Annotated in this window: 68 protein-coding genes, 5 tRNA genes and 1 pseudogene (1 of these 74 running past the window's edge); 34 read left to right on the top strand and 40 right to left on the bottom strand. The window is 29.6% G+C overall.

What is annotated here, in order from left to right:
- The 4 genes from AJN70_RS07825 to AJN70_RS07810 all read right to left on the bottom strand — a co-directional run.
- On the bottom strand, nt 1-744 hold the 5' portion of the coding sequence (locus tag AJN70_RS07825) for an L-serine ammonia-lyase (protein ID WP_002855898.1). Its footprint begins 621 nt before the window's first position; 744 of the gene's 1,365 nt are visible here — the first part of the coding sequence; the start codon lies at nt 742-744; its stop codon lies beyond the left edge, outside the window.
- Between the two features lie 14 nt (nt 745-758).
- Nucleotides 759-2,009: an aromatic amino acid transport family protein gene (locus AJN70_RS07820; protein WP_002862268.1), complete on the bottom strand. Its 1,251-nt coding sequence runs from the start codon at nt 2,007-2,009 to the stop codon at nt 759-761.
- A gap of 260 nt (nt 2,010-2,269) precedes the next feature.
- Nucleotides 2,270-2,686, bottom strand: coding sequence for a PepSY-like domain-containing protein (locus AJN70_RS07815; RefSeq protein ID WP_002856602.1), 417 nt, complete (start codon nt 2,684-2,686; stop codon nt 2,270-2,272).
- 64 nt (nt 2,687-2,750) lie between these two features.
- Nucleotides 2,751-3,494 carry a DUF4261 domain-containing protein gene (locus AJN70_RS07810; RefSeq protein ID WP_044306321.1) on the bottom strand — a complete coding sequence of 248 codons (744 nt, stop codon included), beginning with the start codon at nt 3,492-3,494 and terminating at the stop codon, nt 2,751-2,753.
- Nucleotides 3,495-3,651: 157 nt separating this feature from the next.
- On the opposite strand from AJN70_RS07810, the gene exbB reads away from it, so the two are divergent.
- From exbB to AJN70_RS07795, 3 genes are read left to right on the top strand one after another with little or no spacing between them, the layout of a single operon-like run.
- On the top strand, nt 3,652-4,077 hold the full coding sequence (exbB, locus tag AJN70_RS07805; protein ID WP_002870206.1) for a TonB-system energizer ExbB: 426 nt from the start codon (nt 3,652-3,654) through the stop codon (nt 4,075-4,077).
- Complete coding sequence (exbD, locus tag AJN70_RS07800; protein ID WP_002851470.1) at nt 4,070-4,459, top strand: TonB system transport protein ExbD; 390 nt, start codon at nt 4,070-4,072, stop codon at nt 4,457-4,459. The genes exbB and exbD overlap by 8 nt, the downstream gene beginning before the upstream one ends.
- Complete coding sequence (locus AJN70_RS07795) at nt 4,456-5,139, top strand: energy transducer TonB (RefSeq protein ID WP_002862271.1); 684 nt, start codon at nt 4,456-4,458, stop codon at nt 5,137-5,139. Before exbD ends, AJN70_RS07795 begins: the two co-directional genes overlap by 4 nt.
- Nucleotides 5,140-5,151: 12 nt before the next feature.
- Here the strand turns inward: AJN70_RS07795 and AJN70_RS07790 are convergent, their stop codons facing one another.
- Together AJN70_RS07790 and AJN70_RS07785 are read right to left on the bottom strand one after the other, a co-directional pair.
- Nucleotides 5,152-6,021, bottom strand: a complete 870-nt coding sequence (locus AJN70_RS07790; RefSeq protein ID WP_070295673.1) for a hypothetical protein — start codon at nt 6,019-6,021, stop codon at nt 5,152-5,154.
- Between the two features lie 3 nt (nt 6,022-6,024).
- The gene (locus AJN70_RS07785; RefSeq protein ID WP_002778908.1) at nt 6,025-6,186 is read right to left on the bottom strand and encodes a hypothetical protein; all 162 of its coding nucleotides are present in this window, start codon (nt 6,184-6,186) and stop codon (nt 6,025-6,027) included.
- Between the two features lie 94 nt (nt 6,187-6,280).
- Between AJN70_RS07785 and AJN70_RS07780 the strand changes: the two genes are divergently transcribed.
- Complete coding sequence (locus tag AJN70_RS07780) at nt 6,281-7,264, top strand: MnmA/TRMU family protein (RefSeq protein WP_002871881.1); 984 nt, start codon at nt 6,281-6,283, stop codon at nt 7,262-7,264.
- A gap of 85 nt (nt 7,265-7,349) precedes the next feature.
- Here AJN70_RS07780 and aroC read toward each other — a convergent pair whose 3' ends face one another.
- From aroC to AJN70_RS07760, 4 genes are read right to left on the bottom strand one after another with little or no spacing between them, the layout of a single operon-like run.
- Complete coding sequence (gene aroC, locus AJN70_RS07775) at nt 7,350-8,438, bottom strand: chorismate synthase (RefSeq protein ID WP_070287485.1); 1,089 nt, start codon at nt 8,436-8,438, stop codon at nt 7,350-7,352.
- Complete coding sequence (gene rnc, locus AJN70_RS07770) at nt 8,438-9,112, bottom strand: ribonuclease III (protein ID WP_070295672.1); 675 nt, start codon at nt 9,110-9,112, stop codon at nt 8,438-8,440. The genes aroC and rnc overlap by 1 nt, the downstream gene beginning before the upstream one ends.
- Complete coding sequence (rnhA, locus tag AJN70_RS07765) at nt 9,099-9,539, bottom strand: ribonuclease HI (protein WP_002851277.1); 441 nt, start codon at nt 9,537-9,539, stop codon at nt 9,099-9,101. The genes rnc and rnhA overlap by 14 nt, the downstream gene beginning before the upstream one ends.
- A complete protein-coding gene (locus tag AJN70_RS07760; RefSeq protein WP_070233514.1) occupies nt 9,526-10,512 on the bottom strand; it encodes a hypothetical protein in 987 nt (328 codons plus the stop codon). Before AJN70_RS07760 ends, rnhA begins: the two co-directional genes overlap by 14 nt.
- Nucleotides 10,513-10,581: 69 nt before the next feature.
- Between AJN70_RS07760 and dnaG the strand changes: the two genes are divergently transcribed.
- From dnaG to AJN70_RS07695, 13 genes are all read left to right on the top strand, one after another.
- On the top strand, nt 10,582-12,399 hold the full coding sequence (dnaG, locus tag AJN70_RS07755; RefSeq protein ID WP_070233513.1) for a DNA primase: 1,818 nt from the start codon (nt 10,582-10,584) through the stop codon (nt 12,397-12,399).
- Between the two features lie 81 nt (nt 12,400-12,480).
- Nucleotides 12,481-12,753, top strand: a complete 273-nt coding sequence (locus AJN70_RS07750) for a NifU family protein (RefSeq protein WP_002866611.1) — start codon at nt 12,481-12,483, stop codon at nt 12,751-12,753.
- Entirely contained in the window at nt 12,740-13,291 is a 552-nt protein-coding gene (locus tag AJN70_RS07745) for a histidine kinase (RefSeq protein ID WP_070233512.1), read from the top strand. Before AJN70_RS07750 ends, AJN70_RS07745 begins: the two co-directional genes overlap by 14 nt.
- Nucleotides 13,275-14,558 carry a UDP-N-acetylmuramoyl-L-alanyl-D-glutamate--2,6-diaminopimelate ligase gene (locus tag AJN70_RS07740; protein ID WP_070233511.1) on the top strand — a complete coding sequence of 428 codons (1,284 nt, stop codon included), beginning with the start codon at nt 13,275-13,277 and terminating at the stop codon, nt 14,556-14,558. The genes AJN70_RS07745 and AJN70_RS07740 overlap by 17 nt, the downstream gene beginning before the upstream one ends.
- A 3-nt stretch (nt 14,559-14,561) precedes the next feature.
- On the top strand, nt 14,562-14,873 hold the full coding sequence (locus AJN70_RS07735; RefSeq protein ID WP_002871256.1) for a YbaB/EbfC family nucleoid-associated protein: 312 nt from the start codon (nt 14,562-14,564) through the stop codon (nt 14,871-14,873).
- Entirely contained in the window at nt 14,870-15,964 is a 1,095-nt protein-coding gene (locus tag AJN70_RS07730) for a PDZ domain-containing protein (protein WP_002862279.1), read from the top strand. Before AJN70_RS07735 ends, AJN70_RS07730 begins: the two co-directional genes overlap by 4 nt.
- Nucleotides 15,961-16,806 (top strand): polyprenyl synthetase family protein, encoded by an 846-nt coding sequence (locus AJN70_RS07725; protein WP_070277987.1) that lies wholly within the window; start codon nt 15,961-15,963, stop codon nt 16,804-16,806. The genes AJN70_RS07730 and AJN70_RS07725 overlap by 4 nt, the downstream gene beginning before the upstream one ends.
- A gap of 9 nt (nt 16,807-16,815) precedes the next feature.
- The gene (tkt, locus tag AJN70_RS07720) at nt 16,816-18,714 is read left to right on the top strand and encodes a transketolase (protein WP_070295671.1); all 1,899 of its coding nucleotides are present in this window, start codon (nt 16,816-16,818) and stop codon (nt 18,712-18,714) included.
- A 1-nt stretch (nt 18,715) separates the two neighbouring features.
- A complete protein-coding gene (locus AJN70_RS07715; RefSeq protein WP_070277991.1) occupies nt 18,716-19,825 on the top strand; it encodes an ABC transporter permease in 1,110 nt (369 codons plus the stop codon).
- Entirely contained in the window at nt 19,826-20,548 is a 723-nt protein-coding gene (locus tag AJN70_RS07710; RefSeq protein ID WP_002862283.1) for an ABC transporter ATP-binding protein, read from the top strand.
- A gap of 2 nt (nt 20,549-20,550) precedes the next feature.
- Entirely contained in the window at nt 20,551-21,441 is an 891-nt protein-coding gene (locus AJN70_RS07705) for an MlaD family protein (protein WP_002862284.1), read from the top strand.
- Complete coding sequence (locus AJN70_RS07700) at nt 21,441-22,040, top strand: ABC-type transport auxiliary lipoprotein family protein (RefSeq protein WP_002862285.1); 600 nt, start codon at nt 21,441-21,443, stop codon at nt 22,038-22,040. The genes AJN70_RS07705 and AJN70_RS07700 overlap by 1 nt, the downstream gene beginning before the upstream one ends.
- Nucleotides 22,041-22,095: 55 nt before the next feature.
- Entirely contained in the window at nt 22,096-22,596 is a 501-nt protein-coding gene (locus tag AJN70_RS07695; RefSeq protein ID WP_002862286.1) for a flagellar FLiS export co-chaperone, read from the top strand.
- A gap of 370 nt (nt 22,597-22,966) precedes the next feature.
- Here the strand turns inward: AJN70_RS07695 and map are convergent, their stop codons facing one another.
- The 6 genes from map to AJN70_RS07665 form a co-directional block, all read right to left on the bottom strand.
- Entirely contained in the window at nt 22,967-23,725 is a 759-nt protein-coding gene (map, locus tag AJN70_RS07690) for a type I methionyl aminopeptidase (RefSeq protein ID WP_002856112.1), read from the bottom strand.
- Nucleotides 23,726-23,734: 9 nt separating this feature from the next.
- Nucleotides 23,735-24,478, bottom strand: coding sequence for a glutamate racemase (murI, locus tag AJN70_RS07685; RefSeq protein ID WP_002862287.1), 744 nt, complete (start codon nt 24,476-24,478; stop codon nt 23,735-23,737).
- Nucleotide 24,479: 1 nt separating this feature from the next.
- Nucleotides 24,480-24,941 carry a C40 family peptidase gene (locus AJN70_RS07680; protein ID WP_002862288.1) on the bottom strand — a complete coding sequence of 154 codons (462 nt, stop codon included), beginning with the start codon at nt 24,939-24,941 and terminating at the stop codon, nt 24,480-24,482.
- Between the two features lie 8 nt (nt 24,942-24,949).
- Nucleotides 24,950-26,119 carry a Na+/H+ antiporter NhaA gene (gene nhaA / locus AJN70_RS07675; RefSeq protein WP_070277993.1) on the bottom strand — a complete coding sequence of 390 codons (1,170 nt, stop codon included), beginning with the start codon at nt 26,117-26,119 and terminating at the stop codon, nt 24,950-24,952.
- Complete coding sequence (gene nhaA, locus AJN70_RS07670; RefSeq protein ID WP_032603391.1) at nt 26,116-27,264, bottom strand: Na+/H+ antiporter NhaA; 1,149 nt, start codon at nt 27,262-27,264, stop codon at nt 26,116-26,118. Before nhaA (AJN70_RS07670) ends, nhaA (AJN70_RS07675) begins: the two co-directional genes overlap by 4 nt.
- Before the next feature lie 141 nt (nt 27,265-27,405).
- Nucleotides 27,406-27,588 (bottom strand): YjfB family protein, encoded by a 183-nt coding sequence (locus tag AJN70_RS07665; RefSeq protein ID WP_002856010.1) that lies wholly within the window; start codon nt 27,586-27,588, stop codon nt 27,406-27,408.
- 360 nt (nt 27,589-27,948) lie between these two features.
- On the opposite strand from AJN70_RS07665, the gene AJN70_RS07660 reads away from it, so the two are divergent.
- The 9 genes from AJN70_RS07660 to AJN70_RS07620 all read left to right on the top strand — a co-directional run bounded on the left by AJN70_RS07660 (nt 27,949) and on the right by AJN70_RS07620 (nt 36,612).
- Complete coding sequence (locus AJN70_RS07660) at nt 27,949-28,161, top strand: hypothetical protein (RefSeq protein WP_002862290.1); 213 nt, start codon at nt 27,949-27,951, stop codon at nt 28,159-28,161.
- Between the two features lie 351 nt (nt 28,162-28,512).
- A complete protein-coding gene (locus tag AJN70_RS07655; RefSeq protein WP_070295670.1) occupies nt 28,513-30,603 on the top strand; it encodes an FTR1 family protein in 2,091 nt (696 codons plus the stop codon).
- Nucleotides 30,600-31,139, top strand: a complete 540-nt coding sequence (locus tag AJN70_RS07650; protein WP_002778842.1) for an iron transporter — start codon at nt 30,600-30,602, stop codon at nt 31,137-31,139. The genes AJN70_RS07655 and AJN70_RS07650 overlap by 4 nt, the downstream gene beginning before the upstream one ends.
- A gap of 83 nt (nt 31,140-31,222) precedes the next feature.
- Nucleotides 31,223-32,626 (top strand): Fe-S-containing protein, encoded by a 1,404-nt coding sequence (locus tag AJN70_RS07645; RefSeq protein WP_044779902.1) that lies wholly within the window; start codon nt 31,223-31,225, stop codon nt 32,624-32,626.
- The gene (locus tag AJN70_RS07640) at nt 32,616-33,905 is read left to right on the top strand and encodes an ABC transporter permease (RefSeq protein ID WP_070243016.1); all 1,290 of its coding nucleotides are present in this window, start codon (nt 32,616-32,618) and stop codon (nt 33,903-33,905) included. Before AJN70_RS07645 ends, AJN70_RS07640 begins: the two co-directional genes overlap by 11 nt.
- Nucleotides 33,895-35,013, top strand: coding sequence for an ABC transporter permease (locus AJN70_RS07635; protein WP_053872189.1), 1,119 nt, complete (start codon nt 33,895-33,897; stop codon nt 35,011-35,013). Before AJN70_RS07640 ends, AJN70_RS07635 begins: the two co-directional genes overlap by 11 nt.
- Nucleotides 35,010-35,663, top strand: a complete 654-nt coding sequence (locus AJN70_RS07630) for an ABC transporter ATP-binding protein (protein WP_002860103.1) — start codon at nt 35,010-35,012, stop codon at nt 35,661-35,663. Before AJN70_RS07635 ends, AJN70_RS07630 begins: the two co-directional genes overlap by 4 nt.
- Nucleotides 35,660-36,148: a TlpA family protein disulfide reductase gene (locus AJN70_RS07625; RefSeq protein WP_052949901.1), complete on the top strand. Its 489-nt coding sequence runs from the start codon at nt 35,660-35,662 to the stop codon at nt 36,146-36,148. Before AJN70_RS07630 ends, AJN70_RS07625 begins: the two co-directional genes overlap by 4 nt.
- Nucleotides 36,109-36,612, top strand: coding sequence for a TlpA family protein disulfide reductase (locus tag AJN70_RS07620; protein WP_052949902.1), 504 nt, complete (start codon nt 36,109-36,111; stop codon nt 36,610-36,612). Before AJN70_RS07625 ends, AJN70_RS07620 begins: the two co-directional genes overlap by 40 nt.
- A 9-nt stretch (nt 36,613-36,621) precedes the next feature.
- Here the strand turns inward: AJN70_RS07620 and AJN70_RS07615 are convergent, their stop codons facing one another.
- The 5 genes from AJN70_RS07615 to AJN70_RS07590 all read right to left on the bottom strand — a co-directional run bounded on the left by AJN70_RS07615 (nt 36,622) and on the right by AJN70_RS07590 (nt 39,636).
- Nucleotides 36,622-37,059 (bottom strand): DUF411 domain-containing protein, encoded by a 438-nt coding sequence (locus AJN70_RS07615; protein ID WP_044778617.1) that lies wholly within the window; start codon nt 37,057-37,059, stop codon nt 36,622-36,624.
- A gap of 280 nt (nt 37,060-37,339) precedes the next feature.
- Nucleotides 37,340-37,780, bottom strand: a complete 441-nt coding sequence (locus AJN70_RS07605; RefSeq protein ID WP_070295669.1) for a hypothetical protein — start codon at nt 37,778-37,780, stop codon at nt 37,340-37,342.
- Between the two features lie 536 nt (nt 37,781-38,316).
- A complete protein-coding gene (locus tag AJN70_RS07600) occupies nt 38,317-38,604 on the bottom strand; it encodes a type II toxin-antitoxin system RelE/ParE family toxin (RefSeq protein ID WP_002782344.1) in 288 nt (95 codons plus the stop codon).
- Complete coding sequence (locus AJN70_RS07595) at nt 38,604-38,834, bottom strand: hypothetical protein (protein ID WP_025443346.1); 231 nt, start codon at nt 38,832-38,834, stop codon at nt 38,604-38,606. The genes AJN70_RS07600 and AJN70_RS07595 overlap by 1 nt, the downstream gene beginning before the upstream one ends.
- Nucleotides 38,835-39,267: 433 nt before the next feature.
- Nucleotides 39,268-39,636 carry a hypothetical protein gene (locus AJN70_RS07590; protein WP_070243021.1) on the bottom strand — a complete coding sequence of 123 codons (369 nt, stop codon included), beginning with the start codon at nt 39,634-39,636 and terminating at the stop codon, nt 39,268-39,270.
- Nucleotides 39,637-39,793: 157 nt separating this feature from the next.
- On the opposite strand from AJN70_RS07590, the gene AJN70_RS07585 reads away from it, so the two are divergent.
- The 4 genes from AJN70_RS07585 to AJN70_RS07570 all read left to right on the top strand — a co-directional run bounded on the left by AJN70_RS07585 (nt 39,794) and on the right by AJN70_RS07570 (nt 41,230).
- Nucleotides 39,794-40,009: an acyl carrier protein gene (locus AJN70_RS07585; RefSeq protein ID WP_070239922.1), complete on the top strand. Its 216-nt coding sequence runs from the start codon at nt 39,794-39,796 to the stop codon at nt 40,007-40,009.
- A gap of 147 nt (nt 40,010-40,156) precedes the next feature.
- Complete coding sequence (locus tag AJN70_RS07580; protein ID WP_070295668.1) at nt 40,157-40,372, top strand: acyl carrier protein; 216 nt, start codon at nt 40,157-40,159, stop codon at nt 40,370-40,372.
- 149 nt (nt 40,373-40,521) lie between these two features.
- Complete coding sequence (locus AJN70_RS07575) at nt 40,522-40,749, top strand: hypothetical protein (RefSeq protein ID WP_002870305.1); 228 nt, start codon at nt 40,522-40,524, stop codon at nt 40,747-40,749.
- 268 nt (nt 40,750-41,017) lie between these two features.
- A complete protein-coding gene (locus AJN70_RS07570) occupies nt 41,018-41,230 on the top strand; it encodes an acyl carrier protein (protein WP_070295667.1) in 213 nt (70 codons plus the stop codon).
- Between the two features lie 851 nt (nt 41,231-42,081).
- On the opposite strand, the gene AJN70_RS07565 is transcribed toward AJN70_RS07570, so the two are convergent.
- The 19 genes from AJN70_RS07565 to recA all read right to left on the bottom strand — a co-directional run bounded on the left by AJN70_RS07565 (nt 42,082) and on the right by recA (nt 52,759).
- The gene (locus AJN70_RS07565) at nt 42,082-43,272 is read right to left on the bottom strand and encodes an AAA family ATPase (RefSeq protein WP_070295666.1); all 1,191 of its coding nucleotides are present in this window, start codon (nt 43,270-43,272) and stop codon (nt 42,082-42,084) included.
- Nucleotides 43,269-44,384, bottom strand: coding sequence for a hypothetical protein (locus tag AJN70_RS07560; protein ID WP_070295665.1), 1,116 nt, complete (start codon nt 44,382-44,384; stop codon nt 43,269-43,271). The genes AJN70_RS07565 and AJN70_RS07560 overlap by 4 nt, the downstream gene beginning before the upstream one ends.
- Before the next feature lies 1 nt (nt 44,385).
- A complete protein-coding gene (locus tag AJN70_RS07555) occupies nt 44,386-44,679 on the bottom strand; it encodes a hypothetical protein (protein WP_057100553.1) in 294 nt (97 codons plus the stop codon).
- Between the two features lie 10 nt (nt 44,680-44,689).
- Nucleotides 44,690-44,872 (bottom strand): helix-turn-helix domain-containing protein, encoded by a 183-nt coding sequence (locus AJN70_RS07550; RefSeq protein WP_002869698.1) that lies wholly within the window; start codon nt 44,870-44,872, stop codon nt 44,690-44,692.
- A 413-nt stretch (nt 44,873-45,285) separates the two neighbouring features.
- Nucleotides 45,286-45,432 carry a hypothetical protein gene (locus AJN70_RS09670; protein ID WP_186821014.1) on the bottom strand — a complete coding sequence of 49 codons (147 nt, stop codon included), beginning with the start codon at nt 45,430-45,432 and terminating at the stop codon, nt 45,286-45,288.
- A 10-nt stretch (nt 45,433-45,442) separates the two neighbouring features.
- Nucleotides 45,443-45,811, bottom strand: a complete 369-nt coding sequence (locus tag AJN70_RS07545; RefSeq protein WP_002860113.1) for a hypothetical protein — start codon at nt 45,809-45,811, stop codon at nt 45,443-45,445.
- The gene (locus tag AJN70_RS07540) at nt 45,808-46,035 is read right to left on the bottom strand and encodes a type II toxin-antitoxin system HicA family toxin (protein WP_070243028.1); all 228 of its coding nucleotides are present in this window, start codon (nt 46,033-46,035) and stop codon (nt 45,808-45,810) included. Before AJN70_RS07540 ends, AJN70_RS07545 begins: the two co-directional genes overlap by 4 nt.
- Before the next feature lie 118 nt (nt 46,036-46,153).
- A complete protein-coding gene (locus tag AJN70_RS07535; RefSeq protein ID WP_070243029.1) occupies nt 46,154-46,795 on the bottom strand; it encodes a hypothetical protein in 642 nt (213 codons plus the stop codon).
- 1 nt (nt 46,796) lies between these two features.
- Nucleotides 46,797-47,936: a tyrosine-type recombinase/integrase gene (locus AJN70_RS07530; protein ID WP_070295664.1), complete on the bottom strand. Its 1,140-nt coding sequence runs from the start codon at nt 47,934-47,936 to the stop codon at nt 46,797-46,799.
- A 296-nt stretch (nt 47,937-48,232) separates the two neighbouring features.
- A tRNA-Leu gene (locus AJN70_RS07525) sits at nt 48,233-48,317 on the bottom strand.
- Between the two features lie 5 nt (nt 48,318-48,322).
- Nucleotides 48,323-48,399 (bottom strand) — tRNA-Arg (locus AJN70_RS07520).
- Between the two features lie 14 nt (nt 48,400-48,413).
- Nucleotides 48,414-48,490 (bottom strand) — tRNA-Arg (locus AJN70_RS07515).
- 3 nt (nt 48,491-48,493) lie between these two features.
- Nucleotides 48,494-48,570, bottom strand: a tRNA-His gene (locus tag AJN70_RS07510).
- 24 nt (nt 48,571-48,594) lie between these two features.
- Nucleotides 48,595-48,672 (bottom strand) — tRNA-Pro (locus AJN70_RS07505).
- 42 nt (nt 48,673-48,714) lie between these two features.
- Nucleotides 48,715-49,563: a DNA ligase gene (locus AJN70_RS07500; RefSeq protein ID WP_044778096.1), complete on the bottom strand. Its 849-nt coding sequence runs from the start codon at nt 49,561-49,563 to the stop codon at nt 48,715-48,717.
- Nucleotides 49,563-50,225, bottom strand: a complete 663-nt coding sequence (gene cgpA, locus AJN70_RS07495) for a glycoprotein CgpA (RefSeq protein WP_002851387.1) — start codon at nt 50,223-50,225, stop codon at nt 49,563-49,565. Before cgpA ends, AJN70_RS07500 begins: the two co-directional genes overlap by 1 nt.
- The gene (locus tag AJN70_RS07490; RefSeq protein ID WP_002839177.1) at nt 50,215-50,418 is read right to left on the bottom strand and encodes a hypothetical protein; all 204 of its coding nucleotides are present in this window, start codon (nt 50,416-50,418) and stop codon (nt 50,215-50,217) included. The genes cgpA and AJN70_RS07490 overlap by 11 nt, the downstream gene beginning before the upstream one ends.
- Before the next feature lie 65 nt (nt 50,419-50,483).
- Nucleotides 50,484-51,728, bottom strand: a complete 1,245-nt coding sequence (gene eno, locus AJN70_RS07485; protein ID WP_002862301.1) for a phosphopyruvate hydratase — start codon at nt 51,726-51,728, stop codon at nt 50,484-50,486.
- Nucleotides 51,728-52,759 (bottom strand): recombinase RecA, encoded by a 1,032-nt coding sequence (recA, locus tag AJN70_RS07480; RefSeq protein ID WP_002862302.1) that lies wholly within the window; start codon nt 52,757-52,759, stop codon nt 51,728-51,730. Before recA ends, eno begins: the two co-directional genes overlap by 1 nt.
- A 105-nt stretch (nt 52,760-52,864) precedes the next feature.
- On the opposite strand from recA, the gene AJN70_RS07475 reads away from it, so the two are divergent.
- From AJN70_RS07475 to AJN70_RS07460, 4 genes and pseudogenes are all read left to right on the top strand, one after another.
- Nucleotides 52,865-53,725: a menaquinone biosynthesis family protein gene (locus tag AJN70_RS07475; protein WP_070287500.1), complete on the top strand. Its 861-nt coding sequence runs from the start codon at nt 52,865-52,867 to the stop codon at nt 53,723-53,725.
- Nucleotides 53,726-53,736: 11 nt separating this feature from the next.
- Entirely contained in the window at nt 53,737-54,006 is a 270-nt protein-coding gene (gene fliQ / locus AJN70_RS07470) for a flagellar biosynthesis protein FliQ (protein WP_002851290.1), read from the top strand.
- Complete coding sequence (locus tag AJN70_RS07465; RefSeq protein ID WP_070243034.1) at nt 54,003-54,779, top strand: UDP-N-acetylmuramate dehydrogenase; 777 nt, start codon at nt 54,003-54,005, stop codon at nt 54,777-54,779. Before fliQ ends, AJN70_RS07465 begins: the two co-directional genes overlap by 4 nt.
- Before the next feature lie 206 nt (nt 54,780-54,985).
- Nucleotides 54,986-55,631, top strand: a pseudogene (locus AJN70_RS07460) (hypothetical protein); the annotation flags it as partial.

The following is a 55,631-nucleotide window of genomic DNA, read 5'->3' as shown; positions in this document are numbered from 1 at the left end:
TTCTTTAAGTCCTTTGGCTCTACGCTTTAAATGAAGTTTTCCAGGCAAATAATCTTCATTTGGATGCGTACCATTATAATACACTTCTTGCATTACTTCCCAAATTTCAAGACAATAAGCACGAATTTCCTCTTTAGTGTGAAATTGCAATTCATAACGATAAGAAAGCTCTGCTAAATCCCAATCTCTTTTATCGCAAAGCTCTAAAGCTTCTTTTGCATTGTTAAGCTCTATATCTAGTTTTTTCTTTTTATTTTGGTTGGAATTTTTACCTTTTTTTTCTAATTGTGCAGCTGTTAAAACAAAGCCTCCACCTACAGAATAATAAGTTTCTTCATCAACTAACCCACCTTTACAATCATAAGCTTTAATCTTCATACCATTCTCATGTAAAGGTAAAAAATCTTTGGAAAATATCAAATCTTTTTCATAATTAAAACAAAGTTTTTTCTCACCACAAAAATCAATTTGAGCATTTTCAATAGCATTTTTATTTACTTCATCTTGTATTGCTGCGCTTAAATTTTTAGCTTCTAGGCCATTTAACCCCCAAATTACAGCCTTATCACTCAAGTGTCCTTTACCTGTTAATGACAAAGAACCATAAAGAGTAACCTCAACTCTATCAATTTCATCAAGCTTTTTAGCAACTTTTTTACAAAATAAATTTCCAGCAAGCATAGGCCCTAAAGTATGAGAAGAAGAAGGACCGACACCTATTTTAAAAATGCTTAAATTACTCATTTTTTATCCTTAATTTATAAAAGATTGTGAATTGCAGCAGAAATTGCAACTATTCCCATTACCAAAATAAAAAGATCTAAAAATTTATTACGAAATCTTGCCAAAATATCAAAACGATAAATACAATAAAGCGGCATCAAGAAAAGCAAAATAGCCAAAACAGGACCACCAATAGCCTCAATAATTCCTATAACACTTGGATTTTTATACGCAACAAGCCAAGCGATAACAAAGGTAATGATCGCTGTTAAAGTTTGAGCGAATTTACCTTGAATTTTACCATTACTTGCTTTATATAAAATACCGTTTAAGCCTTCTTGAGAACCAAGATAATGTCCTAAGAAACTTTTACTAATGGCCACAAGTGCAACAATAGGCCCAACATAAGTCAGCAAAGAAACTTCAGGAAATTTATTTGCTATAAAGGTAAGAATATTGATATTTTGATCTTTTGCTGATGCAAAATCTTCTGGTGTAAAAGTTAAAGCGCAAGAAAAAACAAAAAACATTACAACAAAAACCATAAGAATAATTGCCAAAGAAATAATTTTTCTAGCGCGAGGTTCAGCATAATCACCATATTCTTTTTTACAATAACAAGCAAGTGAAGAAATAATAGGAGAGTGATTAAAACTAAATACCATCACAGGAATAACAAGCCATAAAGTAACCCAAAAATTACTTGTTGAAATTACGGAAAAATCAACATTTGTAAATAATGATGAATTCCATTGTGGAATTAAAAGCAATGAAAAAATAAATAAAAATATAATAAAAGGAAAAACAAGAAAACTCATTGCTTTTGTTACAACATTTTCACCAAGAATAGAAATCAAAACCAAAACTCCAACAATCAAAAAACTCACCCACCAACGAGCAGCATGAGTAAGATCTGCATTGAAATTAAACTGATTGATTAAGAACTCAAGCAAAGTTGTTGTAAGATTAGCACTATAAACCAATAAAATAGGTAAAATAGCAAAAAAATACAAAAGTGTAATTAAAAATCCACCGCCCTTGCCAAAATAACTTTCTGCAACAAAAGTAATATCATCTTTTGGATTAGAACTTGAAAGCACAAAGCGACATAAATTTCTATGAGCTAAGTAAGTCATAGGAAAAGCTAAAACAAGTATAACTAACAAAGGTATCAATCCACCAAGCCCAGCACTAATAGGTAACAAAAGTACACCGGCTCCAATAGCTGTTCCAAAAAGAGATAAAACCCACCTTGTATCGTGACTAGTCCATTTAGGAGTATTCATTATTCTTCCTTAAATTTAAGATTACATCTCTTTTATTTTAGCAAAATATTTATAAATAATTATTTTTTAAAAAAAATATTTTAAATCTTATGTAACATTTTGTAAATTTAATTTTATAAAAAAACAATCACTTGTATCAATAAAGTATTATTTTAAAACTAAATATATTTTGGGTTTTGCAATCAAAAAAGAAAAAATTTGGAAGACTATGCTTCCAAATTTTTGCATCAAATTTTCTAAGGGAGTTAAATTTTCAAAAATTAATCTAATTTTTGACCTAGGACATTTCCTTGCATATCCGTATAAACTTTCATGTTATTATTAAACTTAAATTTATAACCATTAATTTCTTTATCTATTTCAAGAATTTGAGCATTTGGTTGAGTTGCACTTACTTTTTTCATAACACTAGGTAAAATAGTATGTGGTAAAGCCTTGTATTTTCCATCAACTTCTTTCCAATCTCCATTGATCATAAAATCAATTTCAGTTCCATCATTTAAAATTACATCATAAGAATCTATATCTTTTTTCACCAAACCAATTTGAGCGGTTTTAAAATTTTTAGAAATAAATTCTTTGGCATTATTTGGAAGTTCGCTAGCAGGAACAACCATATCTTTAGCTAAAAGCACCGTAGCACCCAACAAAGCAAGTAAAGTTAATTTTGCTTTCATAATTTCTCCTTTTGTGTTTTGGTTGGCGAAAGTTTAACTCAAAACTGTGAAGTGAATGTGAAACTTAAAAAATAATTTTCAAGCTTTCGTTCTCAACACTTATACCTTGACTTTTTATAAATTTTATTTCTTTTCCATCTTCAAATTTTAAAATATCTTTATCTTTTAGATTAATATCATAAGTTAAAATATGTAAAACAATATCATAAATACAAAAGAAAAGTTCTTTTTCTTCTATGTTTAAATCACAAACTTCAAGTTCTAATTTATCAAAATTTCTAAGCCCATAAGTATAAGCATTGACTCCATTTTCACTAGGATAAACACTAACATATATCCAATTATATACCGGCAAGCGATTATCATCTAACATTTTTGCATTTTCTATATAAAAACTGGGCTCTAAAACAACTGCACCTGTATAAAAACCTAAAGCATGTTTATTATCCAAACATAAAGCTGCAATTTTCGTAAACATTTTAGCTTGTTCTAATTTGCTTTGATCTTGACTTAGCACCGCTATAAGAAGATGAGCTTTATGTTTTTTAGTTTGCTCTAAGGCATCTTTCCACATAAAATTAAAATTTGCATAGTATTCTGCTTCGTGATTAGGTATAGGATTTTTAATCAAATTTAGAGTAATCAACATATTTTCATGTGAAAAAATCACTCCCTCTTTGGTAAAATTTTCATCAGCTATTTTTATATTAAATTTATCTTCTAAAATGCTTTTTAACTCCGAAAAATTAAAATCAACTTCATCAAGAAGAACAAAAGAGGTAAAATTGTGATTTAAATCTATAGTCATATTAAACCCTATTAAATTTTTATAAATTATAACCTAATAAAAATAAAAACTATAAACAAGAATTTCTTAAAAATTATGATAATTGATATTAATTATAAATTTATTTTTTATATAGTATAATCTTTTAAAATTTATAAGTATATTTTTGGAGAAAAATGTGGAATTTCTAAAAGATTACATCGATTTAATTATCTTTTTAATTCTAGGAATTATGGCATTTATAGCTTTTTGGTGTGTTGTAGAAAGAATGCTATTTTTTAGAAAAATTAACTTTAAAAATTATGAGAATCAAGAGCAATTTGATGATGCGATTAGTGAAAATTTAACCACTATATATATCATCTATTCCAATGCCCCTTATATAGGACTTTTAGGCACTGTAATAGGCATCATGGTTACATTTTACGAAATGGGCTTGGTAGGCAATATAGATGTCAAATCTATAGTCGTGGGACTTTCTTTAGCTCTTAAGGCTACAGCTTTGGGACTTTTGGTTGCTATTCCTGCTTTAATGGCTTATAATGCCTTACTTAGAAAAGTTTCCCTCTTAAGCAATGCTTATAAGGCAAATAAAAATGCTTAAACTACCGAAAAATGAAGGTTTAAATATAGTTCCATTTATAGACATTATGCTTGTTTTGCTTGCTATAGTACTTAGTATTTCAACCTTTATTGCGCATGGAAAAATTCAAATCTCACTTCCTTCAAGTGAAAATGCTACCAATATAAGCAATAATGAAAAAAAACTTCTTATAACCATAGACGAAAAAAATACTTTTTATTTAAATGATAAATTAGCTGATTTAAATGAAGTTCAAAATGCTATTTTTTCACTTGATAAAAAAACCATAGTAGAACTAAAAAGCGATAAAAATGCTAAATTTGAAAGCTTTGTAAAAATTATAGATTTTTTAAAAGCCAAAGAACATGAAAATTTTCAAATTCTTACTGAGAAAAACAAATGAAAACTTTATTTTTAAATCATAAATACCAAGCTTCTTATATAACTTTTATAGTCTTTATACCTTTGCTTTTTGTCATTTTTCACTCAAATGACTTTTTTAAAATGGAAATTAAAAATGAAGATTCTTTTTCTTTAGCAATAAAACAATTTACCCAAACTAATCCAACAAATGAGACTAAACCAACAGAATCCATTATAGAACCTATCAAACCAAAACCTCAGCCAAAAGTTATTAAAAAAACTCCTGAAAAAATGCAAAAAAAGATAAAAAAAACACCTTCACATCCAATACCAAATAAAATCCCAATAGCACCAACTCAAGAAGTTAAAACTTTTACAAAAACAACTGATACAAATGTCAAACCTAAAATCACCCAATTAACACAAGGAAAAGATAATCACCCTGTATTAAAAGAAATCCAAAAAGCTATACAACAAGCACAATTTTATCCAAGGCAAGCAAAAAAAATGCGTATGCAAGGAACTGTAAAAGTAGAATTTTTATGGAAAGAAAATAAAACTTTAACAGATTTAAAAATCATAGAAAGCTCAGGATATGATTTGTTAGATAAAAGTGCTTTAGAAAGCATAAAAAAAGCTTCTTTAAATTTTCCACACTATAACGGGGATTTAAGAATTACACTACCTATTATATATGATTTTAAAATCTTAAGAGGGTAAAATTATAATTTGCTACACTCTCTTATCTACAATTTGTGTTTCTTGATTTTCAATTTTATTTTGAAAATCTTTACTTAAATTCTGACTTAATTCTTGCAAAGATTTTTGCTTCAGTTTTTCAAATTCTTCAGGATTGCTAGCCTCAAGCTTTGCCTGCTCATCAGCACTTAAAGCACTTAAACCTTTTTCTTGGGCTTTTTGAAGCAAATCTTCGTCTTCTTTTTCTTTGATATTATTTTCCTTGTCATCTTTTTTATTGATTTTTTGCGGATCTATGGTTTTCATAGCATTAGCTCCACCACCTGATACTTCTTTAATGTCGCTTAAAATTTCTCTCATGCTAGGTTCTTTAACATCACTATCATCAACTTTACCATCTTTATTTACATCTTTATCAATAAAAAAATTTAATTTTTCTTCTATATTTGCATCATCAGATATTTTTTCATCGCTTGTTTTAAAGCCTAAATTTTGCATACTTTGTTGAAGGGTGCTTGTATTAAAATTTAATTTTACACTTTGTTGTTTATTATTTAAATTTGAATTTAAAGAACCAAAATTATCTTTTACACTTTCAAACCAATTTGAAATAAATTGGTTTGCTTCGCCATTAAGCCTTATACTACCATCATTTCTAGCAACATAATTCGTATAAGAACTGAAATTTTTTTGTAAACTACTATAATTTTCATTGCTTAAATTTAAAGCTATAAGTTCACCTTGCTTATTTTCAAAAACAACCTTAACACCATCGTTATTTAAACTCGAAAGATCTTGCACGGGAATTTTATCTTGATCTTCTTTTTTTAATACGCTAAGCTCTTTTTTATCAACATTATTAGTTAAAGAATGGGTTAAACTAGCAGAAGTATCGATTTTCATTATTTATCCTTTTTTACATTTTGCAAATAAACCTAAACGACACATTTTTCTCTCATGTGAATTTTTTAAAGAATTACACTTTTTAAGTTCTTGCTCGTAGTTGGCACAAGAATTTGCAAAAGCAAAAGAACTCAAAATGCTTAAAACCAAAATTATTTTTAACACTTTCCAATCCTTATTTTAAAGATTTTTTAGTTAAAATTATACCTTTTATAATCGACAAAATCTTAAAAAACTTTATAATCTCAGAAAGGAATCAATGAAAGCATTAGCTCTTTTTAGCGGTGGGCTTGATAGTATGCTTGCAATGAAACTCATCACTGCGCAAGGCATAGAAGTTAAAGCCCTAAATATCAACATAGGTTTTGGAAGCACAAGCGATAAAAGTGAAATCATGAAAAAGCGTGCAGCGATGGTAGGTGCAGATTTTGAAATGATAGATGTAAGAAATTCCTATCTTCAAGAAGTGCTTTTTAATCCACAATATGGTTATGGCAAACATTTTAATCCTTGCATAGATTGTCATGCTTTTATGTTTAAAACTGCTCTTGCTATGTTAAAAGAAGAAAATGCAAGTTTTATCATCACAGGAGAAGTTTTAGGACAACGCCCTATGAGTCAAAGAAGTGATGCGATGGCAAAAGTTAAAAAACTTGCTCTTGATGAAGAAGATTTAATCTTGCGTCCTATGTGTGCAAAAAACCTACCTCTAACCAAACCTGAAAGAGAAGGTTGGGTAGATAGAGAAAAACTCGAAGGTATTAGCGGAAGAAGTCGTAAAAGACAACTTGAACTTGCAGCTAAATTTGGATTAGAAGACTTTGAAAGCCCAGGTGGGGGTTGTTTGCTAACTCTTGATAGTTTTGCTAAAAAAATTCGAGATTTCATAGAATTTGACAAAGATATGCAGGTTAATGACGCACAACTTTTAAAATATGGTCGTCATTTAAGATTACCCAATGGAGCTAAAATGATCATAGGTAGAAATGAACTTGAAAATACTCTTTTAAAAGGTTTAAAAACTCCTAAATATGAAGTAATAGAACTTGGGGATTTAATCGGAGCTTACTCTTTGGTAGATGAAAAAATTTCAGAAAAAGACTTAGAACTTGCCTTAAAAATAGCCCTTACCTATACTAAACACGAAGCAGGAAAAAGCTATGAACTTAAATTTAAAAATCAAGCTTATACAAGTATAGCTTTTGAAAATAAGGCTGATATTAATCAATTTTTTATTAGTTAAAGTATAAAGTATTTAGCAAAACAAGCGATATAGTATTTGAATCTTTTCAAAATATTGCAATCAAGCCCATGAAAATGGGCTTTTTTTATTTTAATCCATAAGCATTTTTTAAATTTTTTAAATTCGCACTCGCATTCAAAAGCAAACAATCAGCCAAAACTAAACGCACCATAGCACTAGCTACAACACTTCCTCTAACACCTACACAAGGATCATGCCTACCTTTGAGTTCAAATTCCAAATTATTGCCAAATTTATCTATACTTTCTTGCTTGGCAAAAATAGAAGGAGTAGGTTTAAAATAAGTTTTTAAAATAAGATTTTCTCCATTTGAAATTCCTCCTAAAATTCCTCCACTATGATTGCTTAAAAACTTGCCATCTTTTAAAGCATCATTATTACACGATCCGCGCATTTTGCTTGCATTAATACCTTCGCCTATTTCAACTGCTTTAACAGCATTAATTCCCATTAAAGCATGAGCTAATTTAGAGTCTAACTTATCATAAAGAACTTCTCCAAGTCCCACAAGCATACCACTAACTTTTGTAAAAACAGCAGCGCCTACACTATCTTTTGAATTTCTAGCATTTAAAATTTCATTTTTAAAGTCACTTTCTAGTTTTGGATCAAGGCAAAAAATTTCACTTTTCTTAGCAAATTCAAAATCAAATTCTTCTTCTTTCAAATTTGATACAAAAGTTCCTATTCCAAAAACACCACTTTGAACACAAATGCCAAATTCACACAAAAGCATCGCTGCAACTGCACCACCAGCCACTCTAGCAACACTTTCTCTAGCGCTTGATCTACCTCCACCCCTATGATCTCTTATGCCATATTTATAAAAATAAGCAAAATCCGCATGAGCAGGACGAAATAGATCTTTTAAATTATCATAATCCTTAGAATGAGCATTTTCATTAAAAACTACTATAGCTATAGGATGACCCGTTGTATATCCTTCAAAAACTCCACTTAAAACCTGAGCTTTATCGCTTTCTTTTCTTGGTGTTGCAAATTTACTTCCGCCTTTGCGTTTATCAAGCTCATTTTGTAAAAATTCTTCATCAAATTTAACTCCAGCAGGCACTCCATCAATAATACATCCAACAGCCACACCATGAGACTCACCAAAACTTGTAAATTTCAATCTCGTACCAAAGGTATTCACTATAAAGCTCCTAATTTCTCAAGTGCAATTTTTGCTGCCATTTGTTGTGCTTCTTTTTTGCTTCCCGCAATAGCTCTTGCAAGTTCTTTACCATCAAGCATTAAAGCGATTTCAAATTGCTTTAAATGATCAGGACCAAAAGCACGCACTGTTTCATACTGCGGAGTTTGTCCGACTTTTCCTTGTGTAATCTCTTGTAATTTTGTTTTATAATCTTTTATAAGAATTTTTGCATCAATTTGAGGGAAATTTTTTTCTATAAGCCTTAAAGCAATAGTTTTTGCAAACTCAAACCCAGCTTCTAAATGTATAGCACCTATAATGGCTTCTAACGCATCTGAAAGTATAGAAGGCTTTTCTTTTCCTCCATTGTTTTCCTCAGCAACACTCATAAAAATAAAATCGCCCAAATTTAAACTATTTGCAATTTTTGCAAAAGACTTTTCATTCACTAAAGCCGCTCTAAGCTTAGATAAATCTCCTTCGGCATCTTTGGCGAATTTATGAAAAAGGTATTCACCCACAACTAAATCAAGCACGGCATCACCTAAAAATTCCAAGCGTTCGTTGTTGTAAGATTTTTTAAAACTTTTATGGGTTAAAGCATGTATAAGAATATTTTTATCTTTAAATTCATAAGTTAAACTCTGCTCTAGTTTTTCAATGTTTTTCATCATTTTCCCTTGCAATTTTCAAAGCAGCTTCACGCGCCAATGTATCACATCTTTCATTTTCCAAATGTCCATTATGTGCTTTTACCCAAAAAGCCTTAATCTTATGAGATTTTGCCACTTTAATATATTCCTTCCATAAATCTATATTTTTTTTACCTTTAAAATCCTTTTTTATCCATCCTTCTAGCCATTCATTAATACTTTGAACCATTAGGTTAGAATCTGTAAAAAGCGAAATTTCACAAGGCTCTTTTAAAGCCTTCAAAGATTCAATAATTGCCATTAGCTCCATTCTATTGTTAGTGGTATTAGCCTCAGCTCCAAAACCTTCCTTTTGATACTCTTTATAACGCAAAATATAAGCCCATCCACCAAAACCTGGATTATTAAGACATGAACCGTCTGTATAAATTTCAATGTGCTTCATTATTTTTCACTTCATAAATAATTTTACAAGTATTAAACTCATAACAAACAGGACAGTGATAAAAAAACAAAGGCATAACATTTTTACACTCAGAACAACGGTATGAAAATTCTAACCTCGCATTAAAAGAATTATCTTTTAAAATTTTTAACATTTTAAAATTAGAATTTTTAAAAACAAACTGATGCGTATCATCATGCTTTGAAATTTTACCCAAAGCATAAAAGAATTCTAAAAAATCTTGATTTTCTAAATTAAACGCTTCATTTTCTCTATAAAGCAAATCACAAATATCAAAAAAATTTTGCCCTAAAAACATATGATATTTTTCAAAAACTAAACGCCCTAACATAGGATTATCTTCTATTTTAAATTCTAAAAGTTTTTTCTTTTTTTCTTCATCGGTGATATTAAAAGTACAAAGTTCTAAAGCTTTGATAAAATCATGCTCTTTTTGCACATCTTCATTAAGCTCAAAAAGACATTCTAAAAGTTCTAAATTTTCTTTATAAGAACGAAGTTTTAAATAAACAATTTTTAAAAGTTTTAAGGCTTGTATATTTCTTGGACGCAGTTTTAAAACTTGTAATAAAACTTCTTTTGCACGCTCTAAAAATCCTGCTTTAAAATAAACTTTTGCTAAAGAAAGGAAAATAAATTCTCTTTCTTGTTTATCTTTACATTTTTCAAGAGCAATCAAATAAATTTGAGTTGCTTTTTCAAATTCCCCACTTTTGGTAAAAATTTCAGCCAAAAAACTTAAATTTCCAAAACTCAAGCTACTATTTCTTAACAACTCTTTATGAGCGTTATCCATTTCAAATTTTTTTATAAATTTTTCAAGCTTTTGTTCTTCATCTTTGTTAGCAAATATTTTCCAAATATAATTTACAACAGCTACAACAAATACTAAAATGGTTAAAATTATAAGCCCTACTAAAGGGTCTCTGTATTCTACAAAGAAAAAATCCATAGTCTCGCTCTAAAAATTTTATGCCAAATTATAGCCAAATCTTTGTATAATTTTAACAAGGTTTGTAAAATGATAACTAAAGAAAGTATAGAAAATTTATCCCAAAGACTTAATATTGTTGATATTATAGAAAATTATATTGAAGTAAAAAAACAAGGCTCTAGTTTTGTGTGTATCTGTCCTTTCCATGCAGATAAAAACCCGTCTATGCATATCAATCCTACCAAAGGTTTTTATCATTGTTTTGCTTGCAAGGCTGGTGGAGATGCTTTTAAATTTGTAATGGATTATGAAAAATTAAGTTTTGCCGATGCAGTTGAAAAAGTTGCAAGCCTTAGTAATTTTACTTTGAGTTATACAAAAGAAAAACAAGAAAATAAAAAAGAGCTAAAGTCTATACTACCAAGCTTAAATGCGTATTTTAAAGATAATCTCAAACACCACAAAGAAGTTTTAACCTATCTTTACCAAAGAGCTTTAAATGACAAAGATATAGCCAAATTCGAATTAGGTTTTGCAGGAGCAAGTGAAGATAGTATAAGATTATTGCAAAATCAAAAAATTCCTTTAGAAGATGCTATGAGTGTTGGAGCTTTAAAAAAAGATGAAAATAATGAATTTTACGCAAGTTTTATATGGCGTATCACCTTTCCAATCTACGATCATAAAGACTTATTAGTAGGGTTTGGAGGGCGTACTTTAAATCCCAATGTACCGGCAAAGTATGTAAATTCACCCCAAAATATACTTTTTGATAAAAGTAGAATTTTTTATGCTTTTAACATCGCTAAAGAAAATATAGCCAAAAAAAAAGAAATAATAGTATGTGAAGGCTACATGGATGCAATAGCTTTTCACAAAGCAGGGTTTAACAATGCTGTAGCAGTTCTTGGAACAGCACTAACCGAACATCATCTACCTTTAATCCGCCGTTATGATGCAAAAGTGATTTTATGTTTTGACAATGATGAAGCAGGATTAAAAGCTGCGACACGATCTGCATTTTTATTAAGCACAAATAAAATAGACGGTAAAGTGGCAATTTTGCAAGGCGGAAAAGATCCTGCTGAGCTCGTAGCAAAAAATGAAAGCGCAAAACTCCATAATATATTCGATGAAGGAATAGAGCTTGGCGAATTTTATATCAGACGCTTAATATCCACTCATTCCATAATTTCTGCTCTTGACAAACAAAAAGCTTTAGAAACTATACAAAAATTCACCTTTAATCTTGAACCTTTAGTGGCAAATTCTTACACTGGTCTAGTTTCAAATTTATTAAAAGTGGATGAAAAATTTATCGTCTTATCACAAAATTCAAAAAAAACCATACAAACCCCTTTAATTTCTCAAAATAAATACAATTTTCCTAAAGAAAAAATTCACATTGCAGAATTAGAACTTATAGCTTTTTTAAAACAGCATCCAGATATATGTAACGATTTTAAGCAAATTAGTGATAGTGTTTGTTTTAAGCATAAAATTTTATTGGATAAAATTTTAGAAAAAAAAGGTTATGAAGATAGTGATATTAGAGAATTTGAAAGTAAAAATATTCGAAAAAATTTAAACTATAGCGAATTCTTGTTAGGTATTTGCAAGGTTAATTTAGCTTTTTTAAACAATGTAAAAATTAAAAATTCTACACTCGCATTAAAAAAACAACTTTTTACGCTTATTGATAAAAATTTAAATCTTCTAATTAAAAATTTAAATACCGAAGAATTAAATAATTTTTTAAAAGAATATTTAAGCTTCTTAAAATATGAAAAAAACGAAGAAATTCTGCAACAATCATTTAGAAACTTAAATGGAATTTTTAGTAACAAAAACTTTACAGCTTATGATTTAGGATTTAGCGCACAAGATAATGACGAACCTTTTTAATTTATTTAAATTTCAAGCCTTAATTTACCTTTTTTTAAACACAATCACGCTAAAGTATATAAAAATTTTTAAGGATAAATTATGATGCCTTTTAGTGATGAAGAGCTTATAAATCCTGTTAAAGCAAGTTTAGAAAAGAGCTTGCCTATGCTTGAACGTGATGGCGGAGGGCTTGAATTTTTAGGGATTAAAAATGGGGTTGTTTATGTCCATTTAATAGGAGCTTGCAAAGGTTGTGCATCAAGTGGAACGACACTAAAATACGGTCTTGAAAGGCAACTTAAGATTGATATTCATCCAGAAATCACTATAATCAATTTAAACGGCGGAGCAGACGAATTTGCAAAATTATAAAAAACTTGGAATTGAACATTTTTACAAGAAAGATTTTAAAACTGCAAAAATGTATTTTTCTATGGCTTATGAAAAACGCAAAAATAAACGCTTGCTAAATTTTATCTGCCTTTGCGATCTTGCTTTAAAATCTCCTAAAGAAGCTTCTTTACTTTTTGATTTTTATATAGAACATTACAAAATCTCTAGCATTGATAAAGACTTAGAAGAAATTTTAAGTACAATTGAATTTAAAAAACAAGAAAACAAACAGGAAAACGAATTTGAAGATAGGCATGCGTTAAATTATCAAGATTTTTTAAAAAGCGAAGAAGAACTTGGCTTTCAAAAAAGTTTTGAAAATATCATTAACAGCACTAAATTAGTTATTGATAATCGTGATGATTTTTTAGATTTTTTGGAAAAATTACTTGATAATGGCTATAAAGATATGACTTTAAATTATATAGAAAATGTTATGCCTCATTTTTGGGCAAATGATAGATTTATCAAACTCCAAGAAAAACTCATAGGATTTAAAAGTGAAATTAAAACTTGAAAATTCATTCATTACAGATAATACCTTAGAGTGTGAAAAAGAATGCTTTTTTTTACAAACCACACAAAATGCTAAATTTCACGCTCAAGCCTTAGAAAAAGGTGCAAAAATCATTGATGTAAATGAGTGTAAAAAACTTTTAAAAATCGATGAAAAGATTCAAATCATAGGAATCACAGGAACCAATGGCAAAACCACAACCGCAGCAGCGATTTATTCTATCTTACTAGATTTAGGTTATAAGTGTGGGCTTTGCGGAACAAGAGGAGCTTTTATCAACGATGAACAAATTGATGAAAAATCCTTAACCACCTCCCCTATTCTTAAAACCTTAGAGTACCTACAAATAGCCACTCAAAAAAAATGTGATTTTTTTATCATGGAAGTAAGCTCACACGCACTCGTTCAAAACCGTATCGAAGGCTTAAAATTTGTTGCTAAAATTTTTACCAATATCACTCAAGATCATTTAGATTTTCACGGTACTTTTGAAAATTACAAAGAAGCAAAAGAGCTTTTTTTTACAGATGAGAGTTTAAAATTTATCAACAAAGATGCTTTGGCTATTAAATTTAATGTGCGTAATGCTTTTACTTATGGCATAGAAAATCCTGCTTTATATCAAATCAAAGCTTATTCTTTAGAAGAAGGCATTAGTGCTATTGTAACAAATAAAAATCAAACTTTTCACATAGACTCGCCCTTGCTAGGACTTTTTAATCTTTACAATCTTCTAGTTGCTAGCGCTTGTGTGAATGAACTTGTAAAGCCTGATTTAAAAGACTTGGAAAATGCTATCAGTGGATTTGGTGGGGTTTGTGGCAGGGTAGAACAAGTAGCAAAAGGTGTGATTGTAGATTTTGCTCATACACCTGATGGCATTGAAAAAGTGCTTGACACTCTTAAAAATAAAAAACTCATCGTTGTTTTTGGAGCAGGTGGAGATAGGGACAAAACCAAACGCCCTTTAATGGGAAAAATCGTCGAACATTTTGCAAAAATTGCTATCATTACAAGTGACAATCCACGCAACGAAGAACCAAAAACCATCATGGAAGAAATTTTATCAGGCTTTGCTAAAAAAGAAAAAGTTTTAATGATAGAAGATAGAAAAGAAGCCATAAAAAAAGCTTTAGAACTAAAAGAAAATGACGATTTAGTCGTTATTTTAGGCAAAGGTGATGAAACTACTCAAGAAATTAAAGGGATAAAATATCCTTTTAGCGATAAAGTAGTTGTTAATGAAATTTTAAAAAATCAAGGATAATCAATGTTTGAAAATATGGATTTTTCTAAAATGGGAGAACTTTTAAATCAAGTTCAAGAAAAAGCAAAAAATATAGAACTAGAACTTGCAAATCGTGAATTTAGCGCCAAAAGTGGAGCAGGACTTGTTAAAGTAAGCGCCAATGGAAAAGGTGAAATTATCGATGTTAGCATTGATGATTCTTTACTTGAAGATAAAGAGTCCTTGCAAATTTTACTTATTTCTGCAATTAATGATGTTTTGGCTATGGTTGCGCAAAATCGTTCCAATATAGCGAATGATGTTTTAGGCGGTTTTGGAGGTATGAAATTATGAAAAAAATTTTAATTATTTGCATGCTTTTTACTTTGTCTTTTGGTATAGAAAGACCTAAATTTGAAGATTTTTTAGCAGGTTATGAAAGAAATAAGGCAAGCATGCTCAACTATGAAGGAATGCCAGCTTTTGCACTCAGTGAAAATTTACTTGCTGTGTTAAAACAGCCTAATACTAAGCTTAACAAATATGTAAAATATGATCCATTTTTAAATTTATATCTTGTAAGAACTGACTTTAGCCTAATCCCTACTCCTATGGGTGATGAAGAAAAACTTACTCGTAATGATTGGGTTGGAATTTGGGATCCTAATAAACCTTATATAGGGCATATTAAGTATTTAGCTCAAAATATTGATGAAAAAGATCAACTTGATTTTAATTCTAAAATAGGACTTTTAGGGACTCCATGCTGTGAAATGATGGGGATTGCTTTAAATAATAGCTCTTTTATAGGCAATCGCTATTTAAAACATTTTATGAAATATAACGATGTTTATTGGGGGGATATTGGCGTTGATTTTGTTGTTCGAGAAAATAAAATTTATGTTAACAATGTAAGAAAAAATCCACAATTTTTAATCAACGATCAAGTTATAAGTGTTGATGGCTTACCCGCTAATGATTTAAGAAAACTCAATGAAAAAATTCTTTTTGCAGATCGCGGAAGCACTCTTTATTTTCAAGTATTGCGTGATAATATGGATTTAAATATTTCTACTGAAGTTTTTGCAAAAGATTTGAGCAAATTTAACCTTCCTGATTCTAAACCAAAACCAAAAATTACAAATTTCACAAGCAATCTTGGTTTAACGGTTAATACTAGTCTTGTTGTAACCAAAATAGATCCAAAATCAAAAGCATCAAATGCAGGATTTATGGTAGGAGATAAAATTTTACGCGTTAATAATATTATTTTAAATAATTTTAAAGAATTACAAAATATTTTAAGCGCTGGTAATGACTTTAGCATCTTAATTGAACGCAAAAGTACTAAATTACCTTTATCAAATTTCAACAATGAACTAGGCGGAAATGCCAACTCAGGTGGCGATGGTAAATTTCAATTTTTCATAAGGCTTACTAAGTGAATTTAAAAGAACTTTTTATCCATCACTTAGAAAAAAATCTACCTAAGGTTGAAAGCTTTCATCCTTTTTTTAATGAAGCTTTAGCCCTTATGCTAAAAGCAGGAGGAAAGCATTTTCGTGCACAATTGCTTTTAAGCGTAGTACAAAGCAATAAACCTGAACTTTTAAATCAAGCTTTAGATGTGGCTTTAGCTTTGGAATTTATCCATACTTATTCACTCATACACGATGATTTACCCGCTATGGATAATGCGGACTTTAGACGAGGAATTCCAACCTTACACAAAAGCTACGATGAAACTACAGCCATCTTAGTGGGCGATGCTTTAAATACTGAAGCTTTTTTAGCTCTAAGTCATGCTCATTTAAAAGATGAAATCAAAATCAAACTCATAAAAACCCTTGCCTTTAATGCAGGACTTAATGGAATGGTTATAGGACAAGCTATTGATTGTTTTTTTGAAGACAAAAGACTGAGTTTAAATGAACTTGAGTTTTTACATACACACAAAACCGCAAGATTAATCGCTGCAGCTTTAAAAATGGGTTGTGAAATTTGCGAACTTAACAACGAAGAAAGCAATCAAATTTACAAACTTGGTTTAAAACTAGGACTGATTTTTCAAATCAATGATGATATTATCGATGTAACTACAAGTCAAGAACAAAGCGGAAAGCCTACTAACAACGATATTCATAAAAATTCTTTTGTCAATTTGCTTGGACTTGAACAAGCCATAAAAACAAAAGAAAATCTTCTTAGTGAATGCGAACAAGACTTAGAAAAACTTAATGAAAAACTCGCACAAATGATACAAAATTTAATAATTCAATACTTATAAAGGCAAAAAATGGACATTCAAATTTTACAAGAACAGGCAAATACTCTAAGATTTTTAAGTGCCGATATGGTGCAAAAAGCAAACTCAGGACACCCAGGTGCACCTTTGGGCTTAGCAGATATTTTAAGTGTTTTAAGTTATCATTTAAAGCACAATCCTAAAAATCCCACTTGGCTAAACCGTGATAGACTTATATTTTCAGGTGGACATGCAAGTGCTTTGCTTTATAGTTTTTTACATTTAAGTGGCTATGATTTAAGCTTGGAAGATCTTAAAAATTTCCGCCAACTTCATGCTAAAACCCCTGGACACCCTGAAATTTCAACTCTTGGAGTAGAAATCGCTACAGGCCCTTTAGGGCAAGGCGTTGCCAATGCCGTAGGCTTTGCTATGGCAGCAAAAAAAGCACAAAATTTGCTAGGTAGTGATTTAATCGATCATAAAATTTATTGTCTTTGCGGAGATGGGGATTTACAAGAAGGCATTTCTTATGAAGCTTGTTCTTTAGCAGGACTTCACAAACTTGATAATTTCATACTTATTTACGATAGCAACAATATCTCCATAGAAGGCGATGTAGGTTTAGCCTTTAATGAAAATGTAAAAATGCGTTTTGAAGCACAAGGATTTGAAGTTTTAAGTATAAATGGACACAATTACGAAGAAATCAATAAAGCCTTAGAACAAGCTAAAAAATCCACAAAACCTTGTCTTATCATCGCAAAAACAACTATAGCAAAGGGTGCAGGAGAGCTTGAAGGCAGTCATAAAAGCCATGGTGCACCTTTGGGCGAAGAAGTGATTAAAAAAGCCAAAGAACAAGCAGGTTTTGTTCCAAATATCAGTTTTCATATCCCACAAGCAAGCAAAATCCGCTTTGAAAGTGCTGTAGAACTTGGGGATTTAGAAGAAGCAAAATGGAAAGATAAACTTGAAAAAAGTGGTAAAAAAGAAGTTTTAGAAAGGCTATTAAACCCTGATTTTAGCAAGATAGCTTATCCTGATTTTAAAGGAAAAGATCTTGCTACAAGAGATAGCAATGGTGAAATTTTAAATGTTTTAGCTAAAAATTTAGAAGGATTTTTAGGTGGAAGTGCGGATTTAGGCCCTTCAAATAAAACAGAACTTCACGGTATGGGAGACTTTATAGAAGGTAAAAATATCCATTTTGGCATCAGAGAACACGCTATGGCAGCGATTAACAATGCTTTTGCAAGATATGGAATTTTCTTACCATTTTCGGCAACTTTTTTCATCTTTAGCGAGTACTTAAAACCTGCCGCAAGAATAGCAGCCCTAATGAAAATCAAACATTTTTTCATTTTCACACACGATAGCATAGGTGTGGGCGAAGATGGACCAACACACCAACCTATAGAACAACTTAGCACTTTTAGAGCTATGCCAAATTTTTTAACCTTTAGACCTGCTGATGGAGTGGAAAATGTCAAAGCTTGGCAAATAGCCTTAAATGAAGGTATTCCAAGTGCTTTTGTGCTTTCACGCCAAAAACTCAAAGCTCTAAATGAACCCGTTTTTGGAGATGTAAAAAACGGAGCATATTTACTTAAAGAAAGCAAAGATGCTAAATTTACACTTTTAGCGAGCGGAAGTGAAGTTTGGCTTTGTTTAGAAAGTGCAAACGAACTAGAAAAACAAGGTTTTGCTTGTAATGTTGTTTCCATGCCTTGTTTTGAACTTTTTGAAAAACAAGATAAAGCTTATCAAGAAAGATTGTTAAAAGGTGAAGTTATAGGTGTTGAAGCAGCGCATTCTAATGAACTTTATAAATTTTGCCATAAAGTGTATGGTATAGAAAGTTTTGGAGAAAGTGGCAAAGACAAGGATGTTTTTGAACACTTTGGCTTTAGCGTTTCAAAGCTTGTAAATTTTATCCTTAGCAAATAAAATGAATACAAATTTCAAATTTCAAAATAACACTCTTTTTATCTTTGGAATTTGGGATAAAACAAGTATTTATAAGTTAAAAATAAAAGATTTTTTAGCTTTGATTCAAAGCAAGGAAGTGATTTTTGATTTTAAAGATCTAAAAGCAATCGATACCGCTGGAGTGAGATTTTTCCTTGCTTTGGAAAATGACCTTAAAGATAAAAATATTAAAATCACCAAAGAAGGCTTAAATTCACGCTTTCAAACCCTTTTTGAACTTTGTGAAAAAAACTACCAAAGACTAAGCAAAACAAAAAAATCACATAAAAATTTCAGTGAATACTTTATCGATCTTGGAAAATTAAGTTTAGAACTTTTAAAAATTTTAAGAAAATTCATCAATTTCACAGGAGCTTTTTCCACAAGTCTTTTTTTATGCCTTAAAAATCCTAAAAATTTTCGCTTTATTGCTTTTTTATATCATATAGAAAATTCTGCTTTTAAAGCCTTGCCTATAGTTATTTTAACTGCTCTTTTAGTAGGAGTGGTTTTAGCCTATCAGGCCGCTTATCAACTCGCACAATTTGGAGCCAATATTTTCATAGTAGATTTGATGGGAATTTCAGCCACTAGAGAACTTGCACCTTTAATCGCCGCCATAGTGATCGCAGGAAGAAGTGCAAGCTCTTATACCGCACAAATTGGAGTGATGAAAATTACTGATGAAATTGCAGCTATGAATACTATGGGTTTTCGTTCTTTTGAATTTATTATTATTCCACGTGTTATGGCTTTGGTAGTGGCTATGCCTTTAATCGTTGCCATTAGCGATGCAATCAGTATTATAGGTGGAATGATGGTTGCAAAATTAAATCTTGATATTTCTTTTGCCGAATTTTTAAGACGCTTTAGAGAAGCTGTAGATATAAAACATATCTTTATAGGACTTGTAAAAGCACCTATTTTTGGATTTTTAATAGGGCTTATTGCTTGTTTTCGTGGTTTTGAGGTAAAAAACACTACACAAAGCATAGGAATTTATACCACAAAAAGCGTTGTAAATGCTATTTTTTGGGTGATAGCTTTTGATGCTTTATTCTCTGTTATTCTAACTTCTGCAGGAATTTAAATGGTTATTAAAGCACAAAATATCATTACAAAATTTGGAGAAAAAATCGTCCATGATGGCGTAAGTTTTGAAATCAAAAAAAACGAAATTTTTGGTATTTTAGGAGGTAGTGGAAGTGGAAAATCCGTCCTTTTAAAACAAATGCTTATGCTTGAACATTTTGATGGTGGAGAATATGAAATTTTAGGTTATAAACTTAAAAATATCAACGAAGAAGATGCACTTGCTTTGCGTAAAAAATGGGGTGTGGTTTTTCAGTTTGCTGCACTTTTTAGCTTTTTTAATGTTTATGAAAATATAGCCATTCCTTTAAAAGAATACACTCATTTAGATGAAAATAGCATACAAGAACTGGTTTTAATGAAGCTAAAAATGGTAGGTTTAAACGAAAGTGTTTTAAAACAATTTCCAAGCGAACTTAGTGGTGGTATGCAAAAAAGAGTGGCAATTGCTAGAGCTTTAGCACTTGATAGTAAGTTACTTTTTTTAGATGAACCTACCTCAGGACTTGACCCTCATAGTAGTCGCGAATTTGACGATTTGGTTTTAGAATTAAAAAAAAGTTTTGATTTAAATATCATTTTGGTTACACATGATAAAGAAAGTATGAAAAATTTACTCGATCGCTTTATCATTTTAGAAAATAAAAAAGTTGGATTTTGCGGTACTTATGAAGAATTACGCCTGCAAAATGAACGACTTTTTAAAAGATTTATGGAGTAAAAGTGGAAAATAGAGCAAATTATTTTTTTGTAGGACTTTTTGTTTTTGGAGTGTTTTTTGCAAGTCTTGGTTTCATACTTTGGCTTGGTGGATACTCTAAAGAAGAAAGTTTTAAGTATTATGAAATTCACACGCAAGAATCCGTTGCAGGACTTGGCATAAAAGCACCCGTAAGGCTTTTGGGCGTGGAAGTAGGTAGCGTAGAAGAAATCAGCATTTACAATCAAGATGAACTCGGCGTTAACATACGCATTAAGGTCAAAAACAATACCCCTATAAAAGAAGACACCTTTGCTACTTTGCAACTTCAAGGTATCACAGGACTTAAATTTGTCCAACTTCAAGGCGGAAGCAAAAATAGCAAAGATTTAGTATCTATACAGGGAAAACTTCCAGTCATTCCTTTTAAAGAAAGTTTTTTAGCAACCATAGACAGACAAAGTGAACATATTTTTTCTTTGGTTAAAACGGCCGATGATAAATCAAAAGAACTTTTAAGCGAAAAAAATCTTAAAAATCTAGAAATCTTTTTGCAAAATCTAGCAGAATTAAGTGCAAATTTAAATGCTAATTCTAAAAATTTAAGCCTTAATCTTTCAAACACAAGTTTAAAAATAGGAAAAATGGCTGATAATATAAGCCTTAGTGCGCAAAATTTCAACTCCAGTCTTAAAGACATAAAAGAAAGCACGATGATTTTAAAAAATTTCATAAAAAAAGCTGATGAAAAATTAAACACTTATGATGATATTAAAGCATCTTTGATGCAAAATTTAGAGCTTTTTAAACGAATTTTAATTGAAAGCAATATTCTAATAGAAAATTTACAAAACAGCCCTGCTGATTTGATTTTTAAAGAAACTAAACCTAAACTAGGGCCAGGAGAAAAATAATGCTAAAGCAATTATTCTATATTTTGACTTTTATTTTTATATTATGCGGATGCTCTTTAAGACACGAAACCATCAACAAAAATGAAAATATCATATTAAAAGATGAAGGAATAGACTCAAATATTTTTTTTAAAAAAACCGGTAAAATTCTTAAAATTCGCAATGCAAATGCACCTTGGTATTTAAACTCGCGAGCTATTGTTTATATAGATAATGGTTTTAGCAACAAATACGCACATTATTTCTGGGGAGACTTACCAAGCAATCTTTATTCTTTTTTAATTTTATCAAAATTTGAACAAAGCAATATTTTTACAACCTTACTTTCTTCAACAAGCTCTTTAAATGCGGATTATGCCCTTGAAAGCAGGATTAACTCTTTTGAACAAATTCTTAACAACAATGAAAACTACGCTCAAATTTCTATAAGCGTAAATTTCATAAATCTTGAAAACAATCAAATAATAGCTCATAAAATTTTCAATACTAAAGAAAAAATAGAAAAAAAAGATATCCGCTCTACTTATAATGCTTTTCAAAAAGCCTTAAATAAAATTGGAAATGAGATTGTTTTTTGGGTAAATTCTAATTTATCCTAATTTAGGAACACTTTTTGCTTTTTAAATATTTAGCAATATTTTTGAAAGGTAAACAATGAAAAGTGATTTAGATATATTTAAAAAACACTTAGGCGAAATTCAAAGCGTGAATGAATTTAAAGCAAATCAAATTTGCTCTCAAATCAATGATGCAAATGATTTTATAGGAGCACTTCAAGTACTTGATATGTCTTTAAAAAAAATAGAAAAAAGCATTCTAGAAAGAATAGATGAAAATTCAGATGATATGCAAAAAAGAACTCTTGATGCCACAGCATCACAACTTATACAAAACTGCTCTTTCATGGGAACAGCCCTTTTTGGAAATATTTTCAATGTTTATGTTGGTAAAAAACTTTTTGAATTTGAAATTGCTAATCCACTTTTAATTCTTCAAACAAGTAATTACGAAGGTGTATTAGCCTATATACAAGATAAAAGAGATGAAATAAAAATCATTCTATCAGAGTTAGCAACCGCAATCACCATGGGCGAAACTGTGGATAATGCTGGAATTTATAACTCTACAATGGATTTTAAAAATTTATTTAAATAAGAATAGTAATCATTTGTTCTCTTTAAGCAAATATAATATATTTTAGCTTAAAGAGATTTTCCAAACTCTAAAAGAGAGTTAGGCTACGAATAAAAAGGGGGAGGGAAATAGCCTAACCCAAACGAGATCTTAAAAGATCTCTTTAAACTAAAATAAATATTTAGATAATTTAACAATTTTTATTAAATTATCTAAACCATATTTATGTTTTAGTTTAATACGATGTGACATTTTATTCTAAAAACACTTAATCTGCTATAAAAATATCATTTAGTAACTTAAATTATTAAAGAATATTACTACAATATTATTTAAAAAATTTTAAATTTTTAGAATTTTAAGAAAAAAATATTATTTTTATAATTTAATATCATATCATAGAAAGAATTTCAGCACGCCCATTAATCACAGCAACACAATGTTCATAATGAGCCGCATTAAGCCCATCAATACTTCCAGCATCCCATTTTCCATTATAATGCTTTGGTGTTCCATCTTTTTGGCATATCATAGGCTCTATGCAAAACACCATTCCATTTTTAATTTTAGGGCCACTTTTTGCACTCGCACCTTTTTCTAAATAATTTAAAATTTCAGGCTCTCCATGGGGCTTTCGTCCTATACCATGTCCACAATATCCACGAAGCGGGACAAAACCTCTTGCATGGATAAATTCGCCTAAAGCAGCTGAAAGTTCCTTAAAACGCATTCCATCATGAATAATATCTATAGCATGATATAACGCGTCTTTAGCACAAGAGATTAAAGCTTTATCAGTGGGTGAAACTTCTCCTATAGCAATAGTTCTTGCTGCATCCCCATAATACCCATCAATCAAACTTCCCACATCAAGACCTAAAATATCACCCTCTTTGATAATTTTATCATCTGGAATTCCATGGATACAAACTTGATTTAAAGATGTGCAAATGGCACCTGGAAAACCATAAAGTCCCTTAAATGATGGCTTGGCGCCAAGGCTTAAAATATAATCTTCTGCCATTTTATCGATTTGTTTTAAGCTCATTCCTATTTTAATTTCATTCTCTAAAAAATTTAAAGTTTTTGCTACAATTTGATTTGCTATTCTTAACTTTTCTATTTCATCTGGTTTTTTCAATTCTATCATTTTATTTCCTTATAAATTTAGCCAAATTTTAGCAGTATTTTTTAAAGATTCAACATCGCTTGAAGCATAAAAATGCAATCTTGCTTTATGATTTTTCAAATCTATATTTTCTCTTTCTTTAAGAAATTCAACTATAGCATCTCCTGAATGAATTAATTTTGTTTTATCGCCAAAATACTTACTTAAAGAACGACCTAGTAAAGGGAAATGAGTACAAGCGAGTATCAAAGCATCTGGAGTTGTGATATTTTTAAAATAATACTCCATAGCACTTTGCAAAAAATCTCCTTCAAAAATACCTTCTTCAACCATAGGCACAAAAAGCCCTGTAGCTAAAGCATTTATATTTGTATATCCTTGAAATAATAAACGCTTTTGGTATTCTTCTGATTTAATGGTTGCTTTTGTTGCAATGACTAAAATTTCTTTATTTTTATCATGTAAAGCTTTTATCGTTGCTTCAACCCCTGCATCAATTACACCATATACTGGAAAATGTGCTTTTGCTTTTAAAGCATCTAAAGCATAAGCACTAGCAGTATTACATGCAATGATAAGCATATCAATTTGGAATTGTTCAAAAAATTCCAATGCTTCAAGACAGAACTTTATAATAGTATCTTTATCTTTCACCCCATAAGGAACTCTTGCGGTATCTCCATAATAGATAATTTCATCAAACAGTCTAGCTTCATAAAGAGATTTTAAAACACTAAGCCCCCCTACTCCGCTATCAAATACACCTATTTTCACTTTAATACCTTCTTGCTCCTATATAACGAGCCTTCCAATAAGAACTATTTAACTCGACTTCTTTTACTCCACCTTTAGTAGATAAATGTATAAATTTTCCCTTGCTCGTATAAATACCAACATGCATACCATTTGGCCCTCTACCTGTCTTAAAAAATACCAAATCTCCTGTTTGCAATTTTGATTTAGAAACTTTTCTCCCAGAACCTAATTGAGTTTTTGTAGTGCGAGGTATGCGTATATTAAGCTGAGCTAATGCACTCTGTGTAAATCCTGAACAATCAGCACCTTTTTTAGTAGTTCCACCTAAAACATAAGGAGTTTTTTTCCATTCATTTGCTATAGTTTTAAGTTTTGTTTCTTTATTTGTATTATAAATCGGACGAGTATAGTTTAAATTCTGATAAAAACTACATCCACTTATAAAGAATACAATCGTGATGATGAAAAAAATATGCCTCATCAGTCCCCTTAAGATCGAGTAGCAAAGAATTTAAGATAAATAAAACCCCAAATCCCAGAACAAAATGAAGCTATAAGAATAGCTAAATTATCTGCATAATTAAAAATATCACTGACTTCATACGCCAAGCCATCGATAAACAAACTCATTGTAAAACCAATACCTGTAAGTATACAAACCCCATAAAGTTGTTTCAAATTTGAACCTTGGGGCAAGGCTGCAAATTTAAAGCGGATTGCCAAATAAGAAAACAAAAATACACCCACTTGTTTACCCACAAAAAGCCCCAAGAAAATACCTATACTTACACCTGAAAAAATTGCTCCCATATCGATATTGGATAAATTTACCCCAGCGTTAGCAAAAGCAAATAAAGGCAAGATAACAAAAGTGAGCCAAAATTTTAGACTTTCATAAATTTCTTCTAAAAATGCTTCTCCATTTTTAGTTTGCATCGGTATAAAAAACGCTGTTATGATTCCAGCCAAAGTTGCATGCACACCACTTTTTAAAACACTAATCCAAAGAATAACTGAGCAAATAAAATAAAAAGACTTTCTTGTTATTCCTAAAATATTTAAAACAAGCATTACCAAAATAGCAATTCCTGCAACGACAAAAGCAACTATTGATAATTTTGTCGTATAAAAAATAGCTATAATTAAAATAGCACCCACATCATCAAAAATAGCCAAAGAAAGTAAGAAAATTTTTAAACTTGATGGAATATGCTTACCACACATCATTAAAATCGCTAAGGCAAACGCTGTATCTGTAGCTGTAGGTATAGCCCAACCTTTTAAGGTATAAGCATCTCCTATATTCACCAAAGCAAACAACATTGCTGGTATAAGTATACCCCCTAAAGCAGCCATAAAAGGTAAAACAATATTTTTAGGATTTTTAAAATCCCCATGCAAAAATTCCTTCTTAAGCTCAAGCCCTATAGCAAAGAAAAATATAGATATAAGCCCATCATTTATCCAAAGCAAAAAAGGTTTATTAAGCTCAAATTCACCTACACTAAATCCGACTTTTAAATTTAGAAATTCTCGATAATGTTCGCTAAAAGATCCATTTTGCACAAGCAAAGCAAGCAAAGTACAAACTATAAGTAAAACACCACCAAAAGCCTCATTTAAAACTAAAGTTTTTAATTTATGTACTATATTATTCATTTAACAATCTTAAGATAAATAAAACCAACAATGGCACTTAAAAAACTAGCTATTAAAATAGCAAGTTTATCCGCATGTTCAAAAATATCACTATTTTTATAGGCCAAACCATCAATAAATAAGCTCATCGTAAAACCAATGCCTGTTAAAATACATATACCATAAAATTTTCCATATTTAATATTTTCAGGTAGTTTTGCAAGCTTAAGTTTGATAGCAATAAAACAAAAAGTAAAAACACCTAGTTGCTTTCCTAAAAATAATCCTAGAATAATTCCAAGGCTTACAGGTGAAAATACTGAACCAAGATGCATATCTCTGATATCAATCCCAGCATTAGCAAAAGCAAATAAAGGCAAGATAAAATAAACCACCCAAGGATTTAAATCCTTAAGAACTTCATGCAAATAAGGTTTTTTATTTTTTGTATCAAGCGGTATAAATAAAGAAATAATCACACCAGCCAAAGTCGCATGTACTCCACTTTTAAGCATAGCTATCCACAATACAACACCTACTAACACATACAAAGAAAGATGGGTGATGTGATAATAATTTAACAAAAGCAGAGCAAATATACAAAACAAACAAATAATAATCGCCAAAGCTGAAAGCTGATCTGTATAAAATAAAGCAATAATAACAATAGCGCCCAAATCATCAAAAATAGCTAAAGAAAGTAAAAAAAGCTTTAAACTTGTAGGAATTTTATTTCCTAAAAGCATCAAAATGCCTACTGCAAAAGCTATATCAGTTGCTGTAGGTATTGCCCAACCTTTCATAGCAAAATCATGGGAATAATTAATAGTAGCAAAAATTAAAGCAGGAGTAATCATACCCCCAAAAGCTCCAAATATAGGTAAAGACACAGCTCTTATATTTTTAAGCTGTCCGCGTAAAATTTCATATTTTAACTCAAGCCCTATACATAGAAAAAATATAGCTATCAAACCATCATTTATCCATAAATCCAACGACTTTGAAATTTGAAAATGATCAAATCCTACTGTAAAATTAGCATGAAAAAAATCTGTATAAATAACACTTAAAGAAGAATTTTTACATAATAAGGCTAAAAATGTAAAAAATATAAGCAAAATACCAGGGAAAGTTTCACTTAAAACCATCTTCTTTATCATTTGCATCCTTGCTCCTAAATAAATATTATAAAAATTTAATACGATAAATAAAATGGCAAAATTATAACGAAAAAATACTAAAGAAATAATTATTTAAAAAAACAAGCTCAAGATACCAACAAGTTCTTAAGCTTGTTCTTAAGATATTTAAGCGTAAATATCCAAACCACTAGAGCTAGAAACTTGTGGAGCGGAGGCTTGAGAGACACCTTCCATACCTTCGATGAGTTCATTCATCAATGCCTCGTTTGTGTCCATAGATTTTTTCAAAACTGAAGTATTAACAGCAGTCATTAAATTAGCATTACCCATAGAAACATCTGAAACCATATCATCCTCCTTTTAGATTGAGTCTTAAGACTTTATTTAAATCGGATGATATTTTTAAAACTTAATATTTTTTACTAAACTTTTTAAAATTTTTCAAGGAAACCAATATCTGAAATTAAAAATCATAAATTTTTTAAGATAAAATCCTATTTTAAAAATTTTTACACTATGAAACAATAAGCAAAATATAAATGGTTGGTACTTTTAAAAGTGAATTAAATGGATAAAAATTTATTTCAATAAATTTAAGTTTTATCTTATTTTATACGATTTATAATATAATCAAAAATTACAACTTAAGAAAAAAATGAAAAAAATATCTTAAGTTTAGTAAACATTGTAAACTAAGAGGTTAATGAAATGATACTGGTAACACCTTGTGGCGTTATGGATACCACAAATTTTGGCAAAAGTGAAGTAAATAGGCAAACTATAGATTTTTCTTTAAAATCTCAAGAAAAAAAAGAGAAAGTAGAAGCTGAAGCTGAGAAAGAAGAAGTAAATAAAGACAATAGCGATTCTACAAACACAGATACCAACAAAAAAGATAAACTTTTGGATATATCTGCTTAGTCTAAAATATACTATAGCTATATCTCCTTAAAGAATACGCAATAAATGATTTTTTGATTTTTATTAAGCTTTTAAAACACTAAAAAATGAAAAATTAAAAATACAAAAACAATATCCCAAAGTGCATAGCTTAGAAGAAAGCCTTGCGATACTTAAAAACAACCCATATTAAATCACAAAAATAAGATATATTTAAAAATTTATTAAAATATATCTTAAATATAATTAATAAAAAATATTATCGATACAAAAGCTTATTTTTTAGTTCTATTTAAGATTTTTAATATTATACTAGCCATTATTTATTTTGATAATAAATATTATTTTTATCAAAAACCAAGGGTAATGATAATGAAAATTTTTAAAATTATATTTTTAATTGTAAGTATTTTTTTATCAAGCTCAGCTTTTGCTAGAGTAGATGATTATATTAATGAAGCAAATCTTATCAAAGATATGCTAAAACAAAGCATAGAAACTTACAAAAAGGGTGATAATCTAGGTGCTAAAAAGCTTAGCGAAGATGCGTATTTTCAACATTTTGAAAATATGGAAGGCCCTATAGGAAGAAACATAGGAAGAAAAGCCATCACCATGGAGCGTAAATTTGTAAATTTGCGTCGCATGTATAAAGATGAAGCTCCTTTAACACAAATTAATGCTTTAATTGATAGTCTTTATTATGATCTTGATGAAGTAGCCCCAATCTTACAAAATGGATATCGTTTAAAAGCAGAAGCAAGCGATACAAACTATGATAAGGCTAAAGCTGAAAAATCAAGCCTAGAAGCCAATGCCAAACGCGAAGCTGATGCAGAAGCTTTAATCGCACAAATGATGGGCGTGGATAAAAAAGATTTAGCACAAAGCTCTTTAACCACCCAAGTTCCTACACCTACAAACAACGATGCGAGCAAACTTACAGATGATAATGCAAGCGCTGATTTACAAGCTGCTGCTGCAATGGACGCAAGATTGCAATTTATACTAGATAATATCTCTACCAAATTTTCACAGGCAGCTAATGCTTTTAAAGAAAAAAACTACCAAGCTAGTAAAGATTTTTTAAATGATGCCTTATTTAGTGATTATCGCAATACCAAAGTAGAAATTTTAGTAAATAAATTTACCAAAGCAGGAAACGATCAAAAAATTCAACAAGCCATACGCACCCTTATACGCCAAATCAACGATGCAAAAATAGATGAAAAAGACTTAAGAAATGGCTTAGATAACATAGAAGAACAAATTTTTGATGTTTTCTTACAAATTCCAAATTCAGAACTTTCAAGTTTGCAAATTTCAGGCTTTAATGATGAAACAAAAGGCAAAGATTATGCCAAAGTTTCTAATGATATCAAACTTGCCTTAGATGGAATTTTGAAACATTATGATGGCTTTAGCGCTTCTATAGTAGATGATTTGCAAGGAATTTATCTAGATACTTTTGAAGCAAGCGGTATGGAAAATAAAATCGGTGCTGTAGATAGCGGCTTAAAACTTAAAATAGAAAGTTTATTTTCCAAAGGCGTAGCACTGATTAAAGCAAGTGCAGATAAAAAAGAGCTTGAAGCTACTTTTAATGACTTAGAACAACTCATAGCAAGCAGCGTGGACAAAATTCAAGATTCCACCCCTTATTCGTTGTTTATATGGGCTTTAGGCATTATTTTGCGTGAAGGCTTGGAAGCTTTGATTATCGTTGTAGCCATTGTTTCTTATCTTGTGCAAAGTGGTAATAAAAATCGCCTAAATATCGCCTATAGTGCTCTTTTTACAGGAGTGATTTTAAGTTTTGTTACCGCTTTTGGAGTTTCTTGGCTGTTTAAAGAAAACGCAGGACAAAGTAGAGAGCTTATAGAGGGTATTACCATGCTTATAGCCGTATTACTACTCTTTTATGTGGGCTTTTGGCTACTTTCAAACGCACAAAATAAAAAATGGACAAGCTTTATCAAACAAGGTGCTATAGATGCCATATCAAATAATAGCGCAAAAACCCTTTGGATCACCGTATTTTTAGCTGTTTATAGAGAAGGTGCAGAAACCGTGCTTTTTTATCAAGCCTTGCTTTTTGATGCTAAAACAAGCGCTGATTTTAGTGCTGTTTTTGGTGGGCTTGGACTTGGAATTTTAATACTTATTGTTTTATATTTTCTTTTAAAAGCAGGAGCCATTCGCATACCTGTAAAACAATTTTTCTATATCACTTCTTACATTATTTTTTACATGGTTTTTGTTTTTACAGGCAAAGGTATAGCCGAACTCATAGAAGGAAAAGTCATTATTCCTAGTCTTATACCTATGAATTTTGAACCGATTTTATGGCTTGGAATTTATCCTTACTATGAAACCTTAATCCCTCAATTTATAGTTTTAATTATGCTAATTATTGGCATTTTAATAACAAAACAAATTTCAAAAAAAGGAGTAAAATCATGATAAAAAAAGTTTTATCAGTAGTTGCTGCAGCTGCGGTTATTAGTACAAATTTATTTGCAGGCGAAGTGCCAATCGGTGATCCAAAAGAACTTAATGGCATGGAAATAGCCGCTGTTTATTTACAACCTATTGAAATGGAGCCAAGAGGTATTGATCTAGCTGCATCTTTAGCAGATATTCATTTAGAAGCTGATATTCACGCACTTAAAAACAATCCAAATGGTTTTCCAGAAGGTTTTTGGATGCCTTATTTAACCATAGCCTATGAACTTAAAAATACCGACACAGGTGCAATTAAACGTGGAACTTTGATGCCTATGGTGGCTGATGATGGTCCTCACTATGGTGCAAATATTGCTATGGAAAAAGATAAAAAAGGTGGCTTTGGCGTAGGAAATTATGAACTTACTTTTTATATCTCAAATCCAGAAAAACAAGGTTTTGGACGCCATGTTGATGAAGAAACAGGCGTGGGCAAGTGGTTTGAGCCTTTTAAAGTAGATTATAAATTCAAATACACAGGCACGCCAAAATAATTTTACGCTCGGATTTTCCGAGTGTTTAAATATTTTTATTTTTATTTGAAAAAATTAAAATAACAATGTTTAAAGAGTAAATTATGAGTATATATTTTGTGCATTTTCTTATCAGTGTTTTGCCACTAAGTATTTTAATAGCCTTTATCACTCCTGATAAAAAATATATTTTTAAAAGTTTTTTAGCAGTTTTTTTGGGCTTTTTATTTGGATATTTTGCTTTTTTTATCGCGGCACAATTTTTAAAAACCGAAAATTTAATCTTTAATTTTGATTTTGTTTTTATAGGTTTATTGCTAGTAAGCTTTATATTTTATTTTTGGAAAAAAATTGAAATTTTAAATTTTATTTTATTAGGAATTTTAAGTTTTTGCACCGCTTTGCATTATTATTTTTTAAGTCAAGATTTCCCTATTTTTACTAGCTCTTTAATCGATAGCGAAGGTATAAGTTCTTTAGGTTTTATTGCTTTAGCCTTGCTTGTTTGTATTTTGATTTTCTTCTTTTTAAAATGGCAAAAAAATTTTAATCAAAAAACAAGCTTTATGCTGTTTTTACTGCTTATCCTTATAGAAAGCGATAAAGCTCTAGCCAATATCTTGCTTACTTTAATGCGAAATTCCATCATAGAAACTCATGCTTTTTTGGTGAGTTTTGTAGGAAAAAGTAATTATTTTGGTGTTTTTGGAATTTATGTTTATTTAATTTTCATCACTTTTTTAGCATTCTTAAGCTTAAAAATTCGCAAAAAAAATATAAGCAAAAAACAAATTTTAGATATAAATTATCGCAAAAATGAAGCTAAAACAAGTCTTATTAATCGCTATTTTTCCAGTGTTTTTATCTCCTGTGTTATAAGTTTTTGCATTGTTTTATACTTTTTTATGGTAAGCTCTAAGCCTTTAACCATAGATGAGCCTAAAGAAATTTTACCCGATAAGAATGGCAAATTTATCTTTGATATAGCTCTTTTAAGGGATAACAAACTCCACCGCTTTGCTTATATCAGTGCTGAAGGCAAAGTGATAAGGTTTTTTCTTATCAACAAAAGAGAAGATAAGGATTCTCCTGTAGCTGTTTTTGATGCTTGTATGATTTGTGGAGATATGGGCTATATCAAAAAAGATGGACAACTCATTTGCATTTCTTGCAATGTGCGTATTTTCTTGCCTAGTGTAGGCAAAAGCGGGGGTTGCAATCCTATCCCACTCAAATACGAATACGATGGTAAAAAAATCACCATAGATGTTAAAGATGTAATAGCAGGATCTAATTATTTTAGTCAAATCAAAGAAATTGAAGTGCAAGATCCTGTATCAAAAACAAAGGTTATAAACACCCAAGCTCCTTTTTCTTATAGTTATAAAGGGATTACTTATTATTTTTCAAATCAAAACAACTATGAAGAATTTAAAAAAGATCCTACAAAATATGTAGAAGAAAATGAAGCGAAATTTTTAATCCAAAGGAGAAACGATGTTGGCTAAAATGATTTTTAACTCTATATTTAAAAACAAAATTCAAAAATTTTTAGCCTTTCTTACTTGTTTTTTAGCCACGCTTTTGCTCTCTACTATGCTAAATATTACCCTAAGTATAGGCGATGAAGTAACCAAACAACTCAAAAGCTATGGCTCTAATATCCTTGTTTTACCCAAAGGCTCAAGTCTTAGTATAGAAATAGGTAATGAACTTTATGAACCCTTAAAAAACAAAAACTATCTAGAAGAAAAAAATTTATATATGATTAAAGACATTTATTGGCGTAATAACATCACCGCACTTGCTCCTTTTTTAGAAGGTAAAATCACAATTGAAAACTCCCAGCAAAAAGCACTTATTTATGGGACTTATTTTCAAAAAGCCATAAAAATTAAAGATGATGATGATTTTATCACAGGTATAAAAAGTCTTTATCCTTATTTAGCAGTGCAAGGAGAATGGGCAAAAGATGATAGCAATGAAATCATGCTAGGTGAAGACTTTGCTAAAAACAATAAATTAAAATTAGGAGATACTATCAAACTCATAGGAGAAAACAATCAAAGCAAAGAAGCAAAAATTGTAGGCATTTTACTTCATGCCAATCCTAAAATGTCAAATAAAATCATCACTCCTTTAAATTTAGCTCAAGATTTACTCAACAAACAAGGGCTTTACTCAAGTGCAGAAGTAAGAGCTTTTACCATACCTGAATCAGCCCTTTCTGAAAAAGTGCGTCGCATGGGCGAAGAAAAATTAGATCAGTTAGAATATGACAAATGGTATTGCTCAGCTTATGTAGGCTCAATCGCTAGTCAAATTAGTGATGGCTTACCAGGTGCTGATGCAAAAGCTCTAAATGCTATAAGCGATGCTCAAAGCTTGGTGGTTAAAAAGATCCAATCCTTAATGGGCATTACTTGCATTATTTGTCTTATTGTTGCAAGTATTGCGATTTCAAGCCTGATGAGTTCTGAAATTCATCGTAGAAAAAAAGAAATAGGACTTTTAAAAGTGCTTGGTGCTAATACTTTTCAAATTTATCTCATCTTTGCTAGTGAAAATTTAATCGTAGCTTTATTTGCTGCTTTATTTGGATTTATTTTTGGCACAGCACTTTCTCAAATCATCAGTCTTGGTATTTTTGGATATTTTATTGATATAGCCTTTGTAGCTTTACCTTTAAGCTTTATTTTTGCAGGACTTATTGCCTTACTAGGTTGCTTGCTTCCTATCAAAAATATCACACAACTTTCAGCTGCAGGAGTGCTTTATGGTAGATAAGTTTTTCCTTAATGAGCTTTTTAAAAGCATTAGCTTTTCTTATCAAAGACTTTTTATTATAGTTTTAAGTGTTTTTATAGGAGCACTTACTTGCTCAGCTTTTTTAAATATTTATTTTGATATTGATACCAAACTTTCTAAAGAATTAAAAGCTTATGGAGCAAATGTAATGATAAGCCCGAAGCAGGATGAAAATTTTATCTCCAATGCTGAGTATGAAAAAATAAAAGAAAATTTAAAGGCTAGAGCTTTAACTCCTTTTTTGTATGATTTTTTAAATTTAGGCAGTACAAGCGGAGTGGTTTTAGGCACTGATTTTAGGGCTTTAAAAATCACTAAACCTTTTTTAGAAGTTAAAGAAGGAAGCTTTTCTCTAAATGATTTTGATGAAAATTCAGCCTTTTTAGGGGTTAATTTAGCCAAGCAACTAGGCCTAAAAACAGGCAATGAACTTCAAATTTATAATCCAAACAACGGAAAAAGCATAAAACTTACCATAAAAGGCATACTTTCAAGCAATGATGAATTTGATAGCATTGTTTTAGCCCCTTTAAGCGTGGTGCAAAATTTAAGCGATAGAGCCGGTATTAACTATGCTAATGCTGTAGTTTATGGAAATTTTGATGAAGTTAAAGCCAAAACACAAGCAATCAACAATGAATTCATCGATGTAAAACCTATATCTTCAGTATCCTTAAGTGAAGGTTTAGTGCTTGGAAAAATCAAAGCTTTAATGTTTTTAATCATACTTGTAGTATTGATCATAGTTACTACTAGCGTTAATACAACTTTAAGTTCTATTATATTTTCTCGTAAAAAAGAAATCGCACTGCGTTTAGCCTTGGGTGCGAAAAAAAGTGAAATTTTTAAACTTTTTGCTAGTGAATGCTTTATAGTAAGTTTTTTTGCTAGTTTAATCGGAGCTTTTTGTGGGATATTTTTAGCCAATGTCTTTGGTTATTTGATTTTTAATTCTAGTATTGATTTTAGATTTATAGCTGTTTTTATAGCCTTAATCATTTCTTTGATTTTTGCCTTTTTGGCTGCATTTTTTCCTATAAAAAGAGCATTAAAAATCAATGTGTGTGAAAATTTGAAAGGTGAATGATGAAAAAAGAACTTATTAAAATAAACAATTTAAATAAAGAATTTGGCAAAGTTAAAGCCTTAAACAATATCAACTTAAGCGTCTATGAAGGAGAATGGCTTGCCATCATGGGTCCATCAGGAAGTGGAAAATCAACACTTTTAAACATACTATCGCTCATGGATACTCCAAGCTCTGGAGAGTATATCTTGGATAATGAAAACCTAGAGCAAATGGATGAAGAGCAAAAAATCACCTTGCGTCGTGAAAAAATAGGGCTTGTCTTTCAACAATTTCATCTTATCCCCTATCTTAACGCCCTAGAAAATGTTATGCTCTCTCAGTATTATCACTCAAGCGTAGATGAAGAAGATGCTAAAATGGTTCTTGAAAAAGTAGGACTTTCACATAGACTCACTCATTTACCTAGCCAATTAAGTGGCGGAGAACAACAAAGAGTTTGTATAGCAAGAGCTTTGATCAACAACCCAGAGCTTTTACTCGCAGATGAACCCACAGGAAATTTAGATGAAGCTAATGAACAAATCGTTCTTCAAACCTTGCAAAAATTAAAAAATGAAGGCAAAACCATAGTTTTAATCACACACAATCCTGATTTAGCCAAATTCGCAGATCGAACCCTTATCTTACAACATGGGGTGTTAAAATGAAAAAAAGCCTTTTAATCTTAAGCATTTTGTTTTTGCTCAATGCTTGTTCTTTTGAAAATTCAAAAGATACTGGAAAAGTTGGAGAAAAAAGCGCTGAAATTTCAGCTAAAGATACTTTAGGAAAAGTTGTAAAACTTGCTGATGATAATACAAGTTTAAAAGTCTTAGTCTTTTTTCAAAATGGTTGCCCTTCTTGCTTAAAAGAACTCCCTTCTTTAGATGAATTCATACAAAATCATCCCAATAAAATCAGTGTTTATGCTATAAATTCCATCGATAATGCCAATGTGGTTAAGGTTTTAGCCGAACAATTTGACTTTAAAAATGTAAAAGTTTTAAAAGACGATCTTAAAATCACCAATGATCGTTATGCTGTGTTTGCAACCCCTACTACCATCATCATTAAAGATGGGATGATAAAAGATAGAATTTTAGGAGAAAAACCATGGGAATTTTTCGAATCCAAGCTTATTTCTTTGCTTTAATCATAGCTTTATTTTTTGTAGCTTGTGATAGTGGAGAAAATTTTAAAGCTTTAAATAGTGATAAAACCTATAATTTTGCCTACAATGGTTTTGAAAAAAGCCTAAAACTAAATGATAAAGCACAAAATTTTGCCTTAGTATTTTTCACAAAAGATTGTGGAGTTTGTAAAGAACAAATTCCTATTTTGCAGAATTTGGCTAAAAATTATGATTTTAATATCTTTGTGGTTTTAGGCGATGCAAATGATGCAAATGATGCAAAAGCTTGGGCTAATGAAAAAGGTTTATCTAATTTAGCAATGTTTTATGAAAAAAGAGCAGCTAAATACCTTTCAAGTGCCATTGGGGAAATATATGGAGTGCCTGTACTTAGTTTTTTCAAAGAAGGAAAAATGGATGAAAAATTCATAGGCTTAACTCCTTATAGCATACTTGAAAAAGAAATCAAAAAAGTAAAAAGCTAAAAATTTACTTTAAAGCTTTTTATCCCCTATAAAATATCCATAAAGCTCATAGCTTCCATCTTTTTTCATCAAAATTACAGGATATTTTTCACTATAACCTTGTTCCATTCCTGGGCTTCCTTGCGGCATGCCAGGAGCTGAAATTCCTATAACATCTTTAGGTTTGTTTTCAAGCAACCAGCTTACAGCACTTTCAGGAACATGCCCTTCAATAGCATAGCCTTCAATCACACCCGTATGGCAACTTTGATACTCATCTTTTATACCCATTTTTTCTTTGATTTTAAGAAAATCATTGGTTTTATGAACACTAACCTCATAACCCTTAGCTTTCATATAATCAGCCCAAAGATCACAACAGCCACAAGTAGGACTTTCATAAACTTGTATTTCCTTAGCCTGCGTAAGAGTAAGTAAAAAAAGAATGGTTAAAATTGTTTTTTTCATAATTGCTATCCTAAGTAAAAAATATATAATAATACTTTTATAAAGTTAATACCATCACATTTTTAACACTAAAAATGAATTTACAAAAATTTAATCAAAAAAAGATTTTTAATGAGTGCTGATTTTGTCTTTACAGCAAAGATATAAAAGATAAAACGATTTTAAAAAACTAGAAATTTTTAACTTAAAAAGCTTAAAATTTAGATATATTTTATACTATGTTGTTTATAGTCAAAACCTTTATGGTGTGAAAGCTCTAAAATAATAGAGCTTTCAAGTATTATTTAAATTTATATCCTTTGTCAAAACCAACATCGCAACTAATGCCATTATTCAATTTTACAGGATTAAGATCGCTATTGTCACATTCAATATCCCATACAGCAGCCCAATTTGTTTTTCTATCTACAGCTAAGAATTCATTATAATAAACAGTCTTTCCTTTTGCTATTTCTTGTTTCATTACTTTTAAAGCCCTTTGAATACCTTCATATTTATGTGGATCATCTTTTTTGATACTCTCGACATCGTAAATCTCTAAATTATCAGTGTTAAAATCAGTTCTCATTTGTCTTTTAATATCTTCTAAAGCTGTTTTTACATAGGCATCATCTCCTCCTGATACTTTAACTAAATTAGAATCATGTATAGTGATAACCCCTGCAAATGCTGACACATTTAAAGCAACTAAAGCTGCTAAAGCTAAACCTAATTTTTTCATTTTATCCCCTTGAATTGAATTTTGTATATTTTAATTATTTTTCAAATCTTTTGCAAGATAATTTTTAAATTTATCTAAATTAAATTTGCATTTTATCTAACAATCATAAGAAATTTTAAAATGAAGTAAAAAATTTATGAGAAATCAACTCTTGTTTGAAAATGATAAAAGTAAGTGGTGCGGATGAAAGGACTTGAAATATATAACTAAAAATAAATACCTATTTTATAGTATTTTTATAATAGTTACCTTTATTAAGTTACCTTTTTATTTGTATAGAAATTTAAAGAATATCCTTTGAAAACTTAAATCAAATTTGAAAACTACACTTTTCAAACTTTTTTTATTTATATCATCATTAAAGCCCTATTTTATGGAGTTATTAAAAATTATATTAAGGTACTTTTAAAGTAATTTAAGTTTATTTAGCTTAAATGGAATGTTTCACGCTTTTTTTATTTAAGTTTTCTCATTTTTTTAAGCTTTTTTAGCTTGAAACTTAAACTCATTTTTTCAAAAGCTTAAGAAGTAATTTTTTAAAAGTTTGGTAGGTTTTCTTTATAAATACCTAAGATAATAATTAAATCTTTTTCTTTGTCTATTTTGTAAGGTATTACATAACCTTTAAATATAAAATCTCTTACATTCTCATCATCAAAGGCTAAAGACTTCCTAAACTTATAAGGCATAAAATCAAGCTTTTTTAAAGCCTTGTATAAATCATTTTTAAAAGTGTTTTTAACTTTTATACTTTCCTTTCTCACAATAAAGGATAAAATAATATTTAATTCATTTGTAAATAAATCGCTTTCTAAGATTTGCATTACAGCCACTCACTGCCTAATGGCGTTAATTTAGCCTTACCGCTTTCATAATCATTTAAAGCTTTATGTAGTTCTTGTTTTGTTTCTTGCCAACTTTTACCGCTTTCATAATCATTTAAAGCCTTTTTATAGTTGTTGCTTTCTAACTCATAGCTTATATTTAACTCTTTTAAAATATCTAAAAGCTTGTTTATTTCTTGCTCTTTTGCTTTTATTGTTATGGTTTTCATTGCTTTCCCTTTACTGGTTCAAAATTTAGTTATTATAACTTATTTTATTTTATAAGCCTTTAAAAGAAAAGCTATTTAATTAAAATACTTTGAAAAGCTATATAGGTTAAAGCTAGGTAGCTTTTAACCCCTAGATTTAATCTACATATTAGCCCACTAATTAGCTCATCTTTATTAAGTGGGATTTTATATAAAAGCCATAAAAATAATCACCTTTCCCATTTCAGGTTTTCTTAATATCAGCTTAAATATTAAATTAATTTTTGTATATTTCAAAGTTTGTTTTATATGAGGTAGATATTATCTACATCATCTTTTTTATATAATTTATAAGGATTTTATTGCGTGGTTTATTTGTATTTGAATTTAGAATATTAAAAATAGATTTTTACCCTTAAAGGTAAGGGTAGCAAGTTTAACTTACTACCTTATTTTATTTCTTTTTACTCTCTTCAAGTAATTCTTTTAATAATCTCTCTTCTTGTTTCTTATGCAGTTCTTTAAGCTCTTTAGGGGTAAATTCTTTGCCTAACTCATCTTTTATAATTTCATGATAAACACTTGCGTACATATCTATATTGTGATGACAATTATCTTGGTCGATAACAATTTCTTTTATTTTATCAAGCATTACCATAAGCATATCTTTTACATACTCTATACTTGTATCATTGTCAAACATGTTGCAGGTTTTAACATTGTTTTCGTCTTCCAAATCACTTAAAAATAAATCTAAAAGATATTTAAAAGCGTTTATTTTGCCATCTAAACAACTCATTCTACAATAATCTACCTTTTCCATTTTTTACTCCTTTTGTTATATTGATTTGATATTTTTTAAAGTAAAATAATATAATATTAATACTTAATTTTATCTTTAATAAATATCGTTTTAATATTTTTATTTTATATTTAGTATTGTAGCTATATAATTTATATAAAATTATAAAGGTTACAAAATGACTAAAGAAAAATTCAATCAGCTTTTAAAACAAGCTAATTTAAATAAAAAACAATTAGCCGATATAAGTGGCATCCCATATCCTACTATTAACGCTTGGGGTTCCACAACTTCTTATCCGCCCTATATAGCTTTTTTATTAGAAAACTATATCAAAGCTCAAAGCTATGAAGAGTTAAAAAATAAAGTTTTTGAAATTGAAAATATAAAATAATATTTTTCCATTTTTTATCCTTTTGTATTGATTTAATAATTAAAAATCATAATTATATATTGTTTTAATCTATAAGTCAAGTATTAAAGTATTATTTTAATGCTATATGCTACAATATAGCTATTAAATTAATATAAAGGCTTAATTATGACTAATAATGATTTCGAAAGCATTCTAAAAAAATGCAACTTATCAAAAAAAGAATTTGCTACTCTTTGCGACTTGCCCTATCCTACTTTGATGAATTGGGTTAAAGCCGATAAAACGCCTAACTGGGTTAAATCTTGGCTTGAAAACTATATCAAAGCTCAAAGCTATGAAGAGTTAAAAAATAAAGTTTTTGAAATTGAAAATATAAAATAATATTTTTCCATTTTTTATCCTTTTTTTATGTATTTAACTAAAAATAAAGTGTAATTTTATAGTTTTTTACTAAAAAAGTCAATATATTTTTATGTTATTTAATAAAAAAATGTTATAATTATTTTGTAATTAACTAAAAAGGTTATAAAATGACAAGATTAGAATTTGATGAAAAAATTAAGCAATTAGGATTAACAAGAAAAATATTTGCAGATATAGCAAAAGTAAGTTATAGCGGAATTTCTACAAATTGGAAAGATGACAAAGAAATTCCATCGTGGGTGGAGCCTTTTTTATATTATTATGAAAAAGGTTTAGCCTTAGATGAGTTATTAAAAATACTAGAAAAATACAAAAACAAAGAGAAGTTAGAATAAGCCTTTAAAAGTTTATTTTCACTCTTAAAATTCTTACATTTTTTTAAAATCTTTTCTTTTTCCATACTATGTTTTTCCATCTATAGAAAAACAAAAAATCTTACTTTTCCATTTTTTATCCTTTTGTATTGTTAAAAACAAATACAAATGTATTTATTTTATTTTGAAATTATATATTTTTATATTTATAAATAGCTTAATTAAAGTATATTTGTATTTAAATATAATTCTTATGATATAATTTTATATTAAAATAACAGGAGATATTATGTTAAGCAAAGATGAGTTTAAAAAATTAATGATTAATGCTAATTTATCTAAAAAAGAATTGGCGGAAAAATTAGAAGTAAGCTATAATGCCATAAATGGCTGGGGTACTAATGGTAGGGATTATCCTTATTGGGTTAAATCTTGGCTTGAAAACTATATCAAAGCTCAAAAATACAATAAGATTAAAGACTTAATAAAAGATGATTTGTAAGTTTTGATGGGGTATGCTCAAATTTGAAGACACTATCCAAAATTGGATACACCCCTCCCCTTTTTTTTAAACCACTTTTTCTAAAAAATATTAAATTAAAATATAAAAATAAATTGATAAATATTTTCATAATTAAACCACGATGATATAAAAATTATTGCGTGAAACATTTTAAAGGCTTATTTTTAATATAAAGCAATTACAAGCAATTACAAATCACCCTTTATAATTGATTAAAACGCCTATATAATAGGGATTTGCTCCATTTTTAAGGAAAATAGCCTTTATAATTGATACAAATACCTAATTTACCATACTTTCAAACCTTAAATCCTATCAATTATAAATCTTTTCTCTTTATGCCTATGTTTTTTAAGATTTTTACTAAAAAATCATCAATTATAAGGCAAAAAGCAAAGTTATTTATAATTGATGCTTATAAATGCTTCAAATACCTATAAAATAGTTATTTCAATCAATTATAAATGCTATTTTTGTTAAAATGCTTATAAAGCCTTATTTTATCTATATTTGCTTCAATTATAAAGGCTATTTTATAATTGATTATAATTGATATATAATTTCTTTTATATAAAAAAATGTTTCACGCAATATAAAAAGAATAAAAAATATAAAATGATAAAATAACAAATGATATTATCTATCAAAATAAAAAGTATAAAAATAAACCAATATTAAAATAAGCGATTTTAAGCGTTTTTATTTTTTATCTAGGGTTTTTCTATTGATAAAAATACTTTTTTGATTTTAGGGGTGTTTTTGTTAAGCTATAGCTATAAGATAATAATTAAGTTTTAAGCTATATGAGTTTAAATCATATAGCTTTTTACTTATTCGCTAAATAAAGTTTGCTCAGCATTTATTTCCATGCCGTTAATGATGGTTTTATTCTCTTTTAAAGGCACATAATATTTTAAAGCTTTTCCACCCGTTGCCCTTGATTTTTCTAGTATATTAAAATATAACCCTTTTCCACTTTCTAGCTTTTTAATAGCATGTGTATCGGTTTTTGATTTTTCTAAAAGCTCTAATAACTCCCCTTGCAAAATCTCGCCTTTTTGTTCTATGATTTCTTTAGCTTTTGTAAGAAAGTTTGTATCGTTTTCATTTATTGCTCTTTCTATTTTTAAATCAAGCGTATTTAGGTCTATATCTACCTTTAAATTATAAGGTAAAAAATTTCTTGCCTTTTTTGTATTTAATTCTATATTTAAAATTTCTCCATCGTTATTGCTTGTTTGTATTTTAAAAAGGTTATCGGTCGCATTTAAGAAATTAACCCCACCCATGAACTCACTTTCAGCACTCTTTCCCTTGTGATGTATAAATAAAAAAGTAGCTTCGCCTTTATGACTTATTTTTTTAATTATTTTCATAAATTCAGCTACTTTTTTATTATCATTCATATCACCATTAAAAAAGTTAAAAAGGCTATCAAATACGATAAAAACATTAACCAAACCACCGCTTTGCATTAAAGGTTCTAGATATTTTTCAACAATAAAGTTAAAATTAACTTCTATCTCATCAGTTCCACACTCTAAAGCATTGCTTGTTTGTATATAATTAAAAGCAGGATAATCTAAAAAATAATATCCCCCTATTTGCATACTTTTTTTAATCCTGCTTTTAATGGTTATTTTGCTATTATCACCATCAAAATAAATAATTTTTCTAATCTTGTTAAATTCTAATAAATGCTTGCAAATAGCAAAACTTAAAAAAGTTTTACCCTTATTAGCTTCACTTGTTAAAAAACTAATACTCCCTTTATCCAAAAAATCATCGATTAAAGATGTAAATTCTATTTTTTCTAAATCAACGCTTCTTATAGCCCATTGTGTTAAATCTACAAAAGAATTATTTTTTATATTTGCATTTTGTGGTATAATTTCACTAGGGTTGCAACTTGTTTCATTTATTTGACTTTTAATATTTTCAAATTCTTTAAAGTCAAGTTTATCTATAACTTGGCTTTTTATTTTTTTTAAATCATTAATTTCTTTACTATAATCTTTCATTTTATTACCTTTAAAAATAAATTCATTTTTTTATTAAAATAATTCTTAAAGTATTTTTCCATATAAGAAAAAAAACTATTTAAACCTTTTTTATCCCTTTGGTAGTCTTGTCTTAACTCTTTCATTAAATAAGCTAAAAAATCTATAAAATCAGCGTTTTTTACCTCATCATAATTAAAAACACAATAACCTTTTTTTAAAGGCTTGATTTGTATTAGCTCCTTTAAAAGCTCTAAATTAGCTTTAAAACTGCTCTCATCGTTTTCAACTATAAAAACTATTCTTTTATTATCGATGAGGTTTAAAAGCTCATTTATTTGCTCGTGTGAGTGTATATTTTGCATCACGCTATCACTTTGAAAACAAACAGCGTTTAATCCTAGCAATTCACTTACTATAATTTCTTTTATGCCACTAAAAATAAAACAATAATCTTTTAATAAGCCTTTTTCTTTGGCTTTTATAAGTTTTATAAATTTATTGCTACTACCTTTAACTTTAAACCATTTGACTAATTCATTTTTAAAAAGCTTTTCTCTAATAGCTACGCTTTTAATTTCGTTTTTATCTTTCAAGATAAAAGCCAAACTTTTATCATCTTTTGAAAAAGCAAAATAGTTTTTTAAAATACTTTCAAACTCATCATCTTTTAAAAAATTTAATTTACATAAGTGCATAAAAAGTCTAAAATCATTAAAAAAAGCTTTTTCTAAAGCCTTACATTCTATAAAATCGCTATTAGCTAAATTAAAATTAGCCTGTAAAGAATAAGCTATATTTTTTAAATAGCTATTATCTTTTAAAGGCTCTTTTTGTGGTTTAAAGCTACCCACCTTTTGCGTGGCTAGCCTGTTAAAATCACTAAATATAATCAAAGCTTCTTTTAACCCTACATTTTCTTTAAAGGCTATAAAATCGATTATATCCCCGCTAAAACTCCCGTTAAAATCAGTAATCAAGCAAGTGTTAGTTTTTATTTTAAGGCTTTTATTGTGCTTTTCATTTCCTTGTTTATCAAACTCTAAACCATAGCGTAAATATAAAAAATCAACTATAGAATAATAATTTTTTATATACGCCTTTATTTCATCATTAAAAAGGCTTATACTCATTTTAAGCCTTTAATTTGTGTTTTAAAGCTTCATAAGTTGCCTTACAAGCATTTAAAAGAATAATCCTTTTTTGCTCTTTCTTTATAAAAACCTTATTTTCTAAAAAGCTTTTTTTATGAACTTCTAAAACTGATAAAAGCTCTTTAATTTCTTTTTCAAAGCTTGTATTTTTTAGTAGTGGTCTAAGTTTATCTTTCAATAGGCTAAACATTGAAAAATCAAAATATTTAAATCTTACATTAAAAATAAACAATAACTCATCTTTTAAGTATTCTAAAGCTTGTCTATCATTCATAACTTACCCTTTAATTGATAGTATGGTTTTTAAACCACTCATCAAGCTTAACTTTTTCATAAAAGATTTTTTTACCTATTTTAATATAAGGTATTTTCTTTTGCATTCTGTATTTATTTTGTGTATCTTTGCTTAAGCTGTAAAGTGTAATTACTTCTTGTATAGTTAAAAAGTCTTTATTTGTGTCTTGCATTTTGTATCCTTTCTAAATTTTATTAATGCAATTAATAAAGCCATTAAAAAGGAATTAGTAAGTTTAAATTTATTACAATTTCTTTTAAGGGCTTAAACTATGGCTCTTATAATGAAATTGTGCGTTTTAATTCTTTGTTTGGCGACTTGATTGAAACGCACTGGCTCAAAAAGTTTAAAGCTTTTCAAGTTTCATTAAATTAAAAAATATTATTTGAAATATTTTATGGAGTATTTTAGCAGTTTTGTAGATTTTTTACCTTAAGCAAATTTATGATTTATTTTTTATTCATTATGATTTATTTTATTCATTATGATTTATTTTATTTCTTTTTTTACTGCAAAAAAAGAATAAAAATTAAAATGTAACTAAAAAATATTATATTTTTTACTTTTTCTACTTTATTAAGCTTTTTAACTGTCTTTTTCAAATTCAGGCGTAAAGCCATTAATAGTAAGTTTCTTTTCTTTTTTTAACTTTACTTTTGTATTTGCTATTTTTGCCATTGCCTTAATGGCTTTTGCCAAATCATCACTTACATTTTCTAAAATCAAGTTCATTTTTAACCCCTTAAAGTGTTTTAATATATGCCTTAGCCGATACCGCTAAAAATGCACTCCTTGATAAGCCCATTTTTTTAGAATAAAAGTCTATTTCATCTACAAGACTATTTTTTAAGGTAATAGCTAGATTTTTACTTTTGTCTTTTTGTATGGGTTCTGGGATAAACTCATTTTTAGCCAAAGCTTCTTCTAAATAACAAGCAAAGGCATTTTTTAAATCTTCTATTGCTTCGTTTGGTGTTTTACCATCTCCTGCCATTAAGACAAGTTTATTAAGTTCTTTATCATCAAATTGTGCGAAATAATCGCCATCATCAAGTTTTACTAAATTAATCTTATAAGGCAAATTCAAATAATAATTTATATCTTTTTTCATTTTTCATCCTTTAAAAGTTTTAATATTTGCTTTACATAAACTTCTTTTATAGGTTTATGCAAAGGCACAATAATGCTTTTATTATCTTTTTTAAATTTATGATGACTTCCTCTAATGCTAACTAGTTTATAACCATACCAACTTAAAAGCTTTTCTATGTTAGCAAAACTTGCATTTTTGGGGTTATTTTCTAATTCTTTGATTAACTTTTCTTTGTTACTCATATATGTATTATATATATAATTGTCTTAAAATATTTTAAATGTATTCAAAGTCTTACAAGGTATTTTATATTTTATTAAGTATTTGTATTTTATAATTCTTTTACATTCAAAGGGGGGCTCAACCCCTATTAAGATAATCTAACAAATCTTCATTTATTAAGCAAATCAAATCATTTAAAAAGTTTTCTATCTTACCAGGCATTAAACCTATATTAGTCCCTTTTTCTTTTGTGCTTATGCGTGGATATAATTTATTATCATTTTCTCTAATTTTTAAAAGATTTTCAAAATGACAGGCTCTATTCCTTAAAGTATGTAGCAAGTTTAAAACTATATTAACTTTATCTATATTATCAAAGCCTTGTTTTGTATTTTCGTAAATAAAAAAGTTTCTATTACTACTGCTATACTTCCTAAAATCAAAAGCCCTTAAATCTAAAATCTTATTTTGCACCTTATAGGATATGATTAATTTAGCTACTACACCTAAGCTAAGGCGTGATAAGATTTGATGAGGTTCTAAACTTTCTTTGTCTTTAAACTCATTTATTTTAGCCAATAAAAAAGGATTATCGCTAGTTTTTATCCATTCTTTGCAATTACTATTTAATTCATAATCTAGGGCATTTCTTAGATAAATTTCAAGTATTGCTATTTTAGGTATTATCTTAGATATTAATTTCAAGTTCTCAAAATGTTCGTTTATATCTTTATAATGCTCTAATCTTTGTTTTGAAAAGATAAAATCTAAATCTAACATTTTAATCTTTTTCTTGTAGCTTTTTTAAAGCTTCATTAGCTCTTTGACTTGCTTTAAGTGTATCATTAGTCGCATAAATATTTATAGTGCTTAAATCCCTATGCCCTAAAGCTCCACTAATAACTGCGGGATTAACTCCATTTTGCATTAAAAAACTAGCCTTTATATGCCTTGAAAAATGGGGCGTCCATTCTTTTACTCCGCTAAGTTCTCTTATTTTGGCTTCTTGCCTTGCCAAATTTGATATTTTTTTACCGCTAATGCTAGAAACAAAAACTAAACCTTTGTCTTGTTTAACCTCATCTTTTAAAGCCTTTAGTGCATTATAGCATTCATCATCTAAGGCGTGCTCTTGTGCTTCGCCATTTTTTGTCTTTGGCAAAAATATAGTTTTTCTTTCTAAATCTACATTTTGCCAAAGCAAACTTAAAACCTCATCCCTACGCCTACCACTATGTATAAGTAAGAATAAAGCCTTATAAAGTAAATTATCTTTGTATAGCTCTAAAATAGCATTTAAAATAGCTTCATATTTGCCTTTAGGATTAGTAACAAGCTTTTTATTTTGCACTCTATCAAGCTTTAAACCTAATGTAACATTTTCATTAATCCATTTATTTTTTACTGCATATCTAATCATAGGGCTTAGCACTTCTTTAATGGCTCTATTATATGTTTTTGGCTCTAATCCTTTGTTTTTCATTCCATTATAAAACTCTTGCACCTTGTAAAGCGTAAGTTCATCTAAGTGTATATTTCCTAATGGCTCTAAGATATGATTATTAAAAATGCTTATTAGATTTCTTATGTGTCCTTTGTGTTGTTCGTTTAAATCTTTTATGTTGTAATTGGTTTTTATAAATATCTCAAAAAGATTTTTTAACAAAATGCTAGAGTTTAGGGCATATCCAACGCTAAAAAGTTTTTTAAACTCGTTTTCATATTCTTTAGCTCTTACAAGTGCTATTCTTATATATTCGTTTTCATTCCACGCAGGGCGTAAAGGAATAGTAAAAGCGTGTTGCTTTTCTTTACCCCCATTTTGTATTCTAAATAAAAAGGCGTTGATTTTATTTTTATGTCTTTTTAAATGCGTCCCTTTTCCTATTGGTATATTATAATCCTTCCTATCAATCGCCATTTTTAACCTTATTATTTTTGCTATATTATAGCGTATTTCAAAGCCTTATAAACTTAATAAAATTATCTTAGGTTACCTTTGCTTTAAGGTTAAGGCTTATTTTTACCTTTTTTACCGCTAAACTTAAATGGATGAAAAGGACTATTTTATAGCTATCCTTTCATCCGGTTACTATTAAAAGTTACCTGCTAAAAGGTTGCCTTTTTGAAATAATTCGAAATGATACAATGGGACTTCAAAGGCTTCAGCGTAATTTAAGCAAAATCTCTCAAAGTATGGTAAAATGGGGTTTAGAGTGGTGCGGATGAAAGGACTTGAACCTTCACGCATTGCTGCACCAGATCCTAAGTCTGGCGTGTCTGCCAATTTCACCACATCCGCTAAAGTGGTACGCCCAAGAGGATTCGAACCTCTGACCTACGGCTTAGAAGGCCGTTGCTCTATCCAGCTGAGCTATGAACGCATATAAAATCTTGGTGGTGCGCCCGATAGGAATCGAACCCATAACCTACAGATCCGAAGTCTGTCGCTCTATCCAGTTGAGCTACGAGCGCTAGTGGGGTGAGTGATGGGAATTGAACCCACGACCCTCAGGACCACAATCTGATGCTCTAACCGACTGAGCTACACTCACCATTTTGTATAAATTTATAAAAAATGGTCGGGGTGAAAGGATTCGAACCTTCGGCCCCTTGGTCCCAAACCAAGTGCGCTAACCAGACTGCGCTACACCCCGAATAAATAAAAGGAAATATTTTATCACAAAATAATTTTAAAGTCAAGGATTTTCATCTCTTATTCTTAAAAACACCGGAAAGCGAGGTAAGGAATTTTTGGTTAATCCATTAAATTTATAAGTCACAATACTACCAATTTTTGGAGGATTTTTTCTATCTTCATCTTTTAAACCACTGCCTATTTTAATGATTTGTCCATTAGGCATTTTACAAAGTAAGGCACCTACTTGATTTTCAAATTTACCCTTGCCCTTGCGAAATCCTACTAACTCACACTCTGCATCATCATAGGGTTTTAATTTCATAGCATTTTTACTTCTGCCTTTTTCATAAGGACTTAAATTTTTGCGTATGACAATACCTTCACCTTGATTTTTTATAATGCTTTCGTAAAATTGATTTAAATTATTTTGATTTTCAACTGGAATTTGAGGAATAATTTTTATATAGGCACTAGGATATTTTTGCAAATACTCTTCTAAAACAGCCAAACGATTTTTAAGAGTGCAAGTAGAAATTTGAAATTCTTCACAAGCATTTGGTACATCAAAAATATTATAAGTTACTTCCTTCCATAAGGTCAAATTGCTATCTCCACTACGAATTAAAGCTGAAATTTCATCAAATTTATTTCTTGCTATCCAAAGCTCACCATCAACAGCAAAAGGAGGGAAATTTTTTGTAAAAAAGTCAGGAGTTTTTATTTGGTAATTTTGGCGAGTTTTTAGATATTTCCCATCCCAAATTCCACGCACTCCATCAAGTTTTTCGCTCATCAAATAAGCATTAAAATCTTTAGAGTTAAAATCTTGCTTATCGAATTTGCTAAGAAGTAAAATTTCATTAGCAAAAACTAAACAAGCACAACATATTAAAAAAATAAATCTCATCAAAGCAGATTAATCATATATCCAGTTGCATCTTTTTGAATATTATAATTATAAGTTCCATCAAGATATATTACAAGTCGATAATATCCTTTATGAGATCCAAAGTCTATGCGTTTAAAAATAGAATTGCTAAGGCGTATGTTTTTTGTAGGGCTAATCATTTTAGATCTAAAATCTATAACGATTTTGCTCGGATTTCCCACTGAAAAATCTGTGATCATTTCATCACTAGTGTTAAGTTTTATTTTGTTTTTATAAACCGCGTAAGAAATAAAATCATAAATCTTTGCAACCTGTAAAGGTATTTCAACATTGGCTGTTGAGTTTGATTCTTGTTTAGAACTATTTTTTTCAGGTATAGTAACTGAAACATCAAGTACTTTTGAAGGATCAGGGCTTTTAAATCTTGATATAGTATAAGTATCGTGCCAATCAATACTTTTATTGACATCTAAATCGATCTTATCTTCACTTCCGTCTAAATTGATATAATTAAAAGTAATGCTTTTTAAAATTCTTGCACTAGAATTAAATTTAACTTCCTCTTTTTGAAATTCAGGTGGAGCAACCAAGGTTATATTTTGATCTGTCTTGAAAGGATTTTCATCAGCATATAAAAGAGAGGTAAAAATAAAAAATATTGCTAAAATTCTAGTTTTCATTTGGGTATAATCCTTTTAATTCAAAATAATCTTTTTGTGCTTTAGCATTTTGTTCTTTGAGCAAAATAATCTTTTTATTAAGCTCTTCTTTGGTATTTTCTAAGCTCAATAAAGTATCTAAAGAATACTGCCCAAAAAACATATTGCCAAAATAAATCGCTCCAATTACAACAAGAAAAGCCCAAAAAATCATTTTTATAACATGGGTATAAAAACTTTTTTTTCTTGTGCTTTCGTCGTATTCTTTAAGTAAATCGCTCAGAGCTTTTCTCCTAAGTATTCATCACTTTCAAGTTCAATTTCAAGCAAGCGATTGTATTTTGCAGTTCTTTCGCCTCTTGCTAGGGCTCCTGTTTTGATTTGTCCTGTATTTAAAGCTACGGCAAAATCTGCTATAAAAGCATCTTCACTTTCGCCGCTTCTATGACTCATCACGCATTTATAGTTATTTCTTTGTGCTAAACGCACAGTTCTCATAGTTTGGGTAATAGTTCCGATTTGATTTGGTTTAATAAGCACAGCATTTGCCATTTTTTTGATGATGCCTTCTCTTAAAATATCTTCATTAGTTACAAACAAATCATCGCCTACAAGCTGAATTTTATTGCCCAATTTTTCAGTAAGCTTAATCCAACCTTCAAAGTCATTTTCAGCTAAGCCATCTTCGATACTGCAAATTGGATATTTTGCACAAAGTTCTACATAGCGTTCGATCAAATCCTCGCTTGAAAAAGCCTTGCCTTCCATGTGGTATTTACCATCTTTGAAAAATTCTGTACTTGCTACATCAAGAGCAATTTTTACACGATTTTCATAACCTGCTTTTTTGATACAAGTCATTAAAAGATCGATAGGTTCTGTGTTATTAGCTAAATTTGGAGCAAAACCGCCTTCATCACCTAAAGCTGTAGAATGTCCAGAATTTGCGAGTTCTTTTTTTAATATCGCATAAATTTCACAAACTGAACGCAAAGCTTCTTTAAAACTAGTAAAACCAAAAGGCATGATCATAAATTCTTGAAAATCTACATTGTTGTTTGCATGAGCACCGCCATTTATGATATTACACATTGGTACAGGTAAAATGCTCGCATTTGCACCACCTAAGTAGCGATACAAAGGCATTCCCAAAGCAGCCGCAGCCGCACGAGCTGTTGCCATAGATACGCCTAAAGTCGCATTTGCACCTAAATTTGAATAGTTCTTTGTTCCATCAAGCTCACGCAAAGTATCATCAAGTTGAGTTTGATTAAAAGCATCTAGCCCTAAAATTTCATCTGCAATGGTTTCATTGACATTTGCAACAGCTTTTAAAACGCCTTTTCCGCCAAATCTTTCATCATTATCACGCAATTCTAAAGCCTCTTTTGAACCTGTACTTGCACCACTTGGAACTATGGCCGCACCTACACTTCCATCGCTTAGCGTAACTTCGGCTTTTACAGTTGGATTTCCTCTGCTATCAAGAACTTCATAGGCTCTAACATCTTCAATTACTAACATTATTCTTCTCCTTCGTCATCTTCGCTACCGCTGAACATACCTTCTATTCCCATAGAATTTTGAATCGCTTTTGTGATTTCATCTGCAATTTCAGGGTTTTCTTTTAAAAAAGCTTTTGAGTTTTCTCTACCTTGTCCAAGTTTTTTATCTTTATAAGAGAACCACGCACCACTTTTATCTACAATATCAAGTTTTACACCGTAATCAATCAACTCACCTTCACGGCTTAAACCCTCTCCAAACATCACATCAAATTCAGCTTGTCTGAATGGAGGAGCAACTTTATTTTTAACTACTTTTACTTTTACACGATTTCCTATAGGTTCTTCGTTTTGTTTTAAGGTTGCTACTTTTCTAACATCTAAACGCACAGAAGCATAAAATTTTAACGCATTTCCACCTGTTGTGGTTTCAGGAGTACCATAACCCATAGCACCGATTTTCATACGAATTTGGTTGATGAAAATTACTGTGGTATTCATTTTATGAACTATACCTGTAAGTTTTCTTAGAGCTTGAGACATAAGTCTTGCTTGAAGTCCTACATGTTGATCGCCCATATCGCCTTCAATTTCTGCTTTTGGGGTAAGTGCTGCAACACTATCTACTACGATAAGATCTACTGCACCACTTCTTGCTATAGTTTCTACAATTTCTAAGGCTTGCTCTCCAAAATCAGGCTGAGAAACATACAAATCATCTGTATTTACACCTAAATTTTTAGCATATTTTACATCAAGCGCATGTTCTGCATCGATAAAAGCACAAACTCCACCTGCTTTTTGGCATTCTGCGATAATGTGTAAAGTTAGAGTGGTTTTACCTGAACTTTCAGGCCCATAAATTTCTATAATTCTTCCTTTTGGAACACCGCCTATACCTAAAGCAAGATCAAGCCCAACTGAACCTGTGCCTATGCTATCGATTTGCTCAACTTCTTTATCCCCTAGTCTTAAGATAGTGCCTTTTCCAAAGGTTTTATCTAAACTTTTTAGGGCAGCGTCTAGGGATTTTCTTTTATTATCATCCATAACTTTCCTTAAAAATTCTAAATTTTTAGCTAGAATTCTAACAAAATAAAATTAAATAATGATTTATTTTGCTAGAATTAGAGCAAAGATTTAAAGGAAGCATAGATGAAAAAAATTACTATTGCGCATTCTCCTGATGCTGATGATATTTTTATGTATATGGCTATTAAATTTGGGTGGATAGGGAATGATTTTGCTTATGAAAATACAGCTTTAGATATACAAACTTTAAATGAATTTGCTTTGAAAAATGAATTTGATGCTACGGCTATTTCTTTTGGGCTTTATCCTTTAATTGCTTCTGAATATGCGCTTTTACGCACAGCAGTGAGTTTTGGCGAAGGTTATGGGCCAAAACTCATCAAGAAAAAAGACACACATTTAAAAAGAAATTTTAAAGTCGCTTTGAGTGGAGCAAATACCACCAATGCTTTGATTTTTCGTATGAAATACCCTGAAGCTAGAATTATTTATAAGAATTTTTTAGACATTGAAAATGCAGTTTTAAGTGGTGAAGTAGATGCAGGAGTTTTGATCCATGAAAGCATTTTAGAATTTGATCAAAGTCTTTGCGTGGAAGCAGAACTTTGGGATATATGGCTTGAATTTGCTAAAGAAAATTTACCTTTGCCTTTAGGTGGAATGGCTTTGCGTCGCTCTTTGCCTTTAAGCGATGCGATTAAGATCGAAAAGGATTTAACCAATGCTGTAAAAATCGCCGATGCAAATCGTAAAATTTTAGCCCCTATGCTTATGGAAAGAAAACTTATCCGTGTTGATGAAGAAAAACTGGATACTTATCTTAATCTATATGCCAATAAAAACTCCATTAGCATGAATCAAACTCAACTTTTAGCTGTAGATACGCTTTTTAAACTAGGATATGATTATAAATTTTATGATAAAATCATACATGTAAATGATTATCTTATCCCTAGCGAATACGAAGAAGCTAGAAATTCTTAAAAAGGATAAAAATGGATGAAAGTACCTTAGTTGCTCTTGGAGTGCAAACCTTTAAAATCACACTTTTACTTTCCTTGCCTATGCTTTTAGCAGGGCTTATTGCAGGGCTTGTAATCAGTATTTTTCAAGCAACTACACAGATTAACGAAATGACACTTTCTTTTGTTCCTAAAATCATCCTGGTTGTAGTTATTTTAATCTTTTTAATGCCTTGGATGACTACAACTATGATTGACTTTACTGAAAACATACTAAATCAAATTCCAACTTTTATCAAATGATCATTGATTTTAAAAAATACTCTTCTGTGCGTATAGGAAATGAATTTGAAGTTTTAGTTTTGGATCAAATTTGTGATTTTGATGGTTTTTTAATAGGCGGCGCAAATAACCTTTTAGTTAGCCCAAAACCTAAAAATATAGGAGTTTTAGGAGATAGTTTTGATTTTATACAAATTTTAGATCAAAATAAAGATTTCACCCATCTTCGCATAGGCTGCAAAACAAAATCAAGCAAAATATATCGCTTTGCCAAAGAAAATAATCTTAAGGGTTTTGAGTATTTAAGCAAAATTCCTGGTACACTTGGCGGGCTTTTGAAAATGAATGCAGGACTTAAAGGAGAGTGTATTAGTCAAAATTTAATCAAAATTGCTACTTTTCAAGGCGAAATTTTAAGAGAAAATATAAATTTTGATTATCGTTTTTGTCCTTTAAATATGCCTTTTTTTTGGGCTGAATTTAAACTAAACTTTGGCTTTGATACCCTTAAAGATAAAGCTTTAAAAAATGCAAGGAACAACCAACCTAGTGGAGCAAGCTTTGGCTCTATCTTTAAAAATCCAAAAAACGACTTTGCAGGACGTTTAATCGAAGCTGTAGGACTTAAAGGATTTAGCAAAGGAGATGCTATGTTAAGCGATAAACACGCAAATTTTTTAATCAATAAAAAAAATGCAAGTTTTGAAGATGCGTTTTTTCTTATCAAATTAGCCAGAAAAAAAGTCTTTGAAGAATTTGGCATAAACTTAGAAAATGAAGTGATTATAATCTAAACACAGAAAACAATAAAAGTCTAAAAAATTTACTCTTAATCTAACTTTAAATAAAACATAAATTCAAACCATATAGTTTTATTATAATAAGTATTTAATAATATTTTAAGTATAACTATTTTAATATTCTGTCGTTTTATTTTGTATTTTATATTATTTTTAAAAAATATAATATATAGAACAAATTATAAAGGGAGGAAATTCTTATGAAAAATATCACATTAACTAAAACACCTATAGGAGAGGGTAAAGAACCCTGTTTAAATTCTAAAAAGATAGTTTTATCTTTAGCTACTATTTCTTTCTTAGCGAGTTGTGCTAATGCTACATTAAATTCTGAAATAAAAACTTATGATGAAGCAAATAAAAATACTAAAGCTAGATCAGCCAGTATGTATAGTCCTCAAGCTAGAATCAATACAACTGTAAGTAGTTCAGAAACTAGCACAATCAACATTTCCGATTCAGGTCCACATACCATAATAATTCGATCAGGTGGAACTTTAGGTAGTATAGGTAATACGGGTAATATTATTTATGCTTCTACTAACAATGGCAATACTCTTACTCTTGCAAATCTTACCAATAATGGAACCATCAATGGTAAAGTAGCCATACAAAATAGCCAAGATAACCTCACAGGAACCATCACTGTCAATACCTTTGAAAATATAGGTCAAGTTAATGGTCAAATTTATATGGGAGTTTGGGGAAATAAAAACTCAGGAATTCTCACTGTGGATCAGTTTGATAACAGTGGAACTATAGCTTCAAGCGATAAAGGAGTTTTTTTCGAAGGCGGTGCTAATAATAAATCCACGATTAATAATTTTAACAATACTGGAGTTATAA

Source organism: Campylobacter sp. BCW_4341 (genome assembly GCF_001764255.1).
Lineage (GTDB): Bacteria > Campylobacterota > Campylobacteria > Campylobacterales > Campylobacteraceae > Campylobacter_D > Campylobacter_D jejuni.
The sequence above is the reverse complement of the archived record's forward strand: the minus strand, read 5'-3'. Positions and strand labels throughout refer to the sequence as shown.

Excerpts from the sequence above, each read along its gene's own strand:
- AJN70_RS07550 (WP_002869698.1), bottom strand. The coding sequence starts at position 44,872 with ATGCAAGACACAAATAAAGACTTTTTAACTATACAAGAAGTAATTACA.
- AJN70_RS07540 (WP_070243028.1), bottom strand. The coding sequence starts at position 46,035 with ATGAGTAACAAAGAAAAGTTAATCAAAGAATTAGAAAATAACCCCAAA.
- AJN70_RS07570 (WP_070295667.1), top strand. The coding sequence starts at position 41,018 with ATGTTAAGCAAAGATGAGTTTAAAAAATTAATGATTAATGCTAATTTA.
- AJN70_RS07555 (WP_057100553.1), bottom strand. The coding sequence starts at position 44,679 with ATGAATGATAGACAAGCTTTAGAATACTTAAAAGATGAGTTATTGTTT.
- AJN70_RS07575 (WP_002870305.1), top strand. The coding sequence starts at position 40,522 with ATGACAAGATTAGAATTTGATGAAAAAATTAAGCAATTAGGATTAACA.
- AJN70_RS07475 (WP_070287500.1), top strand. The coding sequence starts at position 52,865 with ATGAAAAAAATTACTATTGCGCATTCTCCTGATGCTGATGATATTTTT.
- AJN70_RS07615 (WP_044778617.1), bottom strand. The coding sequence starts at position 37,059 with ATGAAAAAAACAATTTTAACCATTCTTTTTTTACTTACTCTTACGCAG.
- AJN70_RS07535 (WP_070243029.1), bottom strand. The coding sequence starts at position 46,795 with ATGTTAGATTTAGATTTTATCTTTTCAAAACAAAGATTAGAGCATTAT.
- eno (WP_002862301.1), bottom strand. The coding sequence starts at position 51,728 with ATGTTAGTAATTGAAGATGTTAGAGCCTATGAAGTTCTTGATAGCAGA.
- nhaA (WP_032603391.1), bottom strand. The coding sequence starts at position 27,264 with ATGCAAATGATAAAGAAGATGGTTTTAAGTGAAACTTTCCCTGGTATT.
- AJN70_RS07580 (WP_070295668.1), top strand. The coding sequence starts at position 40,157 with ATGACTAATAATGATTTCGAAAGCATTCTAAAAAAATGCAACTTATCA.
- AJN70_RS09670 (WP_186821014.1), bottom strand. The coding sequence starts at position 45,432 with ATGAACTTGATTTTAGAAAATGTAAGTGATGATTTGGCAAAAGCCATT.
- AJN70_RS07635 (WP_053872189.1), top strand. The coding sequence starts at position 33,895 with ATGGTAGATAAGTTTTTCCTTAATGAGCTTTTTAAAAGCATTAGCTTT.
- tkt (WP_070295671.1), top strand. The coding sequence starts at position 16,816 with ATGGACATTCAAATTTTACAAGAACAGGCAAATACTCTAAGATTTTTA.
- AJN70_RS07660 (WP_002862290.1), top strand. The coding sequence starts at position 27,949 with ATGATACTGGTAACACCTTGTGGCGTTATGGATACCACAAATTTTGGC.
- AJN70_RS07750 (WP_002866611.1), top strand. The coding sequence starts at position 12,481 with ATGATGCCTTTTAGTGATGAAGAGCTTATAAATCCTGTTAAAGCAAGT.
- dnaG (WP_070233513.1), top strand. The coding sequence starts at position 10,582 with ATGATAACTAAAGAAAGTATAGAAAATTTATCCCAAAGACTTAATATT.
- fliQ (WP_002851290.1), top strand. The coding sequence starts at position 53,737 with ATGGATGAAAGTACCTTAGTTGCTCTTGGAGTGCAAACCTTTAAAATC.
- AJN70_RS07630 (WP_002860103.1), top strand. The coding sequence starts at position 35,010 with ATGATGAAAAAAGAACTTATTAAAATAAACAATTTAAATAAAGAATTT.
- AJN70_RS07695 (WP_002862286.1), top strand. The coding sequence starts at position 22,096 with ATGAAAAGTGATTTAGATATATTTAAAAAACACTTAGGCGAAATTCAA.
- AJN70_RS07795 (WP_002862271.1), top strand. The coding sequence starts at position 4,456 with ATGAAAACTTTATTTTTAAATCATAAATACCAAGCTTCTTATATAACT.
- AJN70_RS07590 (WP_070243021.1), bottom strand. The coding sequence starts at position 39,636 with ATGGAAAAGGTAGATTATTGTAGAATGAGTTGTTTAGATGGCAAAATA.
- AJN70_RS07730 (WP_002862279.1), top strand. The coding sequence starts at position 14,870 with ATGAAAAAAATTTTAATTATTTGCATGCTTTTTACTTTGTCTTTTGGT.
- AJN70_RS07680 (WP_002862288.1), bottom strand. The coding sequence starts at position 24,941 with ATGAGGCATATTTTTTTCATCATCACGATTGTATTCTTTATAAGTGGA.
- AJN70_RS07620 (WP_052949902.1), top strand. The coding sequence starts at position 36,109 with ATGGGAATTTTTCGAATCCAAGCTTATTTCTTTGCTTTAATCATAGCT.
- AJN70_RS07595 (WP_025443346.1), bottom strand. The coding sequence starts at position 38,834 with ATGAAAACCATAACAATAAAAGCAAAAGAGCAAGAAATAAACAAGCTT.
- recA (WP_002862302.1), bottom strand. The coding sequence starts at position 52,759 with ATGGATGATAATAAAAGAAAATCCCTAGACGCTGCCCTAAAAAGTTTA.
- AJN70_RS07710 (WP_002862283.1), top strand. The coding sequence starts at position 19,826 with ATGGTTATTAAAGCACAAAATATCATTACAAAATTTGGAGAAAAAATC.
- AJN70_RS07780 (WP_002871881.1), top strand. The coding sequence starts at position 6,281 with ATGAAAGCATTAGCTCTTTTTAGCGGTGGGCTTGATAGTATGCTTGCA.
- AJN70_RS07600 (WP_002782344.1), bottom strand. The coding sequence starts at position 38,604 with ATGCAAATCTTAGAAAGCGATTTATTTACAAATGAATTAAATATTATT.
- AJN70_RS07585 (WP_070239922.1), top strand. The coding sequence starts at position 39,794 with ATGACTAAAGAAAAATTCAATCAGCTTTTAAAACAAGCTAATTTAAAT.
- AJN70_RS07500 (WP_044778096.1), bottom strand. The coding sequence starts at position 49,563 with ATGAGATTTATTTTTTTAATATGTTGTGCTTGTTTAGTTTTTGCTAAT.
- AJN70_RS07700 (WP_002862285.1), top strand. The coding sequence starts at position 21,441 with ATGCTAAAGCAATTATTCTATATTTTGACTTTTATTTTTATATTATGC.
- AJN70_RS07735 (WP_002871256.1), top strand. The coding sequence starts at position 14,562 with ATGTTTGAAAATATGGATTTTTCTAAAATGGGAGAACTTTTAAATCAA.
- AJN70_RS07650 (WP_002778842.1), top strand. The coding sequence starts at position 30,600 with ATGATAAAAAAAGTTTTATCAGTAGTTGCTGCAGCTGCGGTTATTAGT.
- AJN70_RS07715 (WP_070277991.1), top strand. The coding sequence starts at position 18,716 with ATGAATACAAATTTCAAATTTCAAAATAACACTCTTTTTATCTTTGGA.
- AJN70_RS07790 (WP_070295673.1), bottom strand. The coding sequence starts at position 6,021 with ATGAAAATCGATACTTCTGCTAGTTTAACCCATTCTTTAACTAATAAT.
- nhaA (WP_070277993.1), bottom strand. The coding sequence starts at position 26,119 with ATGAATAATATAGTACATAAATTAAAAACTTTAGTTTTAAATGAGGCT.
- AJN70_RS07665 (WP_002856010.1), bottom strand. The coding sequence starts at position 27,588 with ATGGTTTCAGATGTTTCTATGGGTAATGCTAATTTAATGACTGCTGTT.
- AJN70_RS07605 (WP_070295669.1), bottom strand. The coding sequence starts at position 37,780 with ATGAAAAAATTAGGTTTAGCTTTAGCAGCTTTAGTTGCTTTAAATGTG.
- AJN70_RS07465 (WP_070243034.1), top strand. The coding sequence starts at position 54,003 with ATGATCATTGATTTTAAAAAATACTCTTCTGTGCGTATAGGAAATGAA.
- AJN70_RS07530 (WP_070295664.1), bottom strand. The coding sequence starts at position 47,936 with ATGGCGATTGATAGGAAGGATTATAATATACCAATAGGAAAAGGGACG.
- exbD (WP_002851470.1), top strand. The coding sequence starts at position 4,070 with ATGCTTAAACTACCGAAAAATGAAGGTTTAAATATAGTTCCATTTATA.
- AJN70_RS07810 (WP_044306321.1), bottom strand. The coding sequence starts at position 3,494 with ATGACTATAGATTTAAATCACAATTTTACCTCTTTTGTTCTTCTTGAT.
- AJN70_RS07655 (WP_070295670.1), top strand. The coding sequence starts at position 28,513 with ATGAAAATTTTTAAAATTATATTTTTAATTGTAAGTATTTTTTTATCA.
- cgpA (WP_002851387.1), bottom strand. The coding sequence starts at position 50,225 with ATGAAAACTAGAATTTTAGCAATATTTTTTATTTTTACCTCTCTTTTA.
- rnhA (WP_002851277.1), bottom strand. The coding sequence starts at position 9,539 with ATGAAGCACATTGAAATTTATACAGACGGTTCATGTCTTAATAATCCA.
- AJN70_RS07625 (WP_052949901.1), top strand. The coding sequence starts at position 35,660 with ATGAAAAAAAGCCTTTTAATCTTAAGCATTTTGTTTTTGCTCAATGCT.
- AJN70_RS07815 (WP_002856602.1), bottom strand. The coding sequence starts at position 2,686 with ATGAAAGCAAAATTAACTTTACTTGCTTTGTTGGGTGCTACGGTGCTT.
- AJN70_RS07545 (WP_002860113.1), bottom strand. The coding sequence starts at position 45,811 with ATGAAAAAAGATATAAATTATTATTTGAATTTGCCTTATAAGATTAAT.
- AJN70_RS07560 (WP_070295665.1), bottom strand. The coding sequence starts at position 44,384 with ATGAGTATAAGCCTTTTTAATGATGAAATAAAGGCGTATATAAAAAAT.
- AJN70_RS07820 (WP_002862268.1), bottom strand. The coding sequence starts at position 2,009 with ATGAATACTCCTAAATGGACTAGTCACGATACAAGGTGGGTTTTATCT.
- AJN70_RS07490 (WP_002839177.1), bottom strand. The coding sequence starts at position 50,418 with ATGATTTTTTGGGCTTTTCTTGTTGTAATTGGAGCGATTTATTTTGGC.
- AJN70_RS07645 (WP_044779902.1), top strand. The coding sequence starts at position 31,223 with ATGAGTATATATTTTGTGCATTTTCTTATCAGTGTTTTGCCACTAAGT.
- AJN70_RS07565 (WP_070295666.1), bottom strand. The coding sequence starts at position 43,272 with ATGAAAGATTATAGTAAAGAAATTAATGATTTAAAAAAAATAAAAAGC.
- AJN70_RS07760 (WP_070233514.1), bottom strand. The coding sequence starts at position 10,512 with ATGGATTTTTTCTTTGTAGAATACAGAGACCCTTTAGTAGGGCTTATA.
- AJN70_RS07640 (WP_070243016.1), top strand. The coding sequence starts at position 32,616 with ATGTTGGCTAAAATGATTTTTAACTCTATATTTAAAAACAAAATTCAA.
- map (WP_002856112.1), bottom strand. The coding sequence starts at position 23,725 with ATGATAGAATTGAAAAAACCAGATGAAATAGAAAAGTTAAGAATAGCA.
- rnc (WP_070295672.1), bottom strand. The coding sequence starts at position 9,112 with ATGAAAAACATTGAAAAACTAGAGCAGAGTTTAACTTATGAATTTAAA.